This window comes from Rhizobium nepotum 39/7, assembly GCF_000949865.1.
GTDB lineage: Bacteria > Pseudomonadota > Alphaproteobacteria > Rhizobiales > Rhizobiaceae > Agrobacterium > Agrobacterium nepotum.
Genome location: NZ_JWJH01000016.1, coordinates 1 through 57,671 on the forward strand (window position 1 = coordinate 1; position 57,671 = coordinate 57,671).

The window sequence follows — 57,671 nt, forward strand, 5'->3', positions numbered from 1 at the left end:
CTTGTCTACAAAATTTAAACCGGACAGTAGTGGGACAGGCCCGAGGATGACGTTGGAGTGTTTGGTGAGGGTCGTTATCAACTTCCATGTCATAGACGTTGTCCGGAAATTTAAACCGAACAGCCGTGGGACAGGCCAGAGAATGACGAACGGTGGGGAATTACTGCGGTACAGGCGTCGCGACCGGCTTCTGGTTTTCGGCAAGCGCCCGCAGTTCCGCGACGCGGCGTTTGTATTCGGCTTCTGAAATCTGGCCGTTGCGGCGTGCGGCGCCGAGGCGCGAGAGGTTCGATTCCATGGTGGAGGCCTCGTCGTCGCCCATCTGGGTGCCGGCGGCAGTCATCGGCGTCCCAAAGGTCGGATAGGTGCCGGTATCGCGTCTCTGGCTCACCGCATTGTCGCTGACGGGGCGCGGACCGACGATTTCGGCTGTCGGGCGGCGCATATGGGCGGGCGCGACGATCGGTTCCGGAGCCTTGCAGGCGGCGAGCGTGGTGACGAGCATGACGCCGGAGAGCGAAAGAACGGCGATTCTTGCGGTGTTTTCCGCATATGTTCCCCATGTGCCCATCTGCTTGCCCATCGTCATGTTCCGCCTGTAAGGATATCTGCCAATATCGAATTCGACTGCGGTTCGGTCCTTTGCGGCCTCCCCTTGCTGGTGGAACTTGTATTCGTTTTCATGCAGAATGTGCAAACACAAATTTGGTGGAGGACGGCGCATGGCGGGTGTTGACGGCGGGCTTAAGAAAAAGGGTGGCAAAACGCCCGGTTTCGACGCCAAAGCCGCCGAGGCTTACCTGATCCGCGACCCGGAAACCTTCGCGGTCAACATCGCCCGCGCGCTCGAGAATCTCGGCAAGGCGGCGTCCGAATGGCTGGCGCCGCGCGAGCGCGGTGAAATTCCGCAGGCCAGCGCCGATCCGGTGACCGATCTCGTCAAGACCCTGTCCGATGTCGCCGAATACTGGATGGCGGAGCCGAAACGTTCCATCGAAGCACAGACCCACCTGCTTTCCAGCTATTACGATCTCTGGGCGAAATCGGTAGCGCAGTTTTCCGAGGATGCCGATTCTCCCTCGGCAAAGGCTGCCGAGACCGGTCCTGCGGAGCGTAAAAACAGGCGGTTTGCCGATGCGGACTGGCAGGAAAATCCGTTTTTCGATTTTCTGCTGAAAGCCTATCAGACCACCGTCGGTTTTGCCGACCGAATGGTGACGGAGGCCGAAGGGCTGGACGAGCACACCCGCACCAAGGCGCTGTTTTACATGCGGCAGGTGACGGAAGCCCTCTCGCCAGCCAATTTCGTCTTCACCAATCCGCAGGTCTTCCGCGAGACGGTCGCATCCAGCGGCGCCAATCTCGTCAAGGGCATGGCGCAGCTTGCCGAAGATGTTGCAGCCGGCCATGGCCACCTGAAATTGCGCCAGACCGATTACAGCAAATTCGTCATCGGCCAGAATATCGCCATCACATCAGGCAAGGTGGTCGCCAGAAGCCCGCTCTGCGAAATCATCCATTACGTGCCGACGACGAAAAAGGTCTTCAAAAGGCCGCTGCTCATCGTGCCGCCATGGATCAACAAATTCTACATTCTCGATCTCAACCCGCAGAAATCCTTCGTCAAATGGTGCCTCGACCAAGGCCACAGCGTTTTCATGGTCTCGTGGATCAACCCGGACGCCCGGCTGGCCGACAAGGGCTGGGAGGACTATATCCGCGAAGGCATCGATTTCGCCCTCGACACGATCGAGGAGCGAACCGGCGAAAAGGAGATCAATGCGATCGGTTATTGCGTCGGCGGCACGCTTTTATCCGCAGCGCTGGCTTTGCACGCGCAGGAAGGCAACGAGCGTATCCGCAGCGCCACGCTGCTCGCCGCCCAGACGGATTTCGTGCATGCGGGCGATCTCAAGGTCTTCATCGACGAGGGCCAGCTTGCAGCGCTCGACAGACACATGAAGGCCGTCGGTTATCTCGACGGCTCGATCATGGCCACCGTCTTCAACATGCTGCGCGCTTCCGATCTCATCTGGCCCTATGTGGTCGATAATTACCTGCGCGGCACGGAACCCCTGCCCTTCGATCTCCTCTACTGGAATTCCGATTCGACGCGGGTGACCGCCGCCTGCCATTCCTTCTATCTGCGCAATTGTTATCTCGAGAACAATCTCGCGCGCGGGCTGATGCGGGTAGCCGAAAAGAGGATCAACCTCGGCGATATCACAATCCCGGTCTACGATCTCGCCACCCGCGACGACCATATCGCACCCGCCAAATCGGTTTTCACCGGAGCGGCGCTGTTCGGCGGCCCGGTGGAATTCGTGCTTGGCGCTTCCGGCCACATAGCGGGCGTCGTCAACCCGCCGGAACCCGAAAAATACCAATATTGGACAGGCGCATCACCATCCGGAGACTTCGATGCCTGGCAGGCCTCCGCCACCGCCCATAAGGGTTCCTGGTGGGTGCACTGGCAAAACTGGATCGAAGCCAAGGATGATGAGAAGGTGAAGGCGAGAGCCCCGGGCAGCGGCAAGCGCGCCATACTCGGCGATGCGCCCGGAACCTATGTTCTCTCCTGACGAAATTCGTTCGCCATTCCTCACACCTTTCAGGCCACATGTTCTTCACGCCTCCCCTCGTTCCCGCGACGCTGATCGCCCGCTACAAGCGTTTCCTCTTCGATGCCGTTCTGGAGGATGGCACGGCGATTACCGGCTCCTGCCCCAATACCGGCTCGATGCGCGGGCTGACCGCGCCGGGTTCACGCATCTGGCTGTCCGAACATGACAGCCCGACCCGAAAGTACCGGCACATGCTGGAAATGGTCGAGGCCGATGGCACCGTGGTCGGCATCAATACCGGCATGCCCAACCGGCTCACGGAAGAAGCCATCCTCAACGGCCGCATCCCGCCACTGACGGGCTATTCAACGATCCGGCGCGAGCAGAAATACGGCCGCAACTCCCGCATCGATTTCCTGCTTTCGCAAATCGGGCGGCCGGATGCCTATGTCGAGGTGAAGAACGTGCATTTCATGCGCGAGAAGGGTCTGGCCGAATTCCCTGATACCACCACCAAGCGCGGCGCCAAACATCTGGAGGAGCTGGGCGACGCGGTGGAGGCCGGGCACCGGGCGGTGATGCTTTACCTCATCCAGCGCGACGATTGCGACCGGCTGCGCATCTGCGACGATCTCGATCCGGTCTATGCGCTGGCGTTCAATCGGGCCATGGCACGCGGCGTGGAGGCCTATGCGGTGAAATGCACCGTCTCCCCGGCACAAATTTCGGTCAGCGGAACGGTTGCGATGGACGAATGGCGTCCGGCTGTTTTATGAACAGAGATGTAAAAAGACAGAAAGCACTATCATGGTCACCTATATCGACGCAGCCTCCGCCCCCTTGAAGAATACCGGCGTCATCCGCCTTTACACCGCGGAAGATTTTGACGGTATGCGCAAGGCGTGCCAGCTGACGGCGCGTTGCCTCGATGAGCTGGCGGCAATCGTCCGGCCGGGCGTGACAACGGATGCCATAGACCGTTTCGTGTTCGAGTTCGGCGCCGACCATGGCGCGCTGCCGGCAACGCTGAACTATCGCGGTTATACGAAATCCGTCTGCACCTCGATCAACCATGTGGTCTGCCACGGCATTCCGGATGAAAAACCGCTGCGCGAGGGCGATATCGTCAATATCGACGTGACCTATGTGTTGGACGGCTGGCACGGCGATTCGAGCCGCATGTATCCCGTCGGCCAGATCAAGCGCGCCGCCGAGCGCCTCATGGAAGTGACCTATGAGTGCCTGATGCGCGGCATCGCGGTGGTGAAGCCAGGTGCGCGCACCGGCGCGATCGGCGCGGCGATACAGGCCTATGCCGAGGCGGAGCGTTGCTCGGTGGTGCGCGATTTCTGCGGCCACGGCGTCGGACGCCTGTTCCATGACACGCCGAATATCCTGCATTACGGCCGCCCGGACGAAGGTCCGGAAATCCGCGAGGGCATGATCTTCACCATCGAGCCGATGATCAATCTCGGCAAGCCGCATGTGAAGGTGCTCTCCGACGGCTGGACGGCGGTGACGCGTGATCGCTCGCTTTCCGCGCAATACGAACATGCGGTCGGCGTCACGGCCACCGGCTGCGAAATCTTCACGCTGTCGCCGGGCGGATTCGATCGTCCGGGCCTGCCGCCACCAGCATAAGGCCAGACCGCCCATGGCAAAACGCCCCGCCCCGCCTTCCGCCGATCTTTCCTCGACTTCCGGCTTTCAGGCGGGAAAGGGCGATCTTTTCGACGGTGAGGACGAACGCGGTTTTTTTTCCGAACCGAGAAGTGCTGCGAAAAAGACTGCGGAACGGCCCGCAGCCATTGCGGAGCCGGAAGCGGAAACCGCCCATTATCATGGCCACCGGGACCGGCTGCGGACACGTTATCGCGACGGCGGCGATGCCGCTCTTGCCGATTACGAATTGCTGGAACTTCTGCTTTTCCGGCTGATCCCGAGGCGCGATACCAAACCCATCGCCAAGGCCCTGATCGCCCGCTTCGGAACCTTGGGCGGCGTGCTCGGCGCGCCCCTGCCCTTGTTGCAGGAAGTGAAAGGCGTGGGCGAAGCCGTGGCGTTCGATCTGAAGCTCGTCGCCTCCGTTTCCCAGCGCATGCTGAAAAGCGAAATCCGCAACAAGCAGGTTCTCGGCTCCTGGTCCTCTGTCATCGATTATTGCCACGCCGCCATGGCCCATGAAACGCGCGAACAGTTCCGCATCCTGTTCCTTGACAAGCGCAACGTCCTGATTGCCGACGAGGTGCAGGGCCAGGGAACCGTGGACCACACGCCGGTCTATCCGCGCGAGGTGGTGCGACGCGCGCTTGAGTTATCAGCTACAGCACTGATTTTAATTCATAATCACCCGAGTGGAGACCCCACCCCCTCGCGTGCGGATATCGAGATGACCAAAACCATCGTCGATACGGCAAAGGCGTTGGGGATTACGGTTCACGACCACATCATCATCGGCAAGGACGGTCACGCAAGCTTCAAAGGGCTTCGGCTGCTCTGAAATCGACTTGCGCCGACGCGAAGGTCTTCCCCCGCCTGCAACCCATAAGAGCGGCGTCAATACAAAATTAATACCTGTAAATTAGCATATCCGAAAATAATAATACAAGGCATCGAACCTTGATGCCTGAAAGAACGGGGGTGCTTTATGTTTAATGGAGTGCGTTTCTTTCGTGATCGATCCGGCTCGTCCGCTGTCGAGTTCGCCATCGTCGCACCGATATTCTTTCTCGTCCTGCTGACCATGATCGCCTACGGCATCTACCTGATGGCCGCCTATTCGGTACAGCAGATCGCCGCCGACGCGGCAAGAACGGCGGTCGCCGGGCTGAATACGACCGAGCGCCAGCAGCTCGCCCGGGATTTCATCACCAAAAGCGACCTAAGCTACGCCTTCATGGACAAGACGCGCTTCACGGTCGATGTCGCCACCGATCCCGCCAATGCCAACCAGTTCACGGTGAAGGTCGAATACGACGCCAGCGATCTGCCGATCTGGAGCCTCTACAGCTACACCCTGCCCGACACGGTCATCCGGCGTTTTTCAACCATTCGGATCGGAGGAGCATGACATGCAAACTATCTCTTCTTTGCTTCCCCGCTTCCTTATGGACCGCGGGGGCAACATCGCCATCTCGGCGGGCCTCACCGCGCCGCTTTTCATCGGCATATTGGCGCTCGGTGTCGATTATGGCTATCTGACCCTGCAAAAACGGCAATTGCAGCAGACAGCCGATCTTGCGGCCATATCGGCGGCGGCCAGTGCCGCCGACCCCGAAAAGGCGGTCCAGCAATATTTTGCGCTCAACGGCATGAACCTCGGGGTCAAGACACCAAACGGCCTGCTGACCGCGACCGGTCTTGAACCTTTCGACCCCTTGAACGAATTTGCCAAAAGCAACGGTTACGCCGAGGTCGTCAAAGGTCACTACGAGCCGGACGCGACCCTTCCTGTCGGCCAGCGTTTCGTCGAAAATGCCCTGCCCACCAATGCGATGAAAGTGAACATCGTCGAAAAGGGCCAGATATTCTTCGCCTCGGCCTTCACCACGCCACCCCGAGTTTCGGCGGCCGGAACTGCCTCATCGCAAAAGATCGCGGCATTTTCGGTGGGATCGCGACTGGCAAGCCTTGATGAAGGAATTTTGAACAGCCTGCTTGGCGGCCTGCTCGGCACCACGGTTTCGCTCAAACTCATGGACTACCAGGCGCTCCTCGCTGCGGATGTCAACGCGCTGCATGTCGTCGAAGCGCTGGCCATCGATCTCAACCTGACAGCTGGCACTTACAAGGATGTTCTGCAGACGGAAATCACCTACGGCAAGTTCCTGGATGCACTGACGAAGACCACCGGCCTGCAGCCGGCTGTCGTGAACATTCTGAACACGTTGGCGAAAACCGCCAACAAGAGCACCATCAAGATCAAGCTTGAGGAAATCCTCAATCTCGGCCCGTTCTCGGACAAGCTGATCGGTAGCGGCGAAAACCTCAAGGTCACCGCCGGCGTCTTCGATCTTCTCAACGCCGCCGCCGTGGCAGGCAATGGCGGCAACCAGCTGGCGCTCAACCTCAACGCCAATCTTCTCGGCCTCGCCTCGGTCAAGGCGACGCTCGCCGTCGGTGAGCCGCCCGTCGAGACGCCGTCGCTCGCCGTCGGCGGTCCAGGCACCGTGGTGCGCACTGCGCAAACCCGGCTGGCGGTCAGCGTCGTGGTCGACGGGCTTCAGGCCATTGCCGGCCTCAAGGTCAATATTCCGCTCTATGTGGAAGTCGCCCATGCCGAAGCGCGACTTGCGGACATTCGCTGCACTGGCGGCGGACAGGGAACCGTCGATGTCGAAGTCGTTCCCGGCGTTGCGGAAATCGCGCTCGGCAATGTCGATACCACGGCCTTCGCCAATTTCGGCCGGGACCCGCGTGTCACCAAGGCCGCAATCGTGGATTCGGCCCTGCTCGCCATCAATGGCAGCGCCCTCATCAACGCCACCAACATGACGAAGACCAAGCTGACCTTCACGCAGTCGGATATTACCCAGGCCAAGATCAAGAGTGTCTCCACCAAAGACACCGTTACCACTCTTGTCAGTTCACTGCTGAAGAACCTCAATCTGGATATCAGGATCCTCTTCCTCAATCTCGATCTGGGAGGCCTGGCGGGCATCCAGTCGGCGCTTGCCAACACGCTTGCGGTGGTCACGGCACCCGTCGATCAGCTGCTCTACAACGTGCTGCTGGTTCTCGGCGTCAAGATCGGTGAAGCCGATGTGCGGGTCACCGACGTTCGCTGCCAGCAGCCGGCACTGGTGCAATAATTCCATCATCGCCCACAAAAAAGCCGCCGGGCGATATCCCGGCGGCTTTTTATTTGATCGGCCCTTAAATCAGGCGGTGGCGATCGCCAGACGCTTCTCGTCCCGGCCGCTCTTCATGCGCTCGGACAGAAGGAAGGCCAGTTCCAGCGCCTGATCGGCGTTGAGACGCGGGTCGCAATGGGTGTGGTAACGGTCGGACAGCGAATCCGCCGTAACGGCACGGGCGCCACCGGTGCATTCAGTCACATCCTTGCCCGTCATCTCGATGTGGATGCCGCCCGGATGCGTACCTTCGGCGCGATGGATCTGGAAGAAGCTTTCGACTTCCGACAGGATCCGCTCGAACGGACGCGTCTTGTAATGGTTGAGCGTGATGGTGTTGCCATGCATCGGATCGCAAGACCAGACGACCTTGCGGCCCTCTTTCTCCACGGCACGGATGAGCTTGGGCAGGCTGTCCGCCACCTTGTCATGACCGAAACGGCAAATCAGCGTCAGGCGGCCCGCCTCGTTCGCCGGGTTCAGCGCATCGATCAGCTCGATCAGATTATCAGGCGTCAGCGACGGTCCGCACTTCAGACCGATCGGGTTCTTGATGCCACGGAAATACTCCACATGCGCATGGTCAAGCTGACGCGTGCGGTCACCGATCCAGATCATGTGGCCGGAGGTGGCATACCAGTCGCCGGAGGTCGAATCGATGCGGGTCAGTGCTTCTTCGTAACCAAGCAGCAGGGCCTCGTGGCTGGTGAAGAAATCGGTCTCGCGCAGGCTCGGATTGTTTTCCGCGCTGATGCCGATCGCCTGCATGAAGTTCATGGTTTCAGAGATGCGATCCGCAAGCTTGCGATAACGGTCCGCCTGCGGGCTGTCCTTGATGAAGCCGAGCATCCATTGGTGAACGTTTTCGAGGTTGGCGTAGCCACCCATCGCGAAAGCGCGCAGCAGGTTCAGCGTCGCCGCCGACTGACGGTAGGCGTCAAGCTGACGCTCCGGGTTCGGAATGCGCGAGGCCTCGTTGAATTCGATGCCGTTGATGATGTCACCACGATAGGACGGCAGCGTCACGCCATCAAGCACTTCCACGTTGGAAGAGCGCGGCTTGGCGAACTGGCCGGCAATGCGACCGACCTTCACCACCGGCAGCTGCGCACCATAGGTGAGCACGACGGCCATCTGCAGGAAAGCGCGGAAGAAGTCGCGGATATTGTCCGCGCCATGCTCCAGGAAGCTTTCGGCACAATCGCCACCCTGCAACAGGAAGGCGTTGCCTTCGGCCACATTGGCGAGCTGCTTTTTCAGGCGACGGGCTTCACCGGCAAAAACGAGCGGCGGATAGGTCGCAAGCGTGGCTTCCGTTGCCGCAAGCGCTGTCGCATCCGGATATTCAGGAACCTGCTGGATCGGTTTTTGCCGCCAACTGCCGGGTGTCCAATTCTGTGCCATGTTCTTAACCCTTTTCTCGCCCGCGCAGTGGCGCGCGACCGCCTCGAAAAATTGAGCGGCTTATAGCTCCAAGCATCGTCTTTGCATAGCCGATGTCAGGGGCATCCGGCCCATTCAGCCCGTTTTGGGCGCTCAACGCGCATAAAAGTGAATTCAAACGATTTAATAAACCCGCCACCACTCGGAAAACATCGGTTTTCGGGTGGTGGCGGGCAAATTCGGAGATGCGAATATCGTGCCTGCGAGAGTGCTACACGCGTTCGCCGTTCACCACGCGGTAGCTTGGCGAATACATCGTCACCAGTTCCTCGGCCGCCGTCGGGTGAACCGCCATGGTGCGATCGAAATCGTCCTTGGTGCAACCCGCCTTCAGCGTAATGCCGAGAAGCTGCGCCATCTCGCCCGCCTCGTGGCCGAGAATATGCACGCCGACGACGCGGCGGTCGGCGGCATTGACGATCAGCTTCATGATCATCTTTTCCGAACGGCCGGAAAGCGTCGCCTTCATCGGGCGGAATTGCGCGCGATAGACTTCCAGTTCCGGATATTTTTTGGCCGCTTCCTCTTCGGAAAGTCCAACCGTGCCGATTTCCGGCTGCGAGAACACCGCCGTGGCGATCAGCTCGTGGTCCGGCTTCGTCGGGTTGTTCTTGTATTCGGTTTCGATGAAGCACATGGCCTCGTGGATCGCCACGGGCGTCAACTGTACCCGGTTTGTGACGTCGCCCAGCGCGAAGATATTAGAGACGTTCGTGCGCGAATAGTCGTCGACGACGATCGCGCCGAGCGCATCCACCGCCACGCCGGCGTTTTCAAGGCCGAGACCTTTGGTGTTCGGATCGCGGCCGAGCGCCAGCATCACCAGGCCGACATGCAACGAACTGCCCCGCTTCGTGCGCGCCATGAAGCCGCCCGCGCCGTCCTTGCTGACCTCCTCGATGATGTCTTCCAGAACGATGCGAATGCCCTTGGCTTCCATGGCTTCATGCAGGCCTTTGCGCATGTCGTGATCGAAGCGCGAAAGGATTTCCTTGCCGCGATAGATCAGCGTCGTTTCGACGCCGAGCCCATGGAAGATATTGGCGAATTCCACGGCGATATAACCGCCGCCGGCGATCAGGATCGATTTCGGCAGTTCTTCCAGATGGAAGGCCTCGTTGGACGAGATCGTCAGCTCATGGCCGGGCAGCGCCTTGTGTTCGTTGGGCGTGCCGCCGACGGCAATGACGATGCGCTCGGCCGAAAAGGTCTCGCCCGTCTTCGTCAGCTTCACGGTATGCGCATCGACGAGTTCCGCGCGGCTGTCGAAAATATCGGCCTTGGCGTTGTCCAGGCCCTTGCGGTAAAGCCCCTCAAGACGCGTGATTTCCCTGTCTTTGGCCTCGATCAGCTTTTTCCAGTCGAACCGGCGCTCGCCGACGCTCCAGCCGAAACCCTCGGCATCCTCGAAATGTTCAGGGAATTGCGAGGCGTAAACGAACAGCTTCTTCGGCACGCAGCCGCGAATGACGCAGGTCCCACCGTACCGGTACTCTTCGGCGATGCCCACCCGCTTGCCGAGCGAGGCCGCCACGCGGGCGCTGCGAACGCCGCCCGAGCCGCCACCGATGACGAAAAGATCGTAGTCATAAGCTGTCATAGTCAAAACCCCTGATCAAAACCACATGCCATCGGCCTCAAGGCGGGCTGCGGCGCATTCATGGCACATATAGGTGCTGCGACGCACAAATGAAAAGCCCGACCTTGCGATCGGGCTTTGAATATTTCTGAACCTGAACAGGTCGACTTAAGGCTTGGGAGCCGGAGCGCCGCCCGTGGCGTTCTGATCGGCCGGAAGCGGCTTCAGATCGGCGCCTGCCACCTTCTGCAGCTCGGTCATGCTGGAGGTGTTGAGGTCACGATTGATACCGGCGGCCCAGATGTCGGCGGCCTTCATCAGCTCGCGCGTGGCAATCGGGCCATCCTTCAGAAGCTTCTTGCCAGCGTCGCTGCTGTAGAAGGCGGAAATGGCGTTCAGCTCTTCGACGGTGAAGGCGCGCGCATAGGTAAGTGCCGCCTCACGTTCCAGATCGGCGCGGCGCGACGCAAGCTCAAGCGCCTTGGCGTCGACGGTCGCGGTGATCGCGTCCTGCACGTTCGGAGACGCCTGAATGAGTTCGGCCTTCAGACGCTCCGCCAGACCCGGCAGGATGTCGTCAAAACGGTCGGTAACGCCAAGAGAGCCGATTGCCTGCCGTGCGGCAGCGATATGTGCTTCCGAAATTTCCTGAGCGCGTACGGCAGTACCGAACACGATGCCGGAAATGAGGATCGAAGCAGCGGCAGCTTTGCCCAGTCCCGCTAGTTTGATCATGAAAATCTCGCTCCTGTTATACTGCCTGCATCACGCGGGCGCCTTCAGGACCCGCGATGATGGCAAGCGATGCCAAATTTATGAAAAGTCCGTGCTCGACAACACCGGGAATCGTGTTCAGCTCGCGTGCAAGCGCTTCTGCATCAGGAATACGGCCAAAAGATGCGTCGAGAATGAGATGTCCGCCATCCGTCATGAAGACGCCGTCGCCCGACGAACGCATCGTCAGCGTGCCGGACAGGCCGGACCGCGCCGCCAGTTTTTCGATGGCGATCCGTGTCGCCACCTGGCCGAACGGGTTGATTTCGATGGGAAGCGGAAAGGCGCCAAGCGTTTCCACGACCTTGCTCTGGTCGGCGATGACGATCATGCGGGCGGATGCCGCCGCCACGATCTTTTCGCGCAGAAGCGCACCGCCGCCGCCCTTGACGAGCCGCAGCCCGTAATCCACCTCGTCCGCGCCATCGACGGTCAGGTCCAGTTCCGGTAATTCATCGAGGGATTTCAGCGGCACACCAAGCTCTACGCACAGACGCGCGGTACGCTCGGACGTCGGCACACCTTCGACCTTCAGACCGGCAGCGACCTTTTCCGCCAGAAGCCTGACGAATTCCTCTGCCGTCGAACCCGTGCCGATACCAAGCCGCATCCCGTCTTGCACATGGGACAATGCGGCCTCGGCGGCCTTGATCTTCATCTGGCGGGCATCCATGTGCCTGAAACTCCGGTAGCTTTGTCGTCGCCGTGCTGTTTACACGGGTCGAAAGCCAAACGAAAGCCTTTTTCAAGGCAACGAACAGAACGTTGCAGTGCGGTTGCAAAGCGAAAGCCGTTTGCCTAGGCTTGGCCGTAACGAACGTACCGACATCATCACCAGAAGCATTCTCCAAGAGGCCAGTTCCTTGACATCCCGCCCGCTCTCCCCGCTCGCCATCTTCGACCTCGACGGCACCCTGGTCGATACCGCGGCCGATCTCGTCTCGAGCCTCAACCACACCATCGCCGCCGCCGGCCTTGCCCCCGTCACCTATGACGACCTGACGCATCTCGTCGGCCAGGGCGCGCGCGTAATGATCAAGCGGGCCTTCGCGCTCAGGCAGGCGGAATTGCCGGAAGTCGAGCTGGAGCCGCTCTATGAGCGCTTCATCACCCATTATCGCGCGGAAATGCCCGGCGAAAGCCGCCCTTATCCCGGCATCGTCAGCACGCTGGATGCGCTCTCGGCCGCCGGCATCACGCTTGCCGTCTGCACCAACAAGACCGAAATCCTCGCGCTCCCGCTGCTCGAAAAACTGGATCTCACCAAATATTTCGCCGCCATCACCTGCGGCGACACCTTCGCCTTCCGCAAACCCGATGCGCGCCACATTCTCGGCACCATCGAAAAGGCTGGCGGCGACCCGCAGCGATCCATCATGGTCGGTGACAGCATCAACGATATTCTCGCCGCCAGAAACGCTGCCGTGCCATCGATCGGCGTCACTTTCGGTTATTCCGATGTGCCGATGACCGAACTCGAACCGGATGTCGTGATCGACGATTTCGTCGCCCTGACGCCGGCACTGTTCGAGCAGCTGATTGCCAAGGGCGCCGCTGCGGCCTGAAACGGTAGACCGGGCCAAAAAAGCGCCAGAGAACGGCGTTTCTCTCTGCCGTCATGCCGGACTAGATCCGGCATCCAGCTACGGCGCGTCTGCGGCGTGAAAAGTCTTCTTGCGATCAAAGACTTGATCGCACTAGACCCCGGCTCAAGGCCGGGGTGACGGAGTGCGGATGCTGCCCCATCAAACAAAAAAAGCGCCGTTTCCGGCGCTTTTTTCGATGAAATTTCTATCAGATAGACGCGGCCCGCGCCTTCGTCGTCACCTGAAATGCCTTTTGGACGTAGCTGTCGCGGTCATAGACGTCGTCGAAGAACTGCACCTTGCCGGCCTTGTCCGGCCAGGCGGTGAAATAGGCCACGTAGACCGGTATCTTCTCCGGCACCTGCACGGCGCGGTTCTTGCCGGATGCTATCTGTTCGTTGACCTTGTCGACGCTGGTTCCCAGAACGGCCGCTGCCATGCGGCGCGGATCGACCAGACGGATACAGCCATGGCTCAGCGCCCGCATGTCGCGGTTGAAGAAGCTCTTGGCCGGCGTGTCGTGCATGTAGATGGCATGTGCGTTGGGGAAGAGGATTTTCAGGTCGCCCAGCGCATTGTCGCTGCTCGGCGGCTGGCGCACCGAAATGGCATTGGTGGAGCCGTACCAGTTGACGCTGGAGGAAGAGACCGCACGGCCGCCCACCTGAACCTCGTAACCCATCCGGTCGAGATAGGACGGATCGCGGCGTAATTTCGGCAACATCTCGTTGACGATGATCGATTGCGGCACGCCCCAATAGGGGTTGAATTCGACAGTCTGGATCTCGTCCTGGAAGAAGTAGGTCTGGTTGGCCTTGGAGCCGACCACCACCTTCATGCCGAACTGTTCCTGGCCATCATTGTGGTAATAGGCCATGAAGGCGGGCTGGTTGATCAGGACGTAGCGTTGGCCGAGATCGGCCGGCAGCCAGCGGACCTGCTCCATCGCCACCTGCACCTTGGCGATCCGGGCATCGTTGCTTTCGCCGACCATGGCACGCACGGTGGCGCGGCCGATGACACCATCAGCCTTCAGGCCGTTTTCGCTCTGGAACGCCTTCACCAGATCGACGAGATCAGGCGTATAGTCCGGCGCCTGCTGATAGCCGGAAATGATGGCCGCATGCTCCACCTTGAAGGCGGGCGAGGCGCGATGTTCGATCGCCTTGACGACATTGGCCATTTCCGCGCTGCTGTTGCCGGGTTTCAGCACCAGATCGGCGGGAACGTTGACGGTATGGGCAGCATCGCCCTCACCGCGCAACCGCGCCAGCTCGGCCTTCAGCGCCAGATATTCGGCGCTCGAAGGTTCGCGGCTGCGCAGGTAAGCTGCAACATCGGGGCTGAGGCTCGCAAGCTTCAGCACGGATGCGAGGTTGACGGTCTTGCGCTTGAAATCATGGTAACCGGACAGCCGGTTCGGATCGACGCGGCCACGGACCGTATCCTGCACGTAAGCCAGAACCTTGGCGGAAAGTGCCAACTCGAACTGCATCTGCGCCCGCTGATAGGCGTCGGAGGTCGATACGGACGCCACTTCCACCGGCGTGCCGGACGCGTTCGCGCCAGCATTGATGCTGGCGGTTACATCCTTCGCCGGTGCGGAAATGCTGTAATCGGCCGGATCGAGGCCGCTTTCGCCAACCGTGTCGAAAAACGCAATGACAGCGTTCGCGCGCGCGGTCAGTTCACCTTCGGAAACCCAAAGCGTCTTGCCGCCGGCGCCGTAATAGGCCTCGAGAGCCTTGCCGATTTCGGGCGTGGCGCTGAATTTGAGATTGGCGAGACCTTCGCCGAAATTGGCGGTATTCACCGCACGGGCCGCATCCGCCTTGTAGTCGTAATAACGCGGGCCGGAGACACGCGGCAGAGGTTCGGGATCGGATGCATCGGCGCTCACGCTCGGTGCTGCCCTCGACGGCGAGGTAACAATACCGGCCGGCGGCAATTCACCGCGATCGCGCGCAACCTTGCCGGGTCCACCACGCAAAAGGTCCATCAGCGTTACCGCGCCGGCGCTGCCAGGCAGAGCGGTGGAAACGGAAAGACCGAGAGCCAGCACCAGCGCTGCCGATGTTTTTCCAGATGTGACTTGCAATTTGATCCTCGTAGCACCCAGCGCCGCCAACGAAGACGGAGCATCCAGTTTCATGCTTGTCTAGCCGATAGCCGGCCCGTTGAAAAGAAAACGCCCGAAGTCCGAAACAGATCGAAATGAACCTCATGATACGGCCAAAACCGTAAAAACGTAATTTCCAGAATTGGCGAGAATGGTTAAATTTCCATTTATTTCATCCACTTTGCCGTGGCCGAGCCACGTCGTTCCGCCCCATAAAACCCCAGTTTTTCAGCCTTTTATCGACGTAGTAAAAATGACACGCCAAGGTCTTTTTCTCCACCGGGCAAGATGCGCGCCCAAAACACCTTGTGAAGCGGGAAATATCTGCCCGGCAGGCCTCGCGACGCTTTCCTTGCCGGCGCGATGATTCTATATATCGGCGCGCGCAAGGCGGGCGAAGGTGCCGTTTTGGCGGAGGAAAACGAGTAAAAAGGCAAGACTGATGACAGCCACACGGACGGAAACCGATACATTTGGACCCATTGAAGTTCAGGCCGATCGCTATTGGGGCGCGCAGGCTCAGCGCTCGCTCGGCAACTTCAAGATCGGCTGGGAAAAGCAGCCCGCCTCTGTCGTTCGCGCGCTCGGCATCGTCAAGCAGGCAGCGGCCCGCGCCAACATGGCGCTTGCCAGCCTCGACCCCAAGGTCGGTGACGCCATCATCGCAGCCGCACAGGAAGTCATCGACGGCAAGCTGACAGAACATTTTCCGCTGGTCGTCTGGCAGACCGGCTCCGGCACCCAGTCCAACATGAACGCCAATGAGGTGATTTCGAACCGCGCAATCGAAATGCTCGGCGGCGAAATGGGCACCAAGAAGCCGGTTCACCCCAACGACCACGTCAATATGAGCCAGTCCTCGAACGACACCTACCCGACAGCGATGCATATCGCCTGCGTGGAAGAGATCGTTCACCACCTGCTGCCGGCCCTCAAGCACCTGCACAAGGCGCTGGAAGCCAAGGTCAAGCAGTTCGAGCACATCATCAAGATCGGCCGCACCCACACCCAGGATGCCACGCCGCTGACGCTCGGGCAGGAATTTTCCGGTTATGCCGCGCAGGTCGCCTCGGCCATCGCCAATATCGAACTCACCCTGCCCGCACTCTCCAAGCTCGCCCAGGGCGGCACGGCTGTTGGCACGGGTCTCAACGCCCCCATCGGTTTCGCCGAAAAGGTCGCCGACGAAATCTCCAAAATCACCGGCCTGCCCTTCGTAACCGCGCCGAACAAGTTCGAGGCGCTTGCCTCGCACGATTCCATGGTCTTCTCGCATGGCGCGATCAATGCAGCCGCCGCAGCGCTGTTCAAGATCGCCAACGACATCCGCTTCCTCGGCTCCGGCCCGCGCGCCGGTCTTGGCGAATTGTCGCTGCCGGAAAACGAACCCGGCTCGTCGATCATGCCGGGCAAGGTCAACCCGACCCAGTCCGAAGCGCTGACGCAGGTTTGCGCCCACATCTTCGGCAACAATGCAGCGCTCTCCTTCGCAGGTTCGCAGGGACACTTCGAACTGAACGTCTATAACCCGATGATGGCCTATAACTTCCTGCAATCGGTCCAGCTTCTGGGCGATGCCGCCGTCTCCTTCACCGACAATTGCGTCGTCGGTATCGAGGCACGCGAAGACAACATCCGGAAGGGCGTCGAGAACTCGCTGATGCTCGTTACCGCGCTCAACAGCAAGCTCGGCTACGACATCTGCGCCAAGATCGCCAAGACCGCACACAAGAACGGCACGACCCTGCGCGACGAGGCCGTCGGTGGCGGATACCTCACCAACGAGGAATTCGACCAGTATGTGCGCCCGGAGAATATGATCGGGCCGAAGTAAGCTGATCGGGGTTTATCGCTGGAATAGAGAACGGGCCTTCGGGCCCGTTTTTTGTTTCGCGCGCAAGAGAAGATTGCTCAAGTCCGGCATGAGGGAAAATGGCTGTTCGATTCCCCAATAAAAAAGGGCCGCAAAAGCGGCCCTCTTCGTATCATTCAAACCGTCAAACCAGCCGGCTCTGCTCCACCGCCGCTTCGACGAAGCTGGCAAACAGCGGATGCGGATCGAGCGGGCGGCTCTTCAGTTCAGGGTGATATTGCACACCGATGAACCAGGGATGGTCAGGATATTCCACCGTTTCCGGCAGGACGCCATCAGGAGACATGCCCGAGAAGACGAGGCCGCAATTTTCCAGCCGGTCCTTGTAGTCCACGTTCACCTCATAACGGTGGCGGTGGCGCTCGGAAATATCCGTGGTGCCGTAGATTTCGGCGATCTTGGTGTCTTTCTTCAGCGCCGCCTTGTAGGCGCCGAGACGCATGGTGCCGCCGAGATCGCCCTTGGTAGAGCGCTTCTCCAGCTCGTTGCCCTTCACCCATTCGGTCATCAGGCCAACGACGGGTTCCGCCGTCGGACCGAATTCCGTGGACGATGCATTTTCGATGCCGGCCAGATGACGGGCCGCTTCCACGACCGCCATCTGCATGCCGAAGCAGATGCCGAAATAGGGCACCTTGCGCTCGCGGGCAAACTGCGCCGCCATGATCTTGCCTTCGGAACCGCGCTCGCCGAAGCCGCCCGGCACGAGGATGCCGTTGACCTTTTCGAGATAGGGCGTCGGATCTTCCTTCTCGAAGACTTCCGATTCGATCCACTCCAGCTTGACCTTGACGCGATTGGCAAAGCCGCCGTGATGCAGCGCCTCGATCAGTGATTTATACGCATCCTTGAGGCCGGTATATTTACCGACGATCGCAATCGTTACCTCGCCTTCCGGCGTGCGGATGCGGTTGCAGACTTCTTCCCACTGTTCCAGACGCGGCTTCGGCGCAGGTTCGATACCGAAAGCGGCCAGCACTTCCGAATCGAGACCTTCATTGTGGTAAGCGATCGGAACGTCATAGATGTTTGCCACATCCAGCGCCTGAATGACGGCGGACGGACGCACGTTGCAGAACAGCGAAAGCTTGCGGCGTTCCGCTTCCGGGATTTCCCGGTCGGCGCGCACGAGCAGAATGTCGGGGTGAATGCCGAGCGCCTGCAATTCCTTCACGGAATGCTGGGTCGGCTTGGTCTTCAATTCACCGGCTGCCGGAATGTAAGGCATCAGCGTCAGGTGAACATAGATCGCAGTGCCGCGCGGCAGGTCATTGCCGAGCTGGCGGATCGCCTCCATGAACGGCATCGCCTCGATATCGCCAACCGTACCGCCGATTTCGCAGATGACGAAGTCGTAATCGTCATTGCCTTCGATCACGAAATCCTTGATCTCGTTGGTGACATGCGGAATGACCTGAACGGTCGCGCCGAGATAGTCGCCACGGCGTTCCTTGTCGATGATGTTCTTGTAGATGCGGCCGGTCGTGATGTTGTCGGTCTTGGTCGCGGAACGCCCCGTGAAGCGCTCATAGTGGCCAAGGTCGAGGTCCGTCTCGGCACCGTCATCCGTCACGAACACTTCGCCGTGCTGTGTCGGGCTCATGGTGCCGGGATCGACGTTCAGATAGGGGTCGAGTTTGCGAAGCCGCACCCGATAACCACGGGATTGCAGCAATGCTCCGAGTGCCGCGGCCGCGATGCCCTTACCTAGAGAGGAGACCACGCCGCCTGTGATGAATACATATCGCGCCATGGGATTCACCGGATACCTTTTTACCTCTGATTCCGCCAGCCCAAATTTCATGCTATTGCAAATTCGTTGTTGACGAATTGGCAGTGGGATGCGGCGAAATGCAAACAAAAGAAAACCGGCAGGCTTTTGGCCTGCCGGAGCGTTAAATCATAACCGGGCTTATTGACCGGTCGGAACTGCGTTCGGATCGGCGGGCTTCGCCGGTGCCGGGGCTGCCGCGCCGGGGGCGGCCGGAGCCGTCTGCGCGGGCGCCGCTGCGCCATTGTTGGTCGGAACGCCATTCTCAGCCGGAGCCGGCGTCTGTGCCGGACCGAGCGTGTCGAGAACGCCGTTGCCCTGACCCTGCGTCGCCGGAATGCGGTTCAGAATATCGGTCGGGCGTGATTCGTAGCGGGTCAGAAGACCAAGCCCGAGCGACGTCACGAAGAACAGCGCGGCAAGGATCGCCGTTGCGCGCGTCAGCGCATTGGCTGTTCCGCGCGCGGACATGAAGCCCGAACCGCCGCCAATGCCGAGGCCGCCGCCTTCGGAACGCTGGATCAGAACCACGCCGACAAGCGCCAGCACGATCATGAGGTGAATAACAATCAAAACGGTCTGCATGACAATCCATTCCATGCCCCGCGCGGAGCACTACAAAGAAGGTTTCGCGGCTCTTTACATGAGGCGAAGGCTTATTCCAAGCCCCTTTCCCGCCTCTATGGCAGGAAAGCTTGTCTCAAGCCGTCAGTTGCTCGTATGCCGCATAGATGGAAAGGAAGTCGGAGGCTTTCAAGCTCGCGCCGCCGATCAGTGCGCCGTCGACATTATCGACGCCCATCAGCTCCAGCGCATTGGCGGGCTTCACCGAGCCGCCGTAAAGAATACGCATGGTCTTGCCTTCGCCGCCGAAGCGCTTGACCAGTTCGTCGCGCATGAAGGCATGCGCCTCGCGCACATTTTCCGTGGTCGGTGTCAGACCCGTGCCGATCGCCCAGACCGGCTCATAGGCAATGACGGTGTTTTCGGCGGTTGCCTCGTCCGGCAGGGAGCCGGCGAGCTGGCGCTTGAGGATATCGAGCGTCTGGCCCGCCTTGCGCTCATCCGCCGTCTCGCCGATGCAGACGATGGCGATAAGATCGGCCTCATGGGCGGCGACGGCCTTGGCGCGGACCAGATGATCCGTCTCGGCATGGTCGGTGCGGCGCTCGGAATGGCCGACGATGACATGGGTGCCGAAGCAATCCGCAATCATCTCGGCGGAAATGTCGCCCGTATGCGCGCCGGAAACATTCTGATGGCAATCCTGCCCGCCGATCATCAACGGGCTGTCGTCGCACAGCGCGGTTGCCACATAGAGCAGCGTCGATGGCGGGCAGATCAGCGCATCCACCTTCTCGGAAAGCGCGCCCTTGACGCCCTCTGCCATGGCCTTGATCTGATCGAGCGACGAACGGGTACCGTTCATCTTCCAGTTTCCGGCTACAAGCGGTCGAACATTCGGCGTCATGCGTATCCCATTCCCTTTGTCTCGGCGACCGCTTGCGCGGACACCCCTTCCCTTAAGCCGCCTGGCGGCCCCTAATCGCGACAGAAACCCTGCCGGAAATCCCGGAATATTTCTTTAAACGGAGCCGGTAACAAATGGTACAAAAAAGCGGCCAGAAGGTTCAAAACGGCGGTCAATTTCGCGAAATTCGCCAGCGCAGACCCAAATCGAAGCCTTAGCGGCTCAAAATCCAGTTCAAAACCGCCCGCCAGTCGGTCATGCGCACCGGCGTTCCATGGCTGCCGGTCTCAAAAAGCGTGAAGCGCGCCGGCTCGCCAGCCTTCAGCATCGCTCGGAAGATCGTCGCCTGCTGGTCGGCGGAATAGACCTTGTCGGCGCTGCCATGGGTGAACCACACCGGTTTCTTCGCCTTGGCAAAGGCACTCTTCGGAAAATCGGGATCGACCGCGCCGCCAAGGATCGCCATACCCCTGAGATTGTCGACGGTGGCCTTGTCGCGGCTGATGCTGTAGCAGATGAAGCTGCCCATGGAGGCGCAGGCCAACACCACCGGCTTGCCGCCGGATTTGCGGGCTGCATCGGCAATCAGCGCAGCGATATCGGCAACGCCATTGGCATCGAAGGACCGCACGCTTGGCACATAATAGGTTCCGCCATTGGCGACGGCGAGATTTTTCAGCCGGTTGAAATTGCCGCTGAACGTATAGTCGTTCATGCCGAGCCGCCGGTCACCGCCACGCCCGTGAATGAAGATCACCGTGAAGGCCTGACCGGAAGACGGCCCGACGCGGCCCACCTCGAGCGCCCTGCCCTCCACGGATATTGTTTCCAGTGCCTGCGCCTTCTTTGGCGCCATATCCACATATTGCCGCTTCACCCGGCGCTCCGGCACCTCGTCGCGGCCGTTAATGTCGCGCATCTCCTGATAGTCGATCACCTCCGATGCACCGCCATCAGCAGTGGAAAGCACCGTCTGGCTGGAAAAAAGCTCGTCCTTGAATGGCCGTAACGGCCCGTCAGCCGCCCCGGCACCGCCCGGCATCACCGCAACAGTCAGACAGAAAAGAGTACAAAACGTGAAATGAGCTGTGGACATGACTTGGTTAACCGTTCATTCGTGGCAGTGAGACTTGCCATTGCAAGGACGGCAGCGCAATCCTCCTGTTGCGAAACCCTGACATAGTCGTGGCATAGGGTGCGCCGCATTCGGCCACACGCCTTACACGTTTGGCAGTATAATCGCCCCTATTGGCATACTGATTCGCTTGGCAAAATTCTGACGACACGCTTTTTTTGAACCTTGGACATGATGGACGATAGCAACGATCTCTTCTCCGGTCTTCCGGTGGCACCCAACAGCGAAACGGAAACGAACGAGGACACGGTCAAACCCGTGAAGGCCCCGTCAACCGTTCCCGCCAACGTGAACGTGCAGCCGAAACCCGCAGCCGTTGCGGCCGTCACGACGCCTCCACCGCCATCGCCCGTGTCTCCTTCCGGTGACGAATACGGCGCCTCGTCGATCCGCGTGCTCGAAGGGCTGGAGCCGGTGCGCATGCGGCCCGGCATGTATATTGGCGGCACCGACGAGAAGGCGCTGCACCACCTTTTCGCCGAAGTCATCGACAACTCCATGGACGAGGCGGTCGCCGGCCACGCCAATTTCATCGAGGTCCATCTCGATACCGAAGGTTTCCTGACGGTGACCGACAACGGCCGCGGCATTCCGGTGGAAAACCATCCGCAGGTTCCGGGCAAGTCGACACTCGAAGTCATCATGACCAAGCTGCATGCCGGCGGCAAGTTCGACGGCAAGGCCTACGAGACCTCCGGCGGCCTGCACGGCGTCGGCGTTTCCGTGGTCAACGCGCTGTCCGATCTTCTGGAAGTGGAAGTCGCCCGTAACCGCAAGCTTTACCGCCAGCGCTTCTCGCGCGGCGCGCCGATCGGCGGTCTGGAAGAGCTCGGCGACGTGCACAACCGTCGCGGCACCCGCGTGCGGTTCCACCCCGATCCGCAGATCTTCGGCGATCACGCGAGATTCGAGCCCGCGCGCATCTTCCGCATGGCCCGGTCCAAGGCCTATCTCTTCGGCGGCGTCGAAATCCGCTGGAGCTGCGATCCGGGCATGGTGCCGGCCGACGGCGAAATTCCCGAAAAGGCCGTGTTCCATTTCCCCGGTGGCCTGAAGGATTATCTGGCGGCGACTCTCGGCAAGGAATTCACCGTCACCCGCGAGATTTTCTCGGGCCGAACGGAAAAGACCGGCGGCCATGGCGCACTGGAATGGGCCGTGACCTGGTATGGCGGCGACACGCAGATCCATTCCTATTGCAACACCATTCCCACCACCGAAGGCGGCACGCATGAGGCCGGTTTCCGCATCGCGCTCACCAAGGGGCTGAAGAACTATGCGGAACTGACCCAGAACAAGCGCGCCAAGGAAATCACCACCGATGACGTGATGATCTCGGCGGCCGGCATGCTCTCGGTCTTCATTCGCGAGCCGGAATTCGTCGGCCAGACCAAAGACAAGCTCGCAACCGTCGAAGCCCAGCGCATCGTCGAAAACGCGCTGCGCGATCCCTTCGACCATTATCTTACCGGCAATCCGGGCGAAGCGGCCAAGCTGCTGGACTGGGTGATAGAGCGCGCGGAAGAACGCCTGCGCCGCCGCAAGGAAAAGGAAGTCAACCGCAAGACAGCGGTGCGCAAACTGCGCCTGCCGGGCAAGCTGGCGGACTGCTCCCAGAACACGGCTGAGAATGCCGAGCTTTTCATTGTCGAGGGCGACTCGGCTGGCGGTTCGGCCAAGCAGGCGCGCAACCGCGCCAATCAGGCCATTCTGCCGCTGCGCGGCAAGATCCTCAACGTCGGCAGCGCCAGCCGCGAAAAACTCTCCGCCAACCAGCAGATCGCCGATCTTATCCAGGCGCTCGGCTGCGGCACGCGCACGAAATACCGCGAAGAGGATTTGCGTTACGAGCGCATCATCATCATGACCGATGCCGATGTCGATGGCGCCCACATCGCCTCGTTGCTCATCACCTTTTTCTATCAGGAAATGCCGGAACTCATTCGCGGCAACCACCTTTTCCTCGCCGTGCCGCCGCTTTACGTCATCCGCCAGGGCGCAAAATCCGCCTATGCCCGCGATGACGCCCACCGCGCGGAATTGATGGAAACCATGTTCAAGGGCAAGAAGGTCGAAATCGGCCGCTTCAAAGGCCTCGGCGAGATGATGGCCGCGCAGCTGAAGGAAACCACCATGGATCCCGGCAAGCGCACCCTGCTGCGCGTCGAGATCGACGACGTGGATTTCGAAGGCACCCGCGAAGCGGTGGACAATCTGATGGGCACCAAGGCGGACGCCCGCTTCCGTTTCATTCAGGAACGTGCGGCATTCGCGGATAATCTGGATATCTGATTATACCTCCCGACCGCCAAGCGCGGCCGGGACATTTTAGCTCATGCCGCCACATCCTCGCGAACATCCAGAATGCGGTCGATCAACCCCCATTCCAGCGCCTCTTGCACCGTCATGAAACGGTCGCGGTCCATCGCCATCTCGAACTCGTCGTAGTCGCGATTGCAATGCTCGGCATAGAGCCGCGTCATACGGTGCTTTGTCTGCCTGATTTCCTCGGCATGGATGAGCATATCCGACGCCTGGCCCTGAAAGCCGCCGGATGGCTGGTGAATGAGGATACTGGCATTGGGCAATGCCGCCCGCGTGCCCGGTTCGCCCGCCATCAGCAGGAACGACCCCATCGAACGGGCGGTACCCATGCACAGCGTATGAACCGGCGCGCGGATATAGCGCATGGTGTCATACATTGCGAAACCGCTGGTCACGACACCACCAGGGGAATTGATGTAGAGATGGATCGGCTTTTTCGGGTTTTCCGCTTCAAGAAACAGCAATTGCGCGCAGACCAGCGCGGAAACCGTGTCGTTGACCTCACCATTGAGAAAGATGATCCTTTCCCGCAGCAGGCGGGAATAGATGTCGAAAGATCTTTCTCCCCTTGCGGATTGTTCGACTACCATAGGGACGAGTTGCATCGCTTCGCGCATTGGCGAACTCCTGTCGTTTGAGAATGTCGGGAAATTTAGCGGATCAGGCGGCGAGCTTGACCGGCGAACCGTTATGGTTTGCGGCAGCTTTTGTCATCCGGCCGGGACCGGTAATGGGCAACTCATGAATGACCCGCAGGCTGGTGCCGCCCCGGGTATTCGACGCGATCCTGAAGGTGACGGTGCTTTCCAGAAATGGCGGAACATCCTCGCGCAGCCTGTAGCAAACCTCCTGCCCGGGCGTGACGTTGATCGCCTCGGCTTCGGCCAAAGCCTCCTTCGGCAACCAGTGTTCGCGATACGCCGGAATGCTGATCGCGCGCCAGACCTTTTGCGGCGGCTCGTCGAGATCATATTCAAGCTCGATACCGTGTCTCGGCGCTGCGGGCGTTTGCCTGTTCATTGGTCCATATCCTTCAGCAAGAGCTTGAGAGCATCGATGCGCTGTGGCCAATAGGCGCGGTATTTGCCGAGCCACGCCGCAATCCGTGTCAGCCCGTCCGGATCGACCTCATAATTGACGAAACGGCCCTGCCGCCTTTCAACCACCAGCCCCGCACCCCGCAACACCGCAAGATGCTGCGACATCGCCGGCTGGCTGATTTCGATACCTTCGCGCAAGGAGGAGGCATTCATGGCGCCACCCGCCAGTTTCTCGAAAATCGCACGTCGCGTCGGATCGGCCAGCGCCCGGAAAATATCATTCTCTGTCATGACGACACATAAGCACACACTTATACGATTCGCAAGCGCCTCCCTCCGGCATTCGTGTCGCAAGCCGGATTTTCGCAAATCCACGCTCTCTTGTGTCACGAACGCTTTATGCCCTCGCACGTTCTCACCCGGCCTGATAATCTTCAGGCGGGAGTGATCAAAACAAGTGACTGCATTTACGGTCTTTATAACTATTGTGCTGCTGGTCCTCGGATCGAGCCTGTTTGTTGTCATCGGCAAGCAGCGGGAAAAAGCCATTCCCAAGCGTCCCTCAACCGCCCTGCCCGTTGCCGAGGATGCCACCAGGCTCGATCGGCACTGGCAGTCGATAAGGAACGGCTGGAACGAGAAAAACGCGCTCTGCCTGCTGCATTCCAACCTTGATGCCTTTGCGGTGCGGGTGGCGGCGGCACGGGCGGCGGGGCGCAGCCTCGATCTGATGTATTACATGTGGAATGCTGACCTTACCGGGCGGCTGATGATGCGCGAGGTCATTGCCGCAGCGGACCGCGGCGTGCGCGTGCGGCTGCTGCTGGACGATCTCGGCGTTTCCATCTCCGACCGCATCTTCCATGCGATCGACAGCCATCCCAATATCGAACTGCGGCTGTTCAACCCCACCAGGGCGCGGGAAAACATCCTGTATCGAGGCATCGAACTCGTGCTGCGCTTCCGAAGCGTCAACCGGCGCATGCACAACAAGGCGTGGATCGCCGACGGACGCGCCGTCATCGTCGGAGGCCGCAATATTGGCGATGCCTATTTCGATGCCGCCGAACGGACGAATTTTCATGATTTCGACATTCTCGGTTTCGGCAGGATCGTTGCCGACGCCACCGAAATCTTCGACGATTACTGGAACAGCGCCGTTTCCGTCCCGGTGCGCTCGCTTCTGGCGCGCAGGCCGAGCAAGCTTGCCAGATTGCGGCGCGAGCTTGCCGCGCTGCCGAAAAGCGAGGCCGCCAAGCCCTATCTGGAGCGGGTCGAAAGCCAATATGGCAGCGGCCATTTCCTGATGTCGGATCGCCTGCACTGGGTCGATGAAGCGGACGTGCTTGCCGACCCGCCGGAAAAAGCGGCGGGAAAACGCCGGGACGGCTATAATTTCCTGATGGAGAGTCTGCTGCCGCTTCTGCAGGCCGCAAGTGACAGCCTGCACATCACTTCGCCCTATTTCATTCCCGGCAAACAGGGCGTGGATATTTTCTCACGCCTTGCCGAGCGCGGCGTGTCGGTCGCCGTCCTGACGAATTCGCTGGCCGCAACGGATGTGGCCGCCGTTCACGCCGGTTATGCCCGCTATCGAAAACCACTTTTGCTGGGCGGGGTGCGCCTGCACGAATTGCGCGCGCAGGCGGACCAGTCCAACTTCACCCTGCGCGGTTCGGGACAGGCGAGCCTGCACACCAAGGCCTTCACGCGCGATGGCAAGACCGGCTATATCGGCTCGCTCAATTTCGATCCGCGCTCCGCCTCGCTCAATACGGAAATGGGCGTCGTGTTCACCTCGGCCCCGCTGGTCGCCCGCATGGACGCGATATTCGCGCAAGAAATCCGCCGCCAGATGAGCTTCGAGCTGGATATGGACAGTGGCGATCGCCTCATCTGGATGACGGAAGAACAGGGCCGGCCGAAGATATACCGGCGCGAACCGGACGCCGCTATCGGCCGCCGGCTCGTCGCAGGCATCATGCGTCTCTTGCCGCTTGAATCGCAGCTTTGACGGACAACGATTTTACGCCGCCGGCCTCACCCCGGCCTTCGCCAATTGTATCTGCACCAGCGTGTCGAGGTTCTGGTTGACACGACAGTAGAACTCTTCGTCGATGAAGGGGCGCAGCATGAAGTCGTTGCCGCCCGCCTTCAGGAACCGCGCCGACAACAACCGGTTGGTGGAGGAGGAAACGCCGATGATGCGCAGCTCGTGCGATCCGCGCACGGTGCGGACGCGTCGCGTCAGTTCGAAACCGTCAATATCGGGCATATTGTAGTCGGTCACCACCAGCCCGATATCGGGATTGGCCTTCAGGATTTCGAGCGCCTTCGCACCGCTATCGGCAAGGCTGACGCGGAAATTATAACGCTTGAGGCGGCTGGAAAGCAGCGCCCGCGCCGTCGGGCTGTCATCGACGATCAGCACATGGTGGCGGTGGTTGGTGAGGAACCGGCAGATGGATTCCGTCAGCATGTCCACGGCGAAGACATTATCCTTGAGAATGTAGTCGACCACATTCTTGGCGATCAGCGTTTCGCGGGTCGCCTCGTGAAAAGTGCTGGTGAAAACAATGGTCGGGATCGAAAGATCGATCAGATATTCCAGCGCCTCGCCATTTTCCGCCCCCGGAAGGTTGATGTTGGAAATCGCAAGCGTGACAGGATCGGCGGAGTGTTCGTAACACGCCTGCAACTCTTCGAAGTTGCGGCACACCTCCACGGAAACGCCCAGCAGCTCCTTCAGACGCAGGCTCACCATCTGGGTGAACACATTGGTGTCTTCCGCCAGCAAGATGCGGCAATTGGTGAAAGGCACGCCCGAATATTGCATGCCCGTAATGCCCAGAAAATTCATTTTGTCCTAGTCCCCCGTCGTCTTTCAGAGGAAATTAGCAGGCGTATTTTTCAAATTAATTAATAACACTTTTGCCCGAAAACAGTCGGCACACATGCTTACCCAAAAGAAAACACGGCCCCGAAGGGCCGTGTTGCAAATGCGGGCGGAAAAGCGCCTCAGGCGCGCAGCAGCGCATTCTCCGTGTCGAAGGGGCTTTCTTCCACCACCTCGGCATCATAAAGCGTGCCGAGAATGCGGATTTTCAGCTTCGTGCCAACAGCTGCATATTCGGGTTTCAGCATGGCGAGCGCGATGGACTTGCCGACGCGCCAACCGAAACCGCCGCTGGTGACGCGGCCGGCAAGTGCGCCGTTTTCATCGGAGATTGCTTCCGAACCGCGCGCATCGACATCCGTATTGCCCGACACGGTCAGCGTCGAGAATACCGATTTCAGGCCAGCTTCCTTGTAGGCCACCAGTGCATCGCGGCCGATGAAGTTTTTCTCCGGACGCAGGAAGCGGTCGAGACCGGATTCATAGGCGTTGTATTCCACCGAAAGCTCGCGACCCATGTTGCGATAGGATTTTTCGAGCGACATCGACACCATGGCCCGGATACCGAAAGGCTTGATGCCGAATTCGGCGCCCGCTTCCATCAGCCGGTCGAAGATGTAGTTCTGCATCTCGATCGGATGGTGCAGTTCCCAGCCCAGTTCGCCCACGAAGTTGACGCGCAGCGCATGCGCCGTCGCAACACCGACGGAGATCTGTTTCGCCGTCAGCCAGGGGAAATCCTTGTTCTCGAGGCTGGTGCGGGTCAGCTTCTTCAGAAGATCGCGCGACTTCGGACCGGCAAGCACCAGCACACCGTATTTCTGGGTGATCGGCTGCAGCACCACGGAACCGTCGGTGGGCGCAAGCCGCTGAAGCACGTCATGATCGTGGGCCTCAAGACCGCCGGCAGACACCAGATAGAACCGGCCCGGCGCCCATTCATAGACGGTGAACTCGATCTTCACGCCGCCATTCGGCGTCAGAAGATGCGTCAGCGCGATGCGGCCGCGCTTCTTCGGCACGATATTGGCCAGAATGTTGTCCAGCCAGGCGCGCGCGCCGGGACCGGACACTTCCATCTTGGCGAAGGCCGACATATCCAGCACGCCGACATTCTGGGTGACGTTCTTCACCTCGTTGCCGACATGTTCGAAATAGTTCGAGCGGCGGAACGACCATTTCTCGACGATCCGGCCATCCTCCAGCGGCGGCGCATGGTTGTGGCTGGTGATGACGTCAGCACCGACGCCGAGGTCTTCTTCGCGCAGCGCATAACCCTCCGGCGCATACCAGTTGGCACGCTCCCAGCCGTAAACGGAGCCGAACACGCCGCCGAGCTTCTTCAGACGGTCGTAAACCGGCGTCGTCTTCAGCGGGCGGGCGGCGGAACGCTCTTCATCGGGATAATGCATGGTGAAGACGTTGGCATAGGCTTCCTCGTTCTTGGCAATGAGGTAACCTTCCGTCGCGTGAGGTCCGAAGCGGCGCGGATCGACACCCATGAGATCGAGCGTCGGCTCGCCATCGACGATCCATTCCGCAAGCTGCCAGCCGGCGCCACCGGCGGCGGTGATACCGAAGGAATGGCCTTCGTTCAGCCAGAAATTCGTCAGGCCCGGCGCCGGACCGACGATCGGGTTACCATCCGGCGTATAGGCGATCGCGCCGTTATAGACCTTCTTGATACCCACTTCGCCAAAGGCCGGAACGCGCGCGATGGCAGATTCGATATGCGGCATCAGGCGGTCGAGTTCTTCCTGGAACAGCTCATATTCGCTGTGCTCCGAAGGGCCATCGACATAACAGACCGGCGCGCCGACTTCATAGGGGCCGAGGATAAGACCACCCGCTTCCTCGCGCATGTACCAGGCCGAATCCGATTCACGCAGAACGCCCATTTCCGGCAGACCCTGACGGCGGCGCTCCTGAATGGCCGGATGCGGCTCGGTGACGATATATTGATGCTCGACCGGAATGACCGGAATATTGATGCCGACCATCTCGCCGGTCTTGCGGGCGAAGGAACCGGTGCAGGAGATGATATGTTCGGCGATGATCTCGCCCTTGTCGGTCGTCACCTTCCAGTGACCGTCCTCGAGCTGCTCGATGGCGGTAACGGTGGTGTTGCGGTAGATGGTCGCGCCACGGTCGCGCGCGCCCTTGGCCAGCGCCTGCGTCAGGTCGGCGGGCTGGATGTAGCCGTCATCGGGATGCTGGATCGCGCCGAGCAGGCCGTCCGTCTCGCAGAGCGGCCAGACTTCCTTGACCTGTTCCGGCGTCAACATCTTGACCTCGACCCCGATGGTCTCGGCGATACCGGCATAATACATATACTCGTCCCAGCGATCCTTGGTGCGGGCGAGACGGATGTTCGAGACCTTGGAGAAACCGACATTCATGCCGGTTTCTTCCTGAAGCTCCTCGTAGAACTTCACGGAATATTTGTGAATCTGGCCAACCGAGTAACTCATGTTGAACAGCGGCAGGAGACCGGCCGCATGCCAGGTGGAACCCGACGTCAGCTCCTTGCGCTCGATCAGGACGCTGTCGCTCCAGCCCTTCCTGGCAAGATGATAAAGCGTCGAAACGCCGACGACGCCGCCACCAATCACCACCGCCCGTGCATGTGTCTTCATTTACAGAACCCCTAAAAAGCGCCGGCGTTGCCTGATTGTCCCGCCAAATCGATGGGAGGAATATGAAGCGCCCGGCCGCCCTTCAGCCGCCTGATTGCGACATGGCCATAGGGTGCTGCGACAGGCGCGAAAATGAGCAGCGCCGCTTATACCTTCCCGTCCTGCCCGCCCTCACCGGCGGTCTTTACGCCTTCTTTCGGTTCTTCCTTCCGCGGCGAAGCAGACGCCGCGCCCGTATGCGCCACCACCGCCTTGTCGCCCTCTTCGGAAAGCAGCGCTGCCAGCATTTGCGGGTTGGCGTCGCCTTCCACATGGATGTTGAGATTGCGCTGCGGGAACGGAATATCGATCCCCTCCTCGCGGAAGCGTTTGAGGATCGCGATCCTCAGCGCGTTTTTCACGCCAAGCCCGGTCGACAGATCGGCAAGGTGGAAACGCAATTCGAAATCCAGCGAAAAATCACCGAAACGGAGGAATTCCACATGCGGTTCCGGGTTGCGCAGCACCGGCGGCTGCGCGCGCACCAGCTCCAGCAGGATATCCATGACCTTCTGCGGATCGGAATCATAAGACACGGATACCGGAATTTCCGCGCGCATGATGCGGTTGCGGTGCGTCCAGTTGCCGACCGAGGAATTGATGAATTCGGAGTTCGGCACGATGATCGACTGGCCGCGGAAGGTTTCGATCTCGGTCGCGCGCACGGAAAGCCGCTTGACGGTGCCTTCCGTCGTGCCTGTCACCACCCAGTCGCCCACCTTGAAGGGACGCTCGACCAGCAGGATGAGGCCGGAGACGAAGTTCGAGACGATGTTCTGGAGGCCGAAACCGATACCGACAGAAAGTGCGGAGGCGACCAGCGCGAGGCTCGAGAGGTTGAGGCCGGCGGACGAGACGCCGAAGATCGCCGCAACTGCGATGCCGAGATAACCGATGCCGGTCTTGACCGAGTTGCGCACCCCGGCATCCACCTGCCCGCGCGCCATGACGTTGTTGTCCAGCCACTTCTGGAACCAGCGCGTGATGATATAGCCGATGGCGAAGACGAGCACGCCGCCGAACAGGCCGATCAGCGAGATCGAGGCATTGCCGACGGTGATGCCGGTCAGCAGGCGATAGGCCCAGCTTTCGATGTCGCCCGGCTGGAACCCCCAGGAAAACAGGATGAGCGGCACACCGAAGGCAAGTGCGACGACATAGATGCCAAGCCCCGCGGCAAGCCCGGCCTGATCGAGCGCAACCGGGCCGAGACCGTAACGCCGCGCAAGATAACGGCCGGCAAGCGATTCGGAGAAGGCGCCCTGTCGTGAAATCGCCTTGCCGGAAAGAATGCCGATATACATCGTCGCCAGCACCGCACCCGTAGCGACGATCTGCGTGGCGAGGAAGCGCGCCAGCCCGACATAACCCGTCAGGCAGGCGCCGATGAGAACAAGCCCGCCGACCCTGAGCAAAATGACGAGCCAGCGCGGCAGGCGCTGATTGCCGGTGTCGTAGTCCTGCCCCTCGCCGATGACAGGGCGCAGGAACGACACGGTGAGCAGGATGATACCGATGATGACCGAGGCGACGAAGCTCTTGGCGACGGTGACGATCAACGGCGAATAGAGCGTCTCGCTGATGGTGCCGAACAGATAGTCGAGACCGTTGACGAGCGCCATCAACAGCACCGCCGAAGACAGCGTGTGCGCACCCTTGTTGGAAACCTGCAGCAGACGCCATTCCGGTTGCGTCGGCGCGAAGATCGCATAGCTCAGCCGGGACACGAAATAAACAAAGCCCATGATCGCCATCGCGCCGAACAGGATCGGCGCTATATCGGAACGGAGTACGTTGAAATTATCGAGGAAAAACGCCGAGGTCACCAGGAACAGGAACAGCGACAGCGACTGCACCATCGTCGACCAGAAGGCCACCGAAAGGCGCCGCAGATAGGAAGGCTCGCCCGAAAAGGCCCGCCTTTCCATGCGGCTGCCGAAAAAGCGGTAACCGCCCACCAGAAACAGCAGCGCCGCCATGATCGACAGCACCACCGCCCCGAACATCGGCAGGCGTTTGTAATTCCAGACGAAGCCAGCCCAGCTGCTGAAGGCGTTGTTGAGATTGGTCAGCTCGCTCAGGAAGGCGGAAGATGCGTCACCCAGCGTCTCGGCGGAGACTTCGGTGCGCTTGAACAGGGTGGCGGCGAAAAGCGCCCGGCGAACCGCCGTGATGTTGTTGGAAATCTGCGCGGCGTTGGTGGCCGTGCCCTCAACCTCGCCGGCAATCGCATTCACCTCGGCGCGCTCCGCCGTCAGCCGAGAACGCTCCTCCGTCACCATGCTCGCTTCCGGCGGCTGGTCCTCCGCCGGGGCAGCGCCAAGCGCCTCCAGACGTGTCTTGATCTGGTCAAGGCGGGTGCGCAGCTTGGTGTTGCTGGCAGACGCATCGGTCGCAATGCCATCGGCGCGGCCCTTCAGATCCACCAGCTGCGCGTCATCCTTGCCGCCTGCCTCCACCTGCGCGGCGATGGCCGACACATCGGCCTTCCATTTTTCCAGATCCGCCCTCGCCTGCTCGACGATGGAAGCCTGGATCGCCACCGGGGCAGGCGTTGTCGCGTCCTGCGCGGACGCCGTTATGACGGACGACAGTAAGCCACTGACGAGAGAGAGCACGACGGTCATCATCGTGGCCATGGCGGCTTTTTGCCACCGGCCGGGCCTAAGCCCGCCGAACATCCGCCTGCCATATATCAATCCGCCAAACATCAACCGCACATCCATGCCTTTCGCCTCTTAACTCCGCATCAGGCTATTTACCGCCTGCCGCGCAGAAAACCACCCGCAAAAAACGAGGTTTTCAGGAGTTTGCCTTGCTTTTCACCCGGAGAATCATCACCTTCGATAATGCAGCAAACATGGGAGGAAATCATGGAATCTGCTGGTATCGGCTGGATCGCAGCTATCATCATCGGTGGTGTCGCCGGGTGGCTCGCCGAACAATTCATGAAAAGCAATATGGGTGTTTTCATGAACATCCTTCTTGGAATCGTCGGCGCGATCATCGCCAACGCCATTCTCTCGGTGTTTGGAATCGTTTTGACCGGCTGGCTCGGTTATCTCATCGCCGGCTTCATCGGCGCCTGTATCCTCATCATTATCGGCAGGGCTTTCAGGCGCGGGTGAGCAAAAGGCTAAATCCGTAAAACCCCGGATTTTCAGGCTTTTCCAGCGCGGCTGAAATTTTTTCGTCACAAAAATATAAGAAATTTCATTTCCGCGCTGGACAACCCAAAACTTCCCCTTTATATGCCCCTTCACACCGCCACACGGTGTCGGTCGGGTGATTAGCTCAGTTGGTAGAGCAGCTGACTCTTAATCAGCGGGTCGTAGGTTCGAGCCCTACATCACCCACCAAATTCTCCTAAAATGACAAGACGTTGCGATGCTAAGTTAAAGCATCGCATCAGTGGCCGAGTGGAGAAATTCATCCATATCGCCATGCCAGCGCGAGACGCCGGGCCTGTCGCCGACGGCGTTGGGCATGCCGGCGAAATAGCTCCCCCCGACAGTCTACAATTCCATTTCCGGCACGCTGCTCGTTCCGATGAAGCGAGGTCCCAATGGTCGCCCTGCAATACGGCTTCCGAATTCTTCGGTGAAAGGAACCGGCGCTGCCTGCTTTACCGCGTCGATGGCGGAGTCGATAAAGGCCTGACGTCTCAGGCTGTCCTCCTGCGGGCGCGCTGCGGTGACGACCACCTTGCCCCGTATCTGCCCGTCCTTGTGCAGAATGAACTGCAGCGTCACCACAAGCCCCTCGCTATCTTCCGGCGGCACCCAGCACGCGTAGATCGCGTCGAACATTTCGTTGATATTGCTGGCCGGGGTCGGATCCCTGCATTCCCGCGACTGACCTGAAGCCTGCGTCAGAGCGCCTCCGGTCAAGATGACCAACGCCACGAGACCTGGCAGCCTGAGGCTGCGGAACACCCAAAACGAGCGATTGAACAACTCAAACATCCTTTCTCGGGAAACGACCGGTCTCTCCGGCCAGCCGGTTACAATTTTTTAAAAAACCGTTTTCGTAAGTAAAATTTCTTTAAAGCGTCGGAGATGAGAAACATCCGAAAATCTGGCTTCGCCATCACTACGGAATACATAATATATATGTCGATAAAAATAACAGCGGAATACATATCCAAAAAAATATTATTACACTATAAATTATTATAATTCATAAAAATAAATACAAAAATATACATATATAAAAGAATAAATCTATCAAACAGCAAAAACAATATTAGAAAAATCAATTATGTATTTCTAGTTTACCGAATAATATGATTGCCGCGAAAATCTACTCCGCAAATGCGCTTTCCGCCTTAACCAAAGGCCATAGTTTGCATTGCAAGCCGCCAGTTTGGCTGTATGCATTGCCCGGCCAGAACAATGGCGCAATGGGGGATATCATGACATCGAAATGGGTAATGGCGGCATTTTTCGGCGCGGCGCTGACGGTTGCGGGTGGGGCGCAGGCGGAAGACCTCGTCTTTTCGCTGAAGAACGGCACAAACTCGGTTCTCAACGCTTTCTACACCTCACCGGTCGGCGTCGATGACTGGGAAGACGACGTTTTCGGAAAGAAGGCGCTTGGTCCGGGCGAAACGATGGAAATCTCCATCGCCGATGGCCGCCGTGTCTGCAAATACGACATGCGCTTCGAATTCCAGGGCGACGAGCTGGAAGACCTCGAGGATACACAGAATCTCTGCGAACTCGGCGAATACACCATCACCGAATAACAGACCGGCAATAACGGCCCTGCCCGATCAAGGCGGGGCCTGCTCCGGCGAACAGTCTTCAAAAACGTGTTTGCCGCTCCGGCAATAGCGGTTTTTCGGCAAAGCCGCCGAAACGGTGAAATATCGGCGTGGCTGTGCCGCCCCTTCCCCAAAGCTGTCTCAATCATCCTTATGATTGGCGCGATGAGATTGATCGTCAACATATTGCTTTTCGTCGTCGGCGCAGCCGGAAGCGGGGTATGTGCGTTTTTATTGTCCGGAGCGCTGGCCGATTCCGGATTTCTCGGTTCCTGTTTTGAGGGAAGCTGCGCTTATGCGGCACTTTTTATGGTGCTGCCCGTCACATGGTTCGTGCTTTTTGCGCTTTACGTCATGGCCCTGCTGGTCTGGAGACGGAAACCTTTCCGGAACGGAAGGCGCTGAAAAAGCGCGCGCCTGCGCCGCCGCTACCGCGCGTTCGTTGACAGAGATCGGGACTTGCCGTTAACGTCCCGCCTGCTGGGGGATTCGCTGCCAGTGATATGCGGGCCTGCAAAGCAGGCCGATATCACAGGCCTCTGAATGTGCATGTTCCGATTTGCGTTTCGCGTAACGATGGGCATGACGGAAAACAGGGAGACCAAACGATGCGGGCCGCTATAAATTCTCCATCGCTTTCTATCGACACTATGGACTACCAGGCCGAGTGCCAATTCGCGTTGGAGCCCTCCATTCAGGGGTTGATCGAAAAAGCGGAAAGCGCCGGCTGGAACCGCCAGCAGGCCGCACTTGCCATCGTCGCACTCGCCAGCGAACATTTGAGCGACATGCTCTCCAGCCTGGCCGCGCCGGATCACCGCCCCCTGTCCTGATATCCTCCCGCCAGACGGAGCCGATCAACGTCGGCATCGTCGCCGCATCATCCCGAAAATCGATTGAACTGGCTGGAGCGTCCGCCTCGCTCCCGCAGGGGCATTGCGTCGCTCCGTGGTAAGCACGCGAGGCGAAACGGCTGCGCGCCGCCAACCGCATCGCAGGCCAGCCAGCCCCCTCACCCGTCATCCCCGGGGCATTCGCGCTGTCTTGGCGGCGCGCCACCACAGTGTTGACATAAGCGGCCAATAATGAGAACATAAAGTGAACATTATGGAGGTCAGCGATGAACGCAGCAGACGCAACCATAGAAAATGCCCTCTCCGTAGTCGCCCGGTCCCGCGATATGCGTGAACGCGCGCTCGAGCGGCGGCGGGAATTGCAGCGGCGAACGGAAGTCATCATCGCCCGGCCGCTCTACGTGCTGAAAAAGAACGAAGGGCCACGGCAATTGTCGCTGAAACTCGACAGCTAGACGACGGCAGAAGGCTCACGGAAAACGGCGGGCAGAGTAGGATCGCGAAGCGGAAACGCTCATCCTCGCCCCCTGTCTGCCGAAAGCAAAATCCCGTGCGGATCACATCGCGCACGGGATTTTCAGAATGAAGAGATCATTGTCTTGTCTTATTGCATGCGTTGCATTGCGGCTTCGGGCTCACCTGTCGTCGCAACCGTTGCCGCCGGAAGGCGATCGGTCTTTTTCAGGATGACGACGGGCTTGTCCACCGGATCCGTCGGCGGAACGATGCTTGCGGTTTTGAATTCACGGTCGACGGCAGGAACGGAAGCGTTGATCTTTTCATGACCCGCGCATTCCGCGAGCGCTGCACTGGCGGAAAAACCAAGGACAGCGGCGATAATGAGAACTGATTTCATGTCATTCTCCCTTCGCTTTGGTGGCGATCTCCCAGTCTAGGGGGAGATGGTCCGGATTGAAAATCACACTTTAGAGACATCTAAAGTTGTCGGTCATTGCACCAGTCGTCGTCATCGGTGGGCAATGGAGCGATAGGTCAGGCGTATCGCTATTATTTTTTCCGCATATCCAGCGGATTTTGGCAAAGCGGCCTGCGGAATATCATCGCCACATAACTTCCCTTGAGGGAAATGAGGCTTGGCGTGTAAGTCGTGGCCTTTGCCGCATTGGCGGCCTTTATCGTTCTTGCGTCAGAGGAATTATGCTGCATGGCACGCCTCCTTCCATAAGCGATAACGAAAAAATACCGATCTTGTTCCGAAAGCGGTTCCTGTGGCCCGAGGGAGGGCAAGGCGCCGCCGCGTGTTTCTTCTCCCCGCCGGGGAGAAGGTGGCCCGAAGGGTCGGATGAGGGGGGAACCCTCACTGATTATCTCTGACCTTGCCCCCTCATCCCGCTGCCGCGACCTTCTCCCCGGCGGGGAGAAGAAACAAGGAGCATTCTCCCAATCCCAACCCAACCCCACGCTTGAAAATTTCGCCAGAAACCTCTATATGGCGGGGCGTGAGGACGACCTCGGCCATCAAGGCGACAGCATGCGGGACGGCCCGGTCAATACCGGAGAATAAATTGCGCTCCCTGCCCGATCGTATCCGCCACGCCCTCAGCTTCGAAATCATCGGCCTTCTGCTTGTCGTGCCGCTGGGTGCACTCGTATTTCACATGCCCATGGAAGACATCGGCATTGTCGGCCTCGTCAGCGCCACGCTCGCGACGGCCTGGAACTATCTTTACAATCTCGGCTTCGACCATGCCATGCAGCGCCTGAAAGGCACGACGCTGAAGACGCCCGCCATCCGCATCGCCCATGCCCTGCTGTTCGAGCTGGGTCTGCTGATCGTGCTGATGCCCTTCATCGCCTGGTATCTCGGCATCAGCCTCGCCCAGGCGCTGGTAATGGATATCTCGTTTGCACTGTTCTACGTGGTCTATGCCTTCGTCTTCAACTGGGGCTATGACCGGCTTTTCCCGCTGCCTGAATGGCAATCGCAGGACGCCGTCTGACCGACGGCGAACCCAGCACGCAACGGCTGCATTTCAGCAAAAAGCTGAAGGCGCGGTCGTTATCCTATCAACTCCTCGGGCATGCCCAAGGAGCCAGCGATTTCGAAGGGGTATGGGTCAAGCTGAAGGACGAGAGGTGTCATCATTCTCGGCAGCCATGGGCTCAACGCCGGCAACTCTTCCTTACTGATCAGAGAGATTTCAGCGTCCAGGCCACGATATCGCGGGTGGCGGCGGCAAAGGCCTGGTCCAGCGCTTTCACGAAATTGGCGTTGCCGGAACCGCTGACGCGAGCGCTGGCGCGGAACACTTCCTGCGCCTTCACCGAGCCGTTGCGGTCGTTCAGAAGCTTCACCGACATTTCGATATTGGCGATGTTCTTGCCCGTATCCACCTCGAAGGCGCGGATATCGGTCACCACCTGATAGTCAATCGCCAGCCCCTGCCCCGGACGGCCGACGCCGCCGAGCTTGCCGGTGTCCTCGAAGGCTTCCACGAGCTTGGATTGCACCATGCGCGGCAGGCGGTCGCTCCATTGCGAATTGCCGAGATATTGCACTTCCGAACCGGAGAGGCGCACCACGATGTTTTCGCTGTCCAGCGCCTTCAGCGCAGTCGGATCGGCGATCAGCAATTGCCGGCTTTTGAGCGAAGGCCCCTGCGTCACGGTCGCCGGAGAGACGGAGAGATCGAACGTGTCGTTCGAAGGGGTTCCCGAGCAGCCCGCCATCGCGACGGCCAGCAGCGGAGCCAGAAACAGGGCGCGGCGCATTCGGCCGTTCGTCAATCGTGTCATTGGCCCATACCCCTCTTAGCGCCTTGTTCTGCCGTCATATTGTTTCACGGTTTCGCCGCCGAAAATCAACCGCTGCGGATCGCGGTCAATATTGGTGATGGCATTGTTGAGATTGTCGACCGTCTGCCGCGTGCTGCCGATCAGCGCCTGGAAGTCTTTCAGGCCCGAGCTGGAGAAGCGGGTCAGATTATCGGCGATCGGCCCGATCCGGGCGTTGAGATTGTCGGCAACGGCCTTGAACGAGGTCAATGTCTCGCGCACCTTGGCAAACAGCGAATTGGCGTCGTCTGTTCCAAGCATGGTGTCGACCTTGACGAGAATGCCGTCGACACGGCTGGAGGCAAGGTTCAGCTTGCGGCCCATATCGGTGAAGTCGGTAATCGCCTTGTCGATATCGGCGCGGCGGGTGCCGACATCGTCGGCGATCCGCTTGAAGTTCGCCACCGCGTCGCGCGCATCGGCGGTCGCAGAGGAAACATCGTCGACGACGGTGCCAACCTTGGCGGGATCGACGGAGGCCAGAAGCTCGTCGGCGCGCTTCACCACGGTCTGCACCTGCGTGCTCGCCGCCTCGAAATTGCGCGCGGTACTCTGCACCGTCTCCATGATGCCCTGAATATCGCTGGAGGCGGAAGCGACATCCTTCGTCACCTTGTCGACATTCGACAGGATGGAATCGATCTTGCCCGCATCCACCGCCTTCACCAGATCCTCGATGGCGGTCAGGGTCCCGTCGAGACGGACCGAAACCGACTGCACGGTGGTGGAAAGCGAACTGAGGCTCGCGATGAAACTCTTGATACCGTCGGAATTGGCGGCCAGCGCATCGGAGAATTTCTCGGCGTTGCGCACCGTCTGCGTCAGGGGAGCACGGGCATCCTGCACGAAACCCTGCAATTCGCCGATGGCGCCGTCGGCACGCTTCAGGATCTTGTCGGCGGTGGCGAGAAGGTTGGTGACGCTGGAAAGATCGGCGGTCAGCTCGGCGGGAACGCCGCTCTCGACGGATTTCTGCAAAATGCGCTCGCCATCCTTGTTGCCGCCGGAAAGCTCGATATAGGCCGCACCCGTCAGGCCCTGAATTTCAAGCACGGCGCGCGTCGAGGGGAAAACCGGTGCATCGGCCTGCACCTCGGTAAAGGCGATGGAATAGGCCGGATCGTCGCGGTCGATGGCAAGGCCGCGCACCGTGCCGACCGGGATGCCGTTGAAGCGCACCGGAGATCCGACGGAAAGGCCGTTCGCCGAACCGGGAATACGCACCAGAAGCTGCGCCGTCGGGCCGCCCCGGCCGAATTCCGCCATCCAGTAGACGAAGCCGAATGCGGCAGCGATCACGATCAGCGTGAAAATTCCGACTATGGTGTAGTTCGCCTTGGTTTCCATGCTTCTTGTTACTCCACCGGGTGTTCCTGCCTGCCGTCCGGAAGAACGACAGAGCGCGCCCGTTTGCCGCGGAAATAGGACTGCACCCAGGGGTCGTCACAGGCAAACATGTCCTGCAGCGTCCCTTCCACCAGCACCTTCTTCTGGCCGAGAACCGCAATGCGGTCACAGACGGAGAACAGGCTGTCGAGGTCGTGCGTCACCATATACACGGTCAAACCGAGCGAATCGCGCAAGCGCGAAATCAGCATATCAAATTCCGCCGCCCCTATGGGGTCGAGGCCGGATGTCGGCTCGTCGAGGAAGACGAGGTCGGGATCGAGCGAGAGCGCCCGGGCAAGGGCTGCGCGCTTGATCATGCCGCCGGAAAGCTCCGACGGGTATTTGTCGCCTGCATCCGGATTCAGGCCCACCATCTCGATCTTCAGATAGGCAAGCTCGTCCATCAGCTTTTTCGGCAGGTCCAGATATTCGCGCATCGGCAGCTGGATGTTTTCCTTGACCGTGAGGCCGGAAAACAAAGCGCCCTGCTGGAAAAGCACGCCAAGGCGCGTATCGAGCATCACCCGCTCTTCCTCGCTCGCCTTGTCGTAATCGGTGCCGAGAATGCGGATCGCCCCTGCCTGCCTCGGCAAAAGCCTCAGAACCGTGCGCATCAAAACCGACTTGCCGGAACCGGAAGGCCCGATAAAGCCCAGAATTTCACCGCGATAGACATCGAGGTTGAGATTCTCGAGCACGTTCCGGCCGTTGAAACCAACGGTCACACCCTCGACTGAAAGCACCACTTCGCGCCCGTCTTTTGCGGTTCCGGTCTGTTGCTGTCTCTGGTCCGGTTTCTCCAACGCGCCCTCCTTAAAAATCGATGGCTGCGTAGAAGACGGCAAAGAGGCCATCCACCAGAATGACGACGAAGATCGATTTTACCACCGACGACGTGACGTGTTTGCCGAGCGATTCCGCCGAGCCGCCCACCTTCATGCCTTCGACCGCCGCGACGATGCCGATGATGAGCGCCATGAACGGCGCCTTGATCATGCCGGCGGCGATGGTCGATTCCTCGACCGCGCCGTGCAGGCGCGACAGAAACACCTCGAACGTGATGCCGGAATAAAGAAGGGTGACGACGGCCGCGCCGAAAAGTGCGGCGAAATTGGCAAGAATGGTCAGAAGCGGCAGCGCGATCGTAAGCGCAACAAGACGCGGAAACACCAGCACGCCGACGGGGTTGAGACCGATCACCTTCAGCGCGTCGATTTCCTCGCGCATCTTCATCGAGCCGATTTCCGCCGTGATCGCGCTGCCGGAACGGCCGGCAATCATGATCGCGGTCAAGAGAACGCCGATTTCGCGCAATTGCAGAATGCCCACCAGATCGACGACGAAGACTTCCGCCCCGAAATAACGCAGCTGGAAAGCGCCCTGCTGGGCGATGATGGCGCCGATCAGGAACGACATCAGCATGATGATCGGCACGGCGCGCACGCCCATATGGTCGATCTGGTTGACGATCGCCGCCGGCGACACGCCGCGTCCGCGCCCGAGCTTCATCTGTGCGCCGCGCACCGCCGAGCCTAAAATATACATGCCGGCCAGAAAATCCGCGCCGTTCTGGACGACGGCCTTGCCGATCGGCGAAAAGATGCGTTCCGCCAGTCCCTCGCGGACAACGGGTTCGCCCTCCATCGCCGCTTCGTCCGGCAATTGGCCGATCAAATCCTCGATGCGCTTATTGCCGGTAAGCGTGACGGTCGCGCCACTTTGTTCCACGGCCTTGCGCAATCGATGAATGACCCACGCGCCGGTGGTATCGATCGCCTCGACGGAGGACATATCGATCTCGACCGGACCGGTTATCCTGCTTTTCTCGATCTTCTCGATATTTCTGAAAACGCTGGAAAGATTGCTGTTGCGCCAGGAGCCGGACATGACATACCGCAGGCCGCCACCGGAGACGGTGCCGTCTTCGGTGATTGCGGCCGGGTTCGCCTGTTGCCGTGTGTCCTGATCTTGCATAATGCTCCGAGCGAATGCCGCCGTCACGAGATTCTTAAAGGTTTCATAACGTTTCGGTCTTCGGCAAGCCACAGTGACGGCCGACAATTCGTGATAAATTTGACGTCATGTGTCTTTTGTCGCCCAATCGGAAGTGAAAAAACATGCCCCGTTACCTTCAAGCCACAACAGAGCGCTTTCCCGTCACCGGCAGCTTCACCATCTCGCGTGGCACCCGCACGCATGCGGATGTCGTAACGTGCACCATCCGCGATGGTTCCTTCACCGGCATCGGCGAATGTGTGCCCTATCCGCGCTACGGTGAAAGCATCGAGGGCGTCATCGCCGATATCGAGGCGATGGCTGAGAGAATCGCCGGCGGCCTGACGCGGCAGGAGTTGCAGCAGGCCATGAGACCGGGCGCCGCCCGCAATGCGGTTGATTGCGCGCTGTGGGATCTGGAAGCCAAAATGAGCGGCAAAAGCGCCGCCGAGCGCGCCCTCGGGCAGGCGGCAAAACCGCTCGTCACCGCCTATACGATCTCGCTTGCCGACCCCGAGACCATGGCTGCGAAAACGGCGGAAAACGCCGCACGCCCGCTGCTGAAAATCAAGACCGGCACGGCGGATGACGAAGCGCGGCTGCGGGCAGTGCGCGCCGCAGCACCCGATACACGCATCATCATCGACGCCAATGAGGGCTGGAACGATTATAATATCGAATATTATCTGAGACTTGCAGCCGAGCTGAACATCGCGCTTATCGAGCAGCCGCTGCCCGCCGGCAAGGACGCCATCCTCGCCCGCATCGACCACCCGGTCCTGATCTGCGCCGACGAAAGCGTGCATTCCACCGGAGATCTCGCAGGCCTGCGCGACCGTTACGATGCGATCAACATCAAGCTCGACAAGACCGGCGGCCTGACGGAAGCGCTGCTCATGAAGGCGGAGGCGGAACGACTCGGTTTCACCATCATGGTCGGCTGCATGCTCGGCACCTCGCTCGGCATGGCGCCTGCCGTGCTGGCCGCTCAAGGGGCAGCCTTCTCCGATCTCGACGGCCCGCTGCTGCTGGCTGAGGACCGGCAGCCGGGGCTCGTTTATGAGGGATCGCTGGTCTATCCCTCGCAGCCGGAATTGTGGGGTTAAGAGCCGTCGTTACGGTTCCACAGAGGACCGAGGCACCGCGGCTATCTACCCACGAAGTCGCTGAGAAGGTTCCACCCCCCCTCCGTCATGTCGGACTAGATCCGGCATCCAGCCACGGCGTGTCTGCGCCGTGAAAAGAGTCTACCGCGATCAAAGACTTGATCGCACTGAATCCCGGCTCAAGGCCGGGATGACGGTGTGCGGATGTTGTCGCCTCCCCGAACGGACCATTCCTAAGAGGGCTTATCGTCCGCTACAGCCAACCGCCCCAATCAGGCCGCGTGCTTGCCGATCAGCCCCGGAATATCCACCGGCTCCATCTCATCCGATGTCCGTTCGGAAGGAACATCGCTTGTCTGCATCCAGGTGATCAGCTCGAAGGTGCCGTCCGCATTTTCGGCGATCGCCGTGCAGCTTTCCACCCAGTCGCCGGTGTTGATGTAGCGGATGCCGTCCATGTCTTCCATCACAGCGTGATGAATGTGGCCACAGATGACGCCGTCGACATTGTTGCGCCTCGCCTCTTCGACAACCACGCGCTGGAACTCGCCGATGAAGTTGACGGCGTGTTTCACCTGCAGCTTGGCCCAGGCCGAAAACGACCAGTAAGGCAGGCCGATACGGCGGCGCACGGCGGCAATGGCGATGTTGATCGCGATCGCCGCATCATAGGCCCAGTCGCCGAGATAGGCGAGAAGGCGGGCGTTGCGCACCACCACGTCGAACTCGTCGCCATGGATGACGAGGTACTTCTTGCCGTCGCCCGCCTCGTGGATCATGCGCTCGGCCACTTCGATACCGCCGAAATGCATGCCCGGAAACTCGCGCAGGAACTCGTCGTGATTGCCGGGAATATAAACGATGCGCGTTCCCTTGCGGGCCTTGCGCAACAGCTTCTGCACCACGTCGTTGCAGCCCTGCGGCCAGTACCAGCTGCGACGCAGCCGCCAGCCGTCGATGATGTCGCCGACCAGAATGATCGTCTCGGCCTCGTGATATTTCAGGAAGTCGAGCAGGAAATCCGTCTTGGCCGCTTTGGAGCCGAGATGGACATCGGAAATGAAAAGCGTTCTGAACTGTCTGGTTTCAATTTGACCGGCCACGGATTTCATCCCCCTGTTCGGTTGCGTCCCTGCGGCTTTCTTCCCTCTCAGAACCAGACTCGTGTTTCAGCAACATGACAAAGGCCCTTTTTTATACGGAATATGACTGATGGCTTCACGAAAACGCGAATAAGCCATGCTCGCATTTGCATAAGGAGGCGGTAAATAACGGCTGTACCACGGGGAAGTTTGTTGTATTCAGAGGGCCGGAATGAAACGAAATATGACGGTGCCAGATATGACGGTGAAAGAATGACCTCTCACGATAAGAACAACACGCCCGCCGACACGGCAAAGGCCGACATCGAGGAACAGGCGCTCTTTTTCCACCGCTACCCGCGCCCAGGCAAGCTGGAAATCCAGGCCACCAAGCCGCTCGGCAACCAGCGCGATCTGGCTCTGGCCTATTCGCCGGGTGTTGCCGCCCCCTGCCTCGCCATCCATGAGAACCCGGAAATGGCGGCGGAATATACCGCCCGCGCCAATCTGGTCGCGGTCATTTCCAATGGCACGGCGGTGCTTGGCCTTGGCAATATCGGCCCGCTCGCTTCCAAGCCTGTCATGGAGGGCAAGGCCGTCCTCTTCAAGAAATTCGCCGGCATCGACGTTTTCGACATCGAAATCGACGCGCCCGGCATCAACGACATGGTCTCCACCATCTCGGCGCTGGAGCCCACCTTCGGCGGCATCAACCTTGAGGATATCAAGGCGCCGGAATGTTTCGAGGTGGAGCGCCAGCTGCGCGCAAAGATGAACATCCCGGTCTTCCACGACGACCAGCACGGTACGGCGATCATCGTCGCCGCCGCCGTCACCAATGCGCTGGAACTGGCCGGAAAGTCGCTTTCCAATGTCAAGATCGTCGCCTCGGGCGCGGGTGCGGCGGCGCTGGCCTGCCTCAACCTGCTTGTCGCCATGGGTGCTGCCAAGGAAAACATCTGGGTCCACGATATCGAGGGCCTCGTTTATGACGGCCGCAACACGCTGATGGACGAGTGGAAGGAAATCTACGCCCAGAAGACCGACAAGCGCGTTCTGGCCGACTCGATCGATGGCGCCGATGTCTTCCTCGGCCTTTCGGCGGCGGGCGTGCTGAAACCGGAACTTCTGGAGCGCATGGCGGAAAATCCGCTGATCCTGGCGCTCGCCAACCCCAATCCGGAAATCATGCCGGAGGCGGCCCGCGCTGCCCGCCCGGATGCGATGATCTGCACCGGCCGTTCGGACTTCCCGAACCAGGTCAACAACGTGCTCTGCTTCCCCTATATCTTCCGCGGCGCGCTGGATTGCGGCGCAACCACGATCAACGAAGAAATGAAGATGGCGGCCGTGCACGCCATCGCCGAGCTTGCCCGAGAGGAAGTTTCCGAAGTCGCCGCCAAGGCCTATAGCGGCGAAACGCCGATCTTCGGCCCGAACTATCTCATTCCCTCGCCGTTTGATCCGCGCCTCATCCTGCGCATCGCGCCCGCCGTTGCCCGCGCCGCAGCCGCAAGCGGCGTCGCTGCCCGGCCGATCACGGATTTCGAAGCCTATTTCGACCAGCTGAACCGTTTCGTCTGGCGTTCCGGCTTCATCATGAAGCCGGTCTTCAATGCCGCCAAGGCTGCCGAAAAGAAGCGCATCATCTTTGCCGAAGGCGAAGACGAGCGCGTGCTGCGCGCAGCCCAGGTGCTGCTGGAAGAAGGCACCGGCATCCCGATCCTCATCGGCCGTCCGCAGATCATCGAAACGCGCCTCAAGCGCTTCGGCCTGCGCATTCGCCCACATGCGGATTTCGCCGTGGTCAATCCGGAAGACGATCCGCGTTACCGCGATTATGTCGACGATTATTTTGCTCTCGTCGGCCGCGCCGGCATCAGCCCGGAGGCGGCCCGCACCATCGTGCGCACCAACTCCACTGTCATCGGCGCGCTGTCGGTGAAGCGTGGCGAAGCGGATGCGCTGATCTGCGGTCTCGAAGGCCGTTACGACCGGCATCTGCGCGATGTGAACCAGATCATCGGCAAGCAGGAGAGCGTACGCTCGTTTGCAGGCCTCAGCCTGCTCATCACCCAGCAGGGCGCGCTGTTCCTCACCGATACCTTCGTCAATAACGATCCGACATCCGAGGAAGTGGCTGAAATGGCCATTCTGGCGGCCAAGGAAATCCGTCGCTTTGGCATCACGCCGAAGATCGCGCTCGCCAGCCACTCCAATTTCGGCTCGCGCGATTCGGAAAGCGCCCGCAAGATGCGCCGCGCGCTGAAGATCGTTCAGGCGGCGGCACCCGAACTGGAAGTGGACGGCGAAATGCAGGGCGGTTCCGCACTTTCGGAATCGCTGCGCAAGCGGGCGATGCCGAACAGCGTGCTGACCGGCGAGGCAAACCTTCTGGTCTTCCCCAACCTCGATGCCGCCAACATCACGCTCGGCGTCACCCGCACGCTGACGGAGGGCCTGCATGTCGGCCCGATCCTGCTCGGCACGGCGCTGCCCGCCCACATCCTGTCGCCCAGCGTCACCTCGCGCGGCGTCGTCAACATGGCGGCCTTCGCCGTGGTGCAGGCTTCGCACCCTTCGGTGTGATGCCAGCGCATTAACGCAATTTTGAACAAGCTGTTGCCGCATTGCGGCAACAGCTTATGTTATCTTCCAGAAACACGGTTTTCGTGAAGTATAACGCCCTTGCACCAGCCGGGGACATCGAACGGATCGAACAATTGACCCGGCGCCGCAGCCGCATCATCGGCCTCCTGCTTCCTCTTCTCTTCGTTGCACCGGCCGCCTCTTTCGCGGATCAGGTCTGCGACACGCTTTATGCGCAATTGCGCGAGCCACCGCGCGTCATCGGCAATACGGCGGAAGTGCGCCGCTACGCCAATGCGCTCACCCGCCAGAACATCGAAATCCGCAGGATCAGGAACGATCTGCGCCGTTATGGCTGCTCTTCCGGAAGCGTCACCGTTTATGGCAGCCCCAATGCCGATCTCTGCGCTGAGATCAGCGACGCGATGGCGGATGCGCAGAGTGAACGCGACGCCATCATCCGCGACCGCGACGATGCGATGGCGGCCCAAAGCAGCGACGATGGCGACATCAGACGCCAGCGCATCCTCGCCGCTCTGGACGCCAATGGCTGCAACGCTCTCCCCGATACGGACGCGCGCCAGCCGACCGCTCCTGATGTGACGCGTTACCCCGACGCGTTCGGCCAGCCCGGCAATCCGGCGGGACAGGCGGGGCTGTCGCCCTACCCCAACGCCGCAGCCGAAGGCGGGCTTCGGACGCTGTGCGTGCGCACCTGCGACGGCTCGTTTTTCCCCATTGCCGCCAACGCCTCGCCGCTCGATTTCCGCGCCCAGGCAGAGCAATGCCAGAAAATGTGTCCCGGCACGGAGACGGAGCTTTATTTCCACTCCATGACGGATCAGGAAACGGCCGACATGGTCTCGGCCGAAACCGGAAAACCCTACAAGGACCTGCCGACCGCCTTCGCCTACCGCAACGCCTCGACAAAAGCGCCGGGCTGCGCCTGCAACATGGCCGCCTATCACGACGAGATGAAAAAGCAGGAGACCGCCCGGCCAGAGGCTGAAAAACCCTATTCCGGCATCACGACCATTCCATCACCACAAGGTGACAAGGATCAAAAACCCACGGAATTGCAACAAGCCGCAAAGCCGCCGGAACAACCGGTTCCCGAACGAGACTACGACCCGAACAACAGCAAGGTCCGCGTTATCGGCCCGAAATTCCTGCCCGACCAGACAGGCCGGATCGACCTGAAGAACCCGGCGTTGAAGGGCCTGCAACCGCAGCAGTGAAGCCGTCGTGGAGCGAGCGGGTGCCGCTTGTTTCTTCTCCCCGCCGGGGAGAAGTCCGCGGTAGCGGGATGAGGGGGCTACGGTAGAGATATGCGGAGAGCTTGCCCCCTCATCCGACCCTTCGGGCCACCTTCTCCCCGGCGGGGAGAAGAACAAACGGCAACGCTCCGGCTTCTCTCGCAGAACTTTTATCTGCCTTACACCCCACCCCAGCGATTGCGAAACACCAGTTCTTCCAGCGGCACGCGCTGGCGCCAGCCCTTCACCGCCAGTTCCGGTTCGGTGTAAAGCGCATCGACGCGGCCAAGGCATAGCCATGCGACGATTTCGATGTGGTCGGGGATTTCCAGAATGGCGCGAATGTCGCTGTCGTGGAAAATGCTGACCCAGCCGACGCCGATACCTTCGGCGCGGGCCGCGAGCCAGAGGTTCTGGATGGCGCAGACGGTGGAATAGACATCGGTGCGCGGATTGTGGGTGCGGCCCAGCACCACCTTGCCGCCGCGCGTCGGGTCGCAGGTGACGCAGATGCTGAGCGGGGCCTTGCGGATGCCCTCCAGCTTCAGGCTGTGGTAAAGCACCTGTTGCTCGCCTTCGAACATCGCTGCGGCCTCGGCGTTGGCGCGGCTGAAGGCCACCCAGGCCGCCTGACGGACTGCGCCATCCGTCACGAGCGTGAAATTCCACGGCTGCATGAAGCCGACGGAGGGCGCGGAATGCGCCGCCTTCAGCAGACGCTGCACCACATCTTCCGGCAGCGGATCGGGCAGAAACTGATCGCGCACATCACGGCGGGTTTCGATGGCGCGGTAGATCGTCTCTCGCTCCCCGTCGGAAAACGGGCGGGCGGGCGAAAGCGCGTGATCGAACGCATTGGCGTCGAGCGGATCGGTCGCGAACGGATCGGACGGCATCGTTTATCCCCAACAATGCGAAGGCCGGGCACAAGCGCGCCCCGCCCCTTCAACAACCTGCCGCCGTCCGCGCGGTGCGGTCTATCCTGTCAGGCCGGTCTTCTGACTTGGCTTCATCCGCCCGCTTTCGCCTTCCCGAATTGCTTCAGTGGCACGATAAAAAGGGCATCCGCCTTACAGCGCTGGGCACGTACCGGTCTTGCACCGGATTCCCGATTCTCCCGCCGCGAATGGCAGGCACCTGACGGCGGAAGCTTATGGGCAAGAAAGCTCGCCAACGCAAGCATCCTGGCGGGCAATGCGGCAATGCGGCCATGGCACCCCTCACCTTCGTCATGCCGACCTTGAGCCATCCAGCCAGACCAAGTCCTTGGGCTGAAAAGAATCTTTTCGCCGCGCAGACGCGCGTCGGCTGGATACCGGCTCAAGGCCGGCATGACGGAAGGAGTACCTCCTCGTCTTAATCGCATTATTCCACGGGAAAATAACGCACATAGGCGAATTCATCCCCATCCGGTGACCAGTTGGGCGAGTTCATCGTGCCCTGCCCGCCGAAAAGTTCGAACAGCGTCTCCGCGTTGCCGCCATCCATATCCATCAGCCGCACGCGCACATTGAGATCGCGCGGATGATCGAAGACATCGGCGTCATAGGAGACGAACACCACCTTGTCACCCACAGGGGACGGATGCGGGAACCAGTCGCCATAGGCGCTGTCGGTGATGCGCTCGACGGCCGAGCCATCCACCCGCACGCGCCATATCTGCATCAGCCCGGTGCGGCTGGAATTGAAATAGATCCATCCGCCATCCGGCGAATAATCCGGTCCGTCATTGCGGCCTTCACCATGGGTAAGGCGCGTCTCAACGCCGCTGTCTATGTCCATGGAATAGATATCGAAAACCTGATCGCGAATGCCGCAATAGGCAAAGCTTTTCCCATCGGGCGACCAGCCGTGCCAGTAGGAGGGAAGATTTTTCGTCATCAGCCGCGGCGCACCGCCCTTGGACGGTAAAAGATAGATGGCGCTCTTGCCGAATTCCACCTTGTCGGAAATGGCGTAGAGCCAACCATCGGGCGAAATGCCGTGGTCGTTGTTGCAGATGGTGGCAAAGCCGGTATCGACTTTCTCCGGCAAAGCATCACCGGCAAGAGACAGCCGGTAAAGCAGCCCTTCGGCGTTCAACAGCAGATATTTGCCGTCCGGCGACCAGTTCGGCGCCTCGAACAGATCAGGCGTCTGCCAGACCACCCGCATCTGCCGGGTGCGGATGTTGAAGATTTCGATTGAGCTGCGCATGCTGCCTCCCGGCCTGTCGATAATCTGGAGCGGAACGTGACGTAGCGCGGATATTCCATTTGCATCCGCCACCACCGTGATTATGATCCTATTGCCGCAGGCACCGCCCTGCAAATTCAAATCGGAAAAAACAGCAGCGTTCCGGCACCGTCCGCACCGCTCCCCGTTTCTCCCAGATCCGAGGTTCCGCGATGAATACCATCGCCGATCACGGCATCCGGTTCGGCCGGATCGCCGCAATGCTTCCTGTCAAGAATATCGAAAAGGCCCATGAGTTTTATGTCGGTCTGCTGGGGTTCGAAAAGACCTTCGAAAACGGCAGCCCCGTGGGTTTCATGATCCTGAAACAGGGCAATGCCGAACTGCACCTGACATTGCAGACCACGCACAAGCCGGCACCCTTCAACGTGGCGCATATGCTGGTCAGCGACGTCGACGCGCTGCATACGCTTTGCAAGAAACACGGGCTGCGCATCGTCAAAAGCCTGCAGGACAAGGATTACGGCCTGCGGGCCTTCGTTTTCGAAGACCCGGATGGCAACCGTATCGATGTGGGGCAGGTCATTTGAGGTGAGTGAACGGCGCGGCATGTCCGCGCCGTTCGTGCATCTAAACACGTAAACTGCAATGTGGATCGAGCGCGTTCCGCATATTTCTTCTCCCCGGCGGGGAGAAGAAGGGAGCGGCAACACCGTGCCTGCCCGCATGCCCTTCGACTACCGATCCCGAAACCGGTTTGTAATCGGATAACGGCGGTCGCGGCCGAAATTCTTCTTGGTGATCTTCACGCCGGGGGCGGATTGGCGGCGCTTGTATTCGGCGAGATAGAGCAGATGTTCGATCCGGTGCACCGTCGCCACATCGTGGCCGCGTGCGAGGATTTCCTCGACCGACATTTCCTTTTCCACCAGACACTCCAGAATGTCGTCCAGCACCGGATAGGGCGGCAGCGAATCTTGGTCGGTCTGGTTGGGACGCAATTCGGCGGATGGCGCTTTCGAGATGATATTGGTGGGGATCACCTCGCCGGAAGGCCCGAGCGCACCCGGAGGCACATGGCCGTTGCGCCAGCTGGAAATGGCGTAGACCTGCATCTTGTAGAGGTCCTTGATGGGGTTGAAACCGCCATTCATGTCGCCGTAGAGCGTCGCATAACCCACCGACATTTCCGACTTGTTGCCTGTTGTCACCACCATCGAACCGAACTTGTTGGAAACGGCCATCAGAATGGTGCCGCGCGCGCGGCTTTGCAGGTTTTCCTCGGTGATGCCCTCTTCCGTACCCTCGAAAAGATCGGCGAGCGCCGTCAGGAAACCATCCACCGGTTCGGCGATCGGCACGATATCGTAACGGCAGCCGAGAGCTCTCGCGCAATCGGCGGCGTCCTTCAGCGAATCCTCGGAGGTGTAACGATAGGGCAGCATGATACAACGTACCCGCTCCTCGCCCAGCGCATCGACGGCGATCGCGGCGCAGATCGCCGAATCGATGCCGCCGGAAAGGCCGAGAACCACGCTCTTGAAGCCGTTCTTGTTGACGTAGTCGCGAAAGCCCAGCATGCAGGCGCGGTAATCCGCCTCCTCGCCTTCAGGGATTTTCGAGAATGGTCCGCTTTCGCAGCGCCAGCCTTTTTCCGTGCGTTTCCAGTCGGTCACGGCAAGGGTCGCCTCGAACTGGCTCATCTGGAAGGCAAGCGTCCTGTCGGCGTTAAAGCCGAAGCTCGCACCGTCGAATACCAGCTCATCCTGCCCGCCCAGCTGGTTGGCGAAGACCAGCGGCAGGCCGCTTTCGATCACCTGTCTCAGCGCCACCTGATGGCGCACATCCAGCTTGCCGCGATAATAGGGCGAACCGTTCGGCACCAGCAGGATTTCCGCCCCGCTTTCGGCCAGCGTCTCGCACACGCCCATGTCGTTCCAGATTTCCTCGCAGATCGGAATACCGATCCGCACACCCCGGAAATTATAGGGACCGGAGATCGACCCTTCGGCGAAAACACGCTTTTCGTCGAACTCGCCATAGTTCGGCAGGTCGATCTTGTCGCGCAGCGCAACGATCTTGCCACCATCCAGAAGCGCCACCGAATTGTGCCGTCCCGTCTCGCCCTGACGAGGAAAACCGATGACGACGCCCGGCCCGCCATCGGCAGTCTCCGCCGCCAGTTCCTCAACCGCCCTCAGGCAGGCGTTCAGAAAAGCCGGCTTCAGCACCAGATCTTCCGGCGGATAGCCGGATATGAACAACTCGGTCAGAAGCAAGAGATCGGCGCCCTGCGTCGCCGCATCGGCCCGTGCCTCGCGCGCCCTGGCGAGATTGCCCGCCACGTCGCCAACTGTCGGATTGAACTGCCCGACGGCAATTCTGAGATGGTTCTTGATGTCGTGTCTGTCGCTCATGGCTTTTTCAATACCGCGCCCGTGGCCGCTCCGCAACGCGGCAATTGCATGCCGGGCCGCCTTGGAGCGTTCAAGGAGGGGGCACGTTCAAGCCACGGTTCGCGTTCACACGAAGGTTATCGCCGCGCCCGCCGGATTCCGCAAAGTTCATGTCGCGTTCATCCCGCGTATGTGACATTTACATGACAGTTTTGCGACACCCCGATTCACCTCCCCGAATTGCGCGGTGCCGCCCCGCAATACCGGAGTATGAGTTTGAGACAATCGGCGCCAAAAACAACGGCTTCCGAGAAGGCTGGTTTTACCTTTTCGCCCGCATGGACGCGGGGCCTTTCGAAGCTTTCGGGCACGGCCTATACGCTGGTCAACCTGACGCTCACCTCCGTCGTGCTCGTCGTCGTGCTGGAATGGATCGCCCGAGGTTCGCTGAGTGATATCGGCGCTTTCCTCACCTCACCCGCCCGCCCCGGCATGACCACCATTGCCGCCGTGCTTACCATCCTCGTGGCGCTGGATTCGATCCTTGGCCGGCGTTACCTGTCGCTGATTGCGGTTGCGCCGCTTTGCGCGCTGACGGGGCTGATTTCCGCGAAGAAACAGACTTATCTCTCCGACCCGCTTTATCCCTCCGACCTACTGTTCGGCCGGCAGATCCTCGAGCTTCTGCCGACCATGCTCAAAGCTCAGCCGCTGACGGCGGCGCTGGTCGGTTTTGGCCTCTGCGCCACCATTGCGGCTATCGCCGCTCTCTGGCTGCTGGCGCGGCGTCATTCGCCGGGCCTGAGCTGGCGGGAACGCGCCGCCGGGCTGGCGCTCGCGCTGCCGATTTTGGCTGGCCTCACCTCGCTGATGGACTATTCGCATTATTCCTGGGTACGCGATCGCCTCAACATCATTCCCATGATGTGGGATCAGCAGGAAAATTACCGCCATAACGGTTTCCTGCTGGCCTTTGCCTTCAATATTCCGATGGCGAATGTTTCGGCCCCACAGGGTTACGGCGAAAACAGCATCGCCGATCTGACATCGGAACCGGCCGCCTTCGCCGCCAACAAGGGCGATTACCCTGACGTCATCATGCTGATGAGCGAATCGCTATGGGACCCGACCCGGCTTGAAAACGTGAAGCTCTCGGCCGATCCGATGCCGACCATCCGGGCCAAGCAGTCCGGCAACGTGTTCTCGCCGGAATTCGGCGGCATGACGGCGAATGTGGAGTTTGAAGCACTGACCGGCTTTTCCAACGCCTTCCTGCCCTATGGCAGCATTCCCTATCAGCAATATATCCGCCGCCCGGTGCCCTCGCTTGCCAGCTTCTTCCGGGGCGAAGGATATTCGGCCATCGCCATGCATCCGTTTCAGGAATGGTTCTGGAACCGCAAGGAAGTCTACAAAAATTTCGGCTTTGAGGAATTCCGCTCTGAGGAAACATTGCCGCCCATGGAAAAGCGCGGCAACTTCGCCTCAGACGACGCGCTGATGGACGAGATCATGGCGACGACCGAGCAGGCGCGCAACCCGCTCTTCCTCTTCGCCGTCACCCTGCAGGGACATGGGCCTTACGAGGCGGGCCGTTATGCCGCCGATACCATCGGCGTGGAAGGCGATCTTTCCGCTTCCGCAGCACAGGCGCTCGCAACCTATTCGCAGGGGGTAGTGGAGGCCGACGAGGCGCTTCTGAAACTGATGCGCTGGGCCAAGAAGCGTGACCGGGAAACTATCATCGTGCTTTTCGGCGATCACCTGCCGCCGCTCGGCCAGACCTTCGTGGAAAGCGGCTACATGCCGGGCATGGTGGCAAGCCGCCGCGCGCCGCTGGATGTCATGAAAAAGGAACACGAAACGCCGCTGGTGGTCTGGTCCTCGAAGACCGGTATGCGCAAGAACATCGGCACGATCAGCCCGGCGCTTCTGCCCTATCACGTGCTGAAGACCGCCGGCTTCTCCGACCCCTTTTATACGGGAACGCTCGGCGAGGTTCAGCAGGCATTCTCCGTCATCGACCGGCATATGCTGGTTGGGACAGATGGTAAGGCCCTGCCCGACTGGTCGATCGCGTCGAATTCCATTCCCGACGTGGTGCGCAACTACCGACTGCTGCAATTCGACATGATGTTCGGCAAGCAATATGGCCGCGAGCGCTTCTTCCCCGGCTTCAACTGGGTAAACGAGGCGGCGCCCTCCGTCTGATGGCCCATCGACGCTCGACGTGAGACCCGATTGCGGCGGAAATCGTTTGAATTCCACCGCAATGCAGGTCTATTTCGACAGGAGCCCGTAACGAACCATCAGCAACCGGAGACACACCGTGTCAGATATCTCCGATTATATCGCCGCGCATTTCAAGCGCTCCTCCCGCGAAATCGGCGAAGTGGAGCGGCGCATTCTGGAATTGTCGCACCAGAAAAAGCTGATCTCCAGCGATACCAATGCCGAGTTTTCCGCTGGCGCGAGCCTCGGCGACAGGCTGGCCGACAATATCGCCAAGGTTGGCGGTTCCTGGGGATTCATCCTCAGCTTCTGTTTTTTCCTGGTGGTCTGGGCCATCATCAACACCATCGTGCTGACCACCGGCGCCTTCGACCCCTACCCCTTCATCTTCCTCAATCTTCTGCTCTCCATGCTGGCGGCCATACAGGCGCCTATCATCATGATGTCGCAGAACCGGCAGACCGCCCGCGACCGTTTCGAGGCCGCCAAGGATTACGAGGTCAACCTGAAGGCCGAGCTTGAGGTTCTGTCGCTGCATGAAAAGATCGATGTGAAGGTGCTGGCCGAGCTTGCAGCGCTCAGGCGGGATCTCGCCGTCCTTCACCGCCACGTCACCCGGAAAGAAGACTGAAGCGGAAAATTTCATCCCCGCTTTTCCCCGCCGCGCCGCACGCTGTTATTCTGACACCAGTCCTGCCGGGTAGAAGCCAGACGTGGCGCAAACCGAAGGACGGTCCTGAACGACGTGAACGCTGGCACGTTCAACCAATTCAGAACCATTTCGCGGAAGGCGGTGCACCGCCTCTCACGAAATGCGGCATTCGGAAAGGCCCGGCTGCGCAACGCATCCGATCCACACCTACCTCAACTATAGCGCAGCCGGGCAACCGCCCGACGCCCTCCATCCATCCCACGCCCGGCAGCGCCGCGCGTGGACGAAGTTGTGTCGCTTCATTCTCAAGCTTGGAGATGGCCGAAACCTTGCCGCAGATCGATCTCCCTCCTTGAGGGGGAGATGCCCGGCAGGGCAAAGGGGGGTAAAGCCCCACGCACCCCACGACCGCTGTGAATGGACAACGTCCTCAAAGTTCACACCTAGTTACGAATCCGTCAGATTATTACGCTACAGATTGACGCAGGCGTTTGTTGCATTGCACTCTTGCGGGCAAGATCAAGGGGGAATCACTTCCCCTCGTCAAAATGGCATCACGACCATTTCGCGGCAACGCCACGCCGGATGCACCATCCGGTCCTCATAATGCATTCTGTACCGGGGTTTTTCATGTACCAGTTCGATCTGATTGTTATCGGCAGCGGTCCGGCGGGAAGACGGGCCGCCATTCAGGCCGCCAAGCTCGAAAAGAGGGTTCTGGTCATCGAGAAAGGCAGCCGCGTCGGCGGCGTTTCCGTACACACCGGCACCATTCCTTCCAAGACATTGCGCGAAACCGCGCTCAATCTCACCGGCTGGCGCGAGCGCGGCTTTTACGGCCGCTCCTACCGCGTCAAGCAGGAGATCGACGCGGATGACCTGCGCCGCCGCCTGCTGATCACGCTCGATCACGAGGTCGAGGTGCTGGAGCACCAGTTCGCCCGCAACCGCGTGCAGCACATTCGCGGCACGGCAAGCTTCGTCGACGTCAACACGATGAAAGTGGTGAAGAGCGATGGCGAAATCATGAACGTCACCGGCGCTTCCATACTTCTCGCCATCGGCACGCGGCCCTACCGGCCGCCGCATATTCCCTTCGACGGCGAGGCGGTGCTCGATTCGGACGAGATCCTCGAAATCAAGCAACTGCCGCGCTCGATGGTCGTCGTCGGTGCGGGCGTCATCGGCATCGAATATGCGACGATCTTCAGCGCACTCGATACGCAGGTGACGGTGGTGGAGCCGCGCGAGACCATGCTGGAATTCATCGACAAGGAAATCGTCGAGGACTTCACCTATCAGCTGCGCGACCGCAACATGAAGCTGATCTTCGGTCAGAAGGCGGAAAAGGTGGAGCGGGACGAAACCGGCAAGTGTCTCGTTTCGCTCAGCAACGGCCGCGTGCTGAAAGCCGAGACCGTGCTGTTCGCCGCCGGCCGTGTTGGTGCGACCGACACGCTCAACCTTTCGGCCTGCGGGCTGGAAGCCGACAGCCGGGGCCGGCTGAAGGTCGATCCCGAGACTTTCCAGACGACGGTGCCGAACATCTACGCCGCCGGCGATATCATCGGTTTCCCGAGCCTTGCCTCCACCTCGATGGAACAGGGCCGCATCGCCGCCCGCCACGCCGTCGGCGCGCCGGCCGGCGAACCGCCGCAGTTTTTCCCCTATGGCATCTACGCCGTGCCGGAAATCTCCACCTGCGGTCTGACGGAAGAGGAAGTCATCGAACGCAGCATTCCCTATGAATGCGGTATCGCCCATTTCCGCGAGACCTCGCGCGGCCACATCATGGGTCTCGACAGCGGGCTGTTGAAAATGATCTTCTCGCTGAAAACCCGCCGCCTGCTCGGCGTCCACATCGTCGGCGAAGGCGCCACCGAACTGGTGCATATCGGCCAGGCGGTGCTGAACCTCAAAGGCACGGTGGAATATTTCGTCGAGAACACCTTCAATTATCCGACGCTTGCGGAAGCCTACAAGATTGCGGGGCTGGATGCCTGGAACCGCATGGGTGAGCTGAAGAAGGATTGAGCGGCGTATTTCCAAGGGTACGCCAAGCTGCCTTGGGGATGGCGAGCTGCTAAGCCAGCGCCATAACACCCAACCCCGTCATACCGGCCTCGAGCCGGTATCCAGCCAGCCCAAGTCCGTGGGCTGAAAAAACCCTTTCGCCACGCAGACGTGTGTCGGCTGGATGCCGGATCTAGTCCGGCATGACGGAAGAGAGGTTCTCGACTCCATCTTCCGCATCTATCTGGAACGACTGGCATACATCAG

General features: G+C 60.1%; 49 protein-coding genes, 1 tRNA gene and 1 riboswitch. Of the genes, 24 read left to right on the top strand and 26 right to left on the bottom strand.

What is annotated here, in order from left to right; translation table 11 throughout:
* Positions 1–160: 160 nt before the first annotated feature.
* Positions 161–583, bottom strand: coding sequence for a hypothetical protein (locus tag RS75_RS16795; protein WP_234704290.1), 423 nt, complete (start codon positions 581–583; stop codon positions 161–163).
* Positions 584–722: 139 nt separating this feature from the next.
* Here RS75_RS16795 and RS75_RS16800 point away from each other — a divergent pair, with 139 nt between their 5' ends.
* The 6 genes from RS75_RS16800 (at position 723) to RS75_RS16825 (ending at position 7,375) form a co-directional block, all read left to right on the top strand.
* Positions 723–2,582 carry a PHA/PHB synthase family protein gene (locus RS75_RS16800; RefSeq protein WP_045022351.1) on the top strand — a complete coding sequence of 620 codons (1,860 nt, stop codon included), beginning with the start codon at positions 723–725 and terminating at the stop codon, positions 2,580–2,582.
* A 38-nt stretch (positions 2,583–2,620) separates the two neighbouring features.
* Positions 2,621–3,340 carry a DNA/RNA nuclease SfsA gene (sfsA, locus tag RS75_RS16805; RefSeq protein WP_045022353.1) on the top strand — a complete coding sequence of 240 codons (720 nt, stop codon included), beginning with the start codon at positions 2,621–2,623 and terminating at the stop codon, positions 3,338–3,340.
* A gap of 31 nt (positions 3,341–3,371) precedes the next feature.
* Positions 3,372–4,205 (top strand): type I methionyl aminopeptidase, encoded by an 834-nt coding sequence (map, locus tag RS75_RS16810; protein ID WP_045022355.1) that lies wholly within the window; start codon positions 3,372–3,374, stop codon positions 4,203–4,205.
* A 13-nt stretch (positions 4,206–4,218) separates the two neighbouring features.
* Positions 4,219–5,064, top strand: a complete 846-nt coding sequence (gene radC, locus RS75_RS16815; RefSeq protein ID WP_045022357.1) for a RadC family protein — start codon at positions 4,219–4,221, stop codon at positions 5,062–5,064.
* Between the two features lie 147 nt (positions 5,065–5,211).
* On the top strand, positions 5,212–5,634 hold the full coding sequence (locus tag RS75_RS16820) for a TadE/TadG family type IV pilus assembly protein (protein ID WP_045022359.1): 423 nt from the start codon (positions 5,212–5,214) through the stop codon (positions 5,632–5,634).
* Position 5,635: 1 nt separating this feature from the next.
* Positions 5,636–7,375: a TadG family pilus assembly protein gene (locus tag RS75_RS16825; RefSeq protein WP_045022361.1), complete on the top strand. Its 1,740-nt coding sequence runs from the start codon at positions 5,636–5,638 to the stop codon at positions 7,373–7,375.
* 69 nt (positions 7,376–7,444) lie between these two features.
* Here RS75_RS16825 and RS75_RS16830 read toward each other — a convergent pair whose 3' ends face one another.
* The 4 genes from RS75_RS16830 to rpiA form a co-directional block, all read right to left on the bottom strand.
* A complete protein-coding gene (locus RS75_RS16830) occupies positions 7,445–8,821 on the bottom strand; it encodes a class II 3-deoxy-7-phosphoheptulonate synthase (protein ID WP_045022363.1) in 1,377 nt (458 codons plus the stop codon).
* Between the two features lie 250 nt (positions 8,822–9,071).
* A complete protein-coding gene (gene gor / locus RS75_RS16835) occupies positions 9,072–10,460 on the bottom strand; it encodes a glutathione-disulfide reductase (RefSeq protein ID WP_045022365.1) in 1,389 nt (462 codons plus the stop codon).
* Between the two features lie 147 nt (positions 10,461–10,607).
* Entirely contained in the window at positions 10,608–11,174 is a 567-nt protein-coding gene (locus RS75_RS16840) for a DUF2059 domain-containing protein (RefSeq protein ID WP_045022367.1), read from the bottom strand.
* 16 nt (positions 11,175–11,190) lie between these two features.
* Complete coding sequence (rpiA, locus tag RS75_RS16845) at positions 11,191–11,886, bottom strand: ribose-5-phosphate isomerase RpiA (protein WP_045022369.1); 696 nt, start codon at positions 11,884–11,886, stop codon at positions 11,191–11,193.
* A gap of 190 nt (positions 11,887–12,076) precedes the next feature.
* Between rpiA and gph the strand changes: the two genes are divergently transcribed.
* Positions 12,077–12,778 (top strand): phosphoglycolate phosphatase, encoded by a 702-nt coding sequence (gene gph / locus RS75_RS16850; RefSeq protein ID WP_045022501.1) that lies wholly within the window; start codon positions 12,077–12,079, stop codon positions 12,776–12,778.
* A 229-nt stretch (positions 12,779–13,007) separates the two neighbouring features.
* Here the strand turns inward: gph and RS75_RS16855 are convergent, their stop codons facing one another.
* Entirely contained in the window at positions 13,008–14,951 is a 1,944-nt protein-coding gene (locus RS75_RS16855) for a L,D-transpeptidase family protein (RefSeq protein ID WP_084687041.1), read from the bottom strand.
* 409 nt (positions 14,952–15,360) lie between these two features.
* Between RS75_RS16855 and fumC the strand changes: the two genes are divergently transcribed.
* On the top strand, positions 15,361–16,752 hold the full coding sequence (gene fumC / locus RS75_RS16860) for a class II fumarate hydratase (protein ID WP_045022373.1): 1,392 nt from the start codon (positions 15,361–15,363) through the stop codon (positions 16,750–16,752).
* Between the two features lie 163 nt (positions 16,753–16,915).
* On the opposite strand, the gene RS75_RS16865 is transcribed toward fumC, so the two are convergent.
* From RS75_RS16865 to RS75_RS16880, 4 genes are all read right to left on the bottom strand, one after another.
* Positions 16,916–18,544, bottom strand: coding sequence for a CTP synthase (locus RS75_RS16865; protein WP_045022502.1), 1,629 nt, complete (start codon positions 18,542–18,544; stop codon positions 16,916–16,918).
* 159 nt (positions 18,545–18,703) lie between these two features.
* A complete protein-coding gene (gene secG / locus RS75_RS16870) occupies positions 18,704–19,147 on the bottom strand; it encodes a preprotein translocase subunit SecG (RefSeq protein WP_084687051.1) in 444 nt (147 codons plus the stop codon).
* A gap of 115 nt (positions 19,148–19,262) precedes the next feature.
* Complete coding sequence (gene tpiA, locus RS75_RS16875) at positions 19,263–20,033, bottom strand: triose-phosphate isomerase (RefSeq protein WP_045022375.1); 771 nt, start codon at positions 20,031–20,033, stop codon at positions 19,263–19,265.
* Positions 20,034–20,247: 214 nt separating this feature from the next.
* Positions 20,248–21,129: an alpha/beta fold hydrolase gene (locus tag RS75_RS16880; RefSeq protein ID WP_045022376.1), complete on the bottom strand. Its 882-nt coding sequence runs from the start codon at positions 21,127–21,129 to the stop codon at positions 20,248–20,250.
* Positions 21,130–21,339: 210 nt separating this feature from the next.
* On the opposite strand from RS75_RS16880, the gene parE reads away from it, so the two are divergent.
* Positions 21,340–23,460, top strand: a complete 2,121-nt coding sequence (gene parE, locus RS75_RS16885; RefSeq protein WP_045022377.1) for a DNA topoisomerase IV subunit B — start codon at positions 21,340–21,342, stop codon at positions 23,458–23,460.
* 41 nt (positions 23,461–23,501) lie between these two features.
* Here the strand turns inward: parE and RS75_RS16890 are convergent, their stop codons facing one another.
* From RS75_RS16890 to RS75_RS16900, 3 genes are read right to left on the bottom strand one after another with little or no spacing between them, the layout of a single operon-like run.
* Positions 23,502–24,110 carry an ATP-dependent Clp protease proteolytic subunit gene (locus RS75_RS16890; RefSeq protein WP_045022379.1) on the bottom strand — a complete coding sequence of 203 codons (609 nt, stop codon included), beginning with the start codon at positions 24,108–24,110 and terminating at the stop codon, positions 23,502–23,504.
* A gap of 43 nt (positions 24,111–24,153) precedes the next feature.
* Positions 24,154–24,513: an SRPBCC family protein gene (locus RS75_RS16895; protein ID WP_045022382.1), complete on the bottom strand. Its 360-nt coding sequence runs from the start codon at positions 24,511–24,513 to the stop codon at positions 24,154–24,156.
* Positions 24,510–24,824: an ArsR/SmtB family transcription factor gene (locus RS75_RS16900; RefSeq protein WP_045022383.1), complete on the bottom strand. Its 315-nt coding sequence runs from the start codon at positions 24,822–24,824 to the stop codon at positions 24,510–24,512. Before RS75_RS16900 ends, RS75_RS16895 begins: the two co-directional genes overlap by 4 nt.
* Before the next feature lie 166 nt (positions 24,825–24,990).
* Between RS75_RS16900 and RS75_RS16905 the strand changes: the two genes are divergently transcribed.
* Positions 24,991–26,547: a phospholipase D family protein gene (locus RS75_RS16905; protein WP_045022384.1), complete on the top strand. Its 1,557-nt coding sequence runs from the start codon at positions 24,991–24,993 to the stop codon at positions 26,545–26,547.
* A gap of 12 nt (positions 26,548–26,559) precedes the next feature.
* Here the strand turns inward: RS75_RS16905 and RS75_RS16910 are convergent, their stop codons facing one another.
* The 3 genes from RS75_RS16910 to RS75_RS16920 all read right to left on the bottom strand — a co-directional run bounded on the left by RS75_RS16910 (position 26,560) and on the right by RS75_RS16920 (position 32,785).
* The gene (locus tag RS75_RS16910) at positions 26,560–27,393 is read right to left on the bottom strand and encodes a response regulator (protein WP_045022385.1); all 834 of its coding nucleotides are present in this window, start codon (positions 27,391–27,393) and stop codon (positions 26,560–26,562) included.
* A 158-nt stretch (positions 27,394–27,551) separates the two neighbouring features.
* Positions 27,552–30,065 (bottom strand): GcvT family protein, encoded by a 2,514-nt coding sequence (locus RS75_RS16915; protein WP_045022387.1) that lies wholly within the window; start codon positions 30,063–30,065, stop codon positions 27,552–27,554.
* 146 nt (positions 30,066–30,211) lie between these two features.
* A complete protein-coding gene (locus tag RS75_RS16920) occupies positions 30,212–32,785 on the bottom strand; it encodes a mechanosensitive ion channel family protein (RefSeq protein WP_407691553.1) in 2,574 nt (857 codons plus the stop codon).
* A gap of 192 nt (positions 32,786–32,977) precedes the next feature.
* On the opposite strand from RS75_RS16920, the gene RS75_RS16925 reads away from it, so the two are divergent.
* Positions 32,978–33,232 (top strand): GlsB/YeaQ/YmgE family stress response membrane protein, encoded by a 255-nt coding sequence (locus RS75_RS16925; protein ID WP_045022503.1) that lies wholly within the window; start codon positions 32,978–32,980, stop codon positions 33,230–33,232.
* A 155-nt stretch (positions 33,233–33,387) separates the two neighbouring features.
* Positions 33,388–33,463: transfer RNA gene (locus tag RS75_RS16930), tRNA-Lys, on the top strand.
* A 156-nt stretch (positions 33,464–33,619) separates the two neighbouring features.
* Here RS75_RS16930 and RS75_RS16935 read toward each other — a convergent pair.
* A complete protein-coding gene (locus tag RS75_RS16935) occupies positions 33,620–34,069 on the bottom strand; it encodes a hypothetical protein (RefSeq protein WP_045022392.1) in 450 nt (149 codons plus the stop codon).
* 449 nt (positions 34,070–34,518) lie between these two features.
* On the opposite strand from RS75_RS16935, the gene RS75_RS16940 reads away from it, so the two are divergent.
* The 4 genes from RS75_RS16940 (at position 34,519) to RS75_RS16955 (ending at position 36,178) form a co-directional block, all read left to right on the top strand.
* Positions 34,519–34,851: a hypothetical protein gene (locus tag RS75_RS16940; RefSeq protein WP_045022504.1), complete on the top strand. Its 333-nt coding sequence runs from the start codon at positions 34,519–34,521 to the stop codon at positions 34,849–34,851.
* 171 nt (positions 34,852–35,022) lie between these two features.
* Entirely contained in the window at positions 35,023–35,274 is a 252-nt protein-coding gene (locus RS75_RS27385; protein ID WP_045022393.1) for a hypothetical protein, read from the top strand.
* A gap of 203 nt (positions 35,275–35,477) precedes the next feature.
* A complete protein-coding gene (locus RS75_RS16950) occupies positions 35,478–35,702 on the top strand; it encodes a hypothetical protein (RefSeq protein WP_045022396.1) in 225 nt (74 codons plus the stop codon).
* A 287-nt stretch (positions 35,703–35,989) separates the two neighbouring features.
* Positions 35,990–36,178, top strand: coding sequence for a hypothetical protein (locus tag RS75_RS16955; protein ID WP_045022398.1), 189 nt, complete (start codon positions 35,990–35,992; stop codon positions 36,176–36,178).
* A 149-nt stretch (positions 36,179–36,327) separates the two neighbouring features.
* On the opposite strand, the gene RS75_RS16960 is transcribed toward RS75_RS16955, so the two are convergent.
* Complete coding sequence (locus RS75_RS16960) at positions 36,328–36,579, bottom strand: hypothetical protein (protein WP_045022400.1); 252 nt, start codon at positions 36,577–36,579, stop codon at positions 36,328–36,330.
* 670 nt (positions 36,580–37,249) lie between these two features.
* Between RS75_RS16960 and RS75_RS16970 the strand changes: the two genes are divergently transcribed.
* Entirely contained in the window at positions 37,250–37,684 is a 435-nt protein-coding gene (locus RS75_RS16970) for a PACE efflux transporter (protein WP_045022403.1), read from the top strand.
* Between the two features lie 190 nt (positions 37,685–37,874).
* Here the strand turns inward: RS75_RS16970 and RS75_RS16975 are convergent, their stop codons facing one another.
* The 4 genes from RS75_RS16975 to RS75_RS16990 are packed head-to-tail and all read right to left on the bottom strand — an operon-like array spanning position 37,875 to position 41,882.
* Positions 37,875–38,480, bottom strand: a complete 606-nt coding sequence (locus RS75_RS16975) for an ABC-type transport auxiliary lipoprotein family protein (protein ID WP_045022404.1) — start codon at positions 38,478–38,480, stop codon at positions 37,875–37,877.
* 15 nt (positions 38,481–38,495) lie between these two features.
* Positions 38,496–39,866, bottom strand: a complete 1,371-nt coding sequence (locus RS75_RS16980) for an MlaD family protein (protein WP_045022412.1) — start codon at positions 39,864–39,866, stop codon at positions 38,496–38,498.
* 8 nt (positions 39,867–39,874) lie between these two features.
* Positions 39,875–40,711: an ABC transporter ATP-binding protein gene (locus RS75_RS16985; RefSeq protein WP_045022414.1), complete on the bottom strand. Its 837-nt coding sequence runs from the start codon at positions 40,709–40,711 to the stop codon at positions 39,875–39,877.
* A gap of 10 nt (positions 40,712–40,721) precedes the next feature.
* Positions 40,722–41,882 (bottom strand): ABC transporter permease, encoded by a 1,161-nt coding sequence (locus RS75_RS16990; protein ID WP_045022416.1) that lies wholly within the window; start codon positions 41,880–41,882, stop codon positions 40,722–40,724.
* 143 nt (positions 41,883–42,025) lie between these two features.
* On the opposite strand from RS75_RS16990, the gene dgcA reads away from it, so the two are divergent.
* Positions 42,026–43,009: an N-acetyl-D-Glu racemase DgcA gene (dgcA, locus tag RS75_RS16995; protein ID WP_045022421.1), complete on the top strand. Its 984-nt coding sequence runs from the start codon at positions 42,026–42,028 to the stop codon at positions 43,007–43,009.
* 272 nt (positions 43,010–43,281) lie between these two features.
* On the opposite strand, the gene RS75_RS17000 is transcribed toward dgcA, so the two are convergent.
* The gene (locus RS75_RS17000) at positions 43,282–44,121 is read right to left on the bottom strand and encodes a UDP-2,3-diacylglucosamine diphosphatase (protein WP_045022423.1); all 840 of its coding nucleotides are present in this window, start codon (positions 44,119–44,121) and stop codon (positions 43,282–43,284) included.
* A gap of 243 nt (positions 44,122–44,364) precedes the next feature.
* On the opposite strand from RS75_RS17000, the gene RS75_RS17005 reads away from it, so the two are divergent.
* Both RS75_RS17005 and RS75_RS17010 read left to right on the top strand, forming a co-directional pair.
* Positions 44,365–46,680 carry an NADP-dependent malic enzyme gene (locus RS75_RS17005; RefSeq protein WP_045022425.1) on the top strand — a complete coding sequence of 772 codons (2,316 nt, stop codon included), beginning with the start codon at positions 44,365–44,367 and terminating at the stop codon, positions 46,678–46,680.
* A 134-nt stretch (positions 46,681–46,814) separates the two neighbouring features.
* Positions 46,815–47,918, top strand: coding sequence for a DUF2865 domain-containing protein (locus RS75_RS17010; protein ID WP_045022506.1), 1,104 nt, complete (start codon positions 46,815–46,817; stop codon positions 47,916–47,918).
* Positions 47,919–48,115: 197 nt separating this feature from the next.
* Here RS75_RS17010 and bluB read toward each other — a convergent pair whose 3' ends face one another.
* Together bluB and RS75_RS17020 are read right to left on the bottom strand one after the other, a co-directional pair.
* Entirely contained in the window at positions 48,116–48,832 is a 717-nt protein-coding gene (gene bluB / locus RS75_RS17015) for a 5,6-dimethylbenzimidazole synthase (RefSeq protein ID WP_045022427.1), read from the bottom strand.
* Positions 48,833–48,907: 75 nt separating this feature from the next.
* A riboswitch (cobalamin riboswitch) is annotated at positions 48,908–49,092 on the bottom strand.
* A 209-nt stretch (positions 49,093–49,301) separates the two neighbouring features.
* Positions 49,302–50,132 carry a TolB family protein gene (locus RS75_RS17020; protein ID WP_045022429.1) on the bottom strand — a complete coding sequence of 277 codons (831 nt, stop codon included), beginning with the start codon at positions 50,130–50,132 and terminating at the stop codon, positions 49,302–49,304.
* 191 nt (positions 50,133–50,323) lie between these two features.
* On the opposite strand from RS75_RS17020, the gene RS75_RS17025 reads away from it, so the two are divergent.
* On the top strand, positions 50,324–50,701 hold the full coding sequence (locus RS75_RS17025; protein WP_045022431.1) for a glyoxalase superfamily protein: 378 nt from the start codon (positions 50,324–50,326) through the stop codon (positions 50,699–50,701).
* A gap of 147 nt (positions 50,702–50,848) precedes the next feature.
* On the opposite strand, the gene RS75_RS17030 is transcribed toward RS75_RS17025, so the two are convergent.
* Entirely contained in the window at positions 50,849–52,528 is a 1,680-nt protein-coding gene (locus tag RS75_RS17030; protein WP_045022433.1) for an NAD+ synthase, read from the bottom strand.
* A gap of 249 nt (positions 52,529–52,777) precedes the next feature.
* Between RS75_RS17030 and RS75_RS17035 the strand changes: the two genes are divergently transcribed.
* The 3 genes from RS75_RS17035 to sthA all read left to right on the top strand — a co-directional run bounded on the left by RS75_RS17035 (position 52,778) and on the right by sthA (position 57,425).
* A complete protein-coding gene (locus RS75_RS17035) occupies positions 52,778–54,718 on the top strand; it encodes an LTA synthase family protein (RefSeq protein ID WP_045022435.1) in 1,941 nt (646 codons plus the stop codon).
* Between the two features lie 118 nt (positions 54,719–54,836).
* Positions 54,837–55,370: a DUF1003 domain-containing protein gene (locus tag RS75_RS17040; RefSeq protein WP_045022441.1), complete on the top strand. Its 534-nt coding sequence runs from the start codon at positions 54,837–54,839 to the stop codon at positions 55,368–55,370.
* A gap of 651 nt (positions 55,371–56,021) precedes the next feature.
* Positions 56,022–57,425, top strand: coding sequence for a Si-specific NAD(P)(+) transhydrogenase (sthA, locus tag RS75_RS17045; protein WP_045022442.1), 1,404 nt, complete (start codon positions 56,022–56,024; stop codon positions 57,423–57,425).
* Positions 57,426–57,671: the final 246 nt, after the last annotated feature.

Bases quoted from the DNA above. Each gene is read 5' to 3' on its own strand.
- RS75_RS16935 (WP_045022392.1), bottom strand. From the start codon at position 34,069: ATGTTTGAGTTGTTCAATCGCTCGTTTTGGGTGTTCCGCAGCCTCAGG.
- RS75_RS17030 (WP_045022433.1), bottom strand. From the start codon at position 52,528: ATGAGCGACAGACACGACATCAAGAACCATCTCAGAATTGCCGTCGGG.
- fumC (WP_045022373.1), top strand. From the start codon at position 15,361: ATGACAGCCACACGGACGGAAACCGATACATTTGGACCCATTGAAGTT.
- RS75_RS16955 (WP_045022398.1), top strand. From the start codon at position 35,990: ATGAACGCAGCAGACGCAACCATAGAAAATGCCCTCTCCGTAGTCGCC.
- RS75_RS16950 (WP_045022396.1), top strand. From the start codon at position 35,478: ATGCGGGCCGCTATAAATTCTCCATCGCTTTCTATCGACACTATGGAC.
- RS75_RS17025 (WP_045022431.1), top strand. From the start codon at position 50,324: ATGAATACCATCGCCGATCACGGCATCCGGTTCGGCCGGATCGCCGCA.
- RS75_RS17020 (WP_045022429.1), bottom strand. From the start codon at position 50,132: ATGCGCAGCTCAATCGAAATCTTCAACATCCGCACCCGGCAGATGCGG.
- sthA (WP_045022442.1), top strand. From the start codon at position 56,022: ATGTACCAGTTCGATCTGATTGTTATCGGCAGCGGTCCGGCGGGAAGA.
- RS75_RS16855 (WP_084687041.1), bottom strand. From the start codon at position 14,951: ATGAAACTGGATGCTCCGTCTTCGTTGGCGGCGCTGGGTGCTACGAGG.
- rpiA (WP_045022369.1), bottom strand. From the start codon at position 11,886: ATGGATGCCCGCCAGATGAAGATCAAGGCCGCCGAGGCCGCATTGTCC.
- RS75_RS17005 (WP_045022425.1), top strand. From the start codon at position 44,365: ATGACCTCTCACGATAAGAACAACACGCCCGCCGACACGGCAAAGGCC.
- dgcA (WP_045022421.1), top strand. From the start codon at position 42,026: ATGCCCCGTTACCTTCAAGCCACAACAGAGCGCTTTCCCGTCACCGGC.
- RS75_RS16895 (WP_045022382.1), bottom strand. From the start codon at position 24,513: ATGAACAGGCAAACGCCCGCAGCGCCGAGACACGGTATCGAGCTTGAA.
- RS75_RS16880 (WP_045022376.1), bottom strand. From the start codon at position 21,129: ATGTCCACAGCTCATTTCACGTTTTGTACTCTTTTCTGTCTGACTGTT.
- RS75_RS16940 (WP_045022504.1), top strand. From the start codon at position 34,519: ATGACATCGAAATGGGTAATGGCGGCATTTTTCGGCGCGGCGCTGACG.
- RS75_RS16890 (WP_045022379.1), bottom strand. From the start codon at position 24,110: ATGCGCGAAGCGATGCAACTCGTCCCTATGGTAGTCGAACAATCCGCA.
- bluB (WP_045022427.1), bottom strand. From the start codon at position 48,832: ATGCCGTCCGATCCGTTCGCGACCGATCCGCTCGACGCCAATGCGTTC.
- RS75_RS16910 (WP_045022385.1), bottom strand. From the start codon at position 27,393: ATGAATTTTCTGGGCATTACGGGCATGCAATATTCGGGCGTGCCTTTC.
- RS75_RS17000 (WP_045022423.1), bottom strand. From the start codon at position 44,121: ATGAAATCCGTGGCCGGTCAAATTGAAACCAGACAGTTCAGAACGCTT.
- RS75_RS27385 (WP_045022393.1), top strand. From the start codon at position 35,023: ATGATTGGCGCGATGAGATTGATCGTCAACATATTGCTTTTCGTCGTC.
- RS75_RS16975 (WP_045022404.1), bottom strand. From the start codon at position 38,480: ATGACACGATTGACGAACGGCCGAATGCGCCGCGCCCTGTTTCTGGCT.
- RS75_RS16980 (WP_045022412.1), bottom strand. From the start codon at position 39,866: ATGGAAACCAAGGCGAACTACACCATAGTCGGAATTTTCACGCTGATC.
- RS75_RS16990 (WP_045022416.1), bottom strand. From the start codon at position 41,882: ATGCAAGATCAGGACACACGGCAACAGGCGAACCCGGCCGCAATCACC.
- RS75_RS16825 (WP_045022361.1), top strand. From the start codon at position 5,636: ATGCAAACTATCTCTTCTTTGCTTCCCCGCTTCCTTATGGACCGCGGG.
- RS75_RS17035 (WP_045022435.1), top strand. From the start codon at position 52,778: ATGAGTTTGAGACAATCGGCGCCAAAAACAACGGCTTCCGAGAAGGCT.
- RS75_RS16865 (WP_045022502.1), bottom strand. From the start codon at position 18,544: ATGGCGCGATATGTATTCATCACAGGCGGCGTGGTCTCCTCTCTAGGT.
- RS75_RS16900 (WP_045022383.1), bottom strand. From the start codon at position 24,824: ATGACAGAGAATGATATTTTCCGGGCGCTGGCCGATCCGACGCGACGT.
- RS75_RS16840 (WP_045022367.1), bottom strand. From the start codon at position 11,174: ATGATCAAACTAGCGGGACTGGGCAAAGCTGCCGCTGCTTCGATCCTC.
- sfsA (WP_045022353.1), top strand. From the start codon at position 2,621: ATGTTCTTCACGCCTCCCCTCGTTCCCGCGACGCTGATCGCCCGCTAC.
- RS75_RS16920 (WP_407691553.1), bottom strand. From the start codon at position 32,785: ATGTTCGGCGGGCTTAGGCCCGGCCGGTGGCAAAAAGCCGCCATGGCC.
- gor (WP_045022365.1), bottom strand. From the start codon at position 10,460: ATGACAGCTTATGACTACGATCTTTTCGTCATCGGTGGCGGCTCGGGC.
- RS75_RS16820 (WP_045022359.1), top strand. From the start codon at position 5,212: ATGTTTAATGGAGTGCGTTTCTTTCGTGATCGATCCGGCTCGTCCGCT.
- RS75_RS16795 (WP_234704290.1), bottom strand. From the start codon at position 583: ATGGGCAAGCAGATGGGCACATGGGGAACATATGCGGAAAACACCGCA.
- RS75_RS16830 (WP_045022363.1), bottom strand. From the start codon at position 8,821: ATGGCACAGAATTGGACACCCGGCAGTTGGCGGCAAAAACCGATCCAG.
- secG (WP_084687051.1), bottom strand. From the start codon at position 19,147: ATGCAGACCGTTTTGATTGTTATTCACCTCATGATCGTGCTGGCGCTT.
- RS75_RS16960 (WP_045022400.1), bottom strand. From the start codon at position 36,579: ATGAAATCAGTTCTCATTATCGCCGCTGTCCTTGGTTTTTCCGCCAGT.
- RS75_RS16915 (WP_045022387.1), bottom strand. From the start codon at position 30,065: ATGAAGACACATGCACGGGCGGTGGTGATTGGTGGCGGCGTCGTCGGC.
- radC (WP_045022357.1), top strand. From the start codon at position 4,219: ATGGCAAAACGCCCCGCCCCGCCTTCCGCCGATCTTTCCTCGACTTCC.
- map (WP_045022355.1), top strand. From the start codon at position 3,372: ATGGTCACCTATATCGACGCAGCCTCCGCCCCCTTGAAGAATACCGGC.
- tpiA (WP_045022375.1), bottom strand. From the start codon at position 20,033: ATGACGCCGAATGTTCGACCGCTTGTAGCCGGAAACTGGAAGATGAAC.
- RS75_RS16800 (WP_045022351.1), top strand. From the start codon at position 723: ATGGCGGGTGTTGACGGCGGGCTTAAGAAAAAGGGTGGCAAAACGCCC.
- parE (WP_045022377.1), top strand. From the start codon at position 21,340: ATGATGGACGATAGCAACGATCTCTTCTCCGGTCTTCCGGTGGCACCC.
- RS75_RS16925 (WP_045022503.1), top strand. From the start codon at position 32,978: ATGGAATCTGCTGGTATCGGCTGGATCGCAGCTATCATCATCGGTGGT.